The organism is Vibrio mimicus CAIM 602 (assembly GCF_000338875.1).
Lineage (GTDB): Bacteria > Pseudomonadota > Gammaproteobacteria > Enterobacterales > Vibrionaceae > Vibrio > Vibrio mimicus.
Map to the genome: position 1 here is coordinate 115,037 of NZ_AOMO01000088.1, position 57,671 is coordinate 172,707.

Here is a 57,671-nt window from a genome sequence, read left to right on the forward strand (position 1 = left end):
CGTGCCGATACAATAAAAAGCGCTTCTCCATAAGTACATAGAATAATCTTAATTCGGAATAAGTTTAACTGATAATTTTCCTTTGATGCCTTACAGATAAAGAGTTCATACCAGCGTAATCTTCCACCCCAAAGCATTGATTAGCTCACGAAGACAGCTAGAAAACCGCCCAGCCTTTTAAGCTGAGCGGTAGATGAAAAATCGATATCCTGAGTGCTTGTGGTTGCAGGTAGGAAGGAAAATTATCAGTGGCGCACTTTAAATAGCTGCACTAATTCATGGATCAGCCAAGTTGCAGCCAATAAATCAGCGCTGCCGCCGGGGCTTAAGTGTTTTTCAATCAGAACATGATCAAGTGACGTGAGTGCTTGCTCAATTTCTTGATATAAGAAGCCACCTTTCGCCAACAGTTGTTGGGCTTGTCCTTGCACAAAACGTAGCCCTTCTAATCCACCGCGTGAAACAAGATTGCTGTCGTTGTTGTTGGCCATCAGTACCAACAAGGTATGCCACAAGGCTTGTTCGGTACTTGCTCCTTGCGCCAAACAAGTTTGATACGCTGGCAGCGCATGTTGCGTCACCATAGCAAGGCCAGATGCAGCCTCACCTCGTGCTCCCGTAAAACCGTATTGGCGATATATGCGTTCACCCGCAGTTTCAGGTTCGCAATCACGCTTCGCTTTTAGCTCATCGATAACCAAAAACTGGCACGCTTGGCGAATGGTTTCACCAATATGCAGCGCATCAATTTTTAGCTGATTGGCTTTTAGCCACCCCACCGAGCCGCAAATAAGCCCCAAGATGAAAATCATCCCTTTGTGGTATTCACCCCTTTCGTGGCATTGAACATCGCTTGCTCGGCTTCAATGCCAATCGGGCGTAGCGATGTCAGTAACTGAGCCGCCGGATTTCCCGCACTCTCCCAACCAGCACTCACAAAAGAGTGCAGATAAGGCACAATCGCCTCGGCACTGACAATAAAAGTGTTGAGATCCATATCACGGTGCGCGCCATTATTGACGGTATCCACCAGACCCGGTTTAGGGGTGAGATGAACCTCTAACATCATGGCATGGTAAGCCAGATGCCCCACTAAACGGGGCAAGCTGAAGGTCTTTGAACCTGAAGAGGAAGAAGCTTGGCTGGGCAGTTCAAGCAAGAGATCAAGCGCAGCAGGTATAGTCATGCGTCATCTCCTCAATTTTAGCCAATAAGGCTTCGACACTGTGCCGCCGTGAGCGAGCACAGATCACGGCATCTCGTTCACACAGCAGGCAGCGCCTTCTCGGCAACTGCGCACCTTGGCGCGAGATAATATGTCCATCGACATCAATCACATCCAGATCCATCAGTCGTCCCAGCGGGTGCTCGCGTTCAATCTTCATCATGCTTTTTTCAGCATGCTGGCCGACGGAGCCTGAATCACCAGAAACGCTTCCGGTCCGGTTTTTTCCACCAACAACTGACAAGCCACTTGCGGCCAACCCGTTTTCTGACACTGCTCTTGAATGGCACGAATACCTGCATCCATCACGGTTTGGCTGGCAGCGTTGAGCTTAAGCGAGCCCGGCATGTTAACCGTGAAAGAAACCAGAGGCAGTGAATGGCGTTTTAGCCACTCACCTTGTTGCCGAACCCGCACTTCTTTACGCAGAAGGAGCTGGTCCAGACTGACTGAAAGATCCGGATGGTGACTCATAGGCTTTTTACCTGCTTGATAACATCAATGATCGAACCGTCACGGTAGTGAACAAAGGCAACGGTCTTGTCTTCGAATTCCAGCGCTTGAGGTTTGCCAGTGAGCAACTCCGCACGCTGTTGCAACGCTTCAATATCAACCACTGGGAGTTGCGCCGCGATAAAGCGCTCCTTCAATTCAGGGCGGTTAGGGTTTACCGCGATACCTTGATCCGTCACCAGCACATCTATGGTCGCCCCCGGAGTGATGACGTTGGTGACTTTCTCGACCACTGTCGGAATACGGCCACGCACTAAAGGCGCAACAATCATCGACAAATTTGCCGCCGCAGCCGTGTCGCAGTGGCCGCCGGATGCGCCGCGAATTACGCCATCAGAGCCGGTGATCACATTGACATTAAACTGGGTATCAATTTCCAGAGCGCTGAGGATCACCACATCCAGCCGATCCACCGCCGCACCTTTCGAGCTTGGGTTGGCGTACTCATTGGCGGAAATTTCGAGATGATGCGGATTGCGCGCTAAAGAGCCCGCCGCCACCGAATCGAAACACTGCACATCGAGCAAGTAATCAATCAGCCCCTGTTCATGCATTTCCACCATAGTCGCAGTGATACCACCGAGAGCAAAGGAGGCGCGGATGTCTTGGCGCAGCATCTTCTCTTTCAAAAAGCGCGCAACCGCGAGCGATGCGCCGCCCGAACCCGTCTGCATTGAAAAACCATCATAGAAATAGCCTGAATGTTCGATGACTTCTGCGGCGCGTTTGGCAATCAACAGTTCGCGTGGATTGGTGGTCATTCGCGTGGCATCACCACCGATTTTACTTGGATCGCCCACTTCGGCCACTTGCACGACTGCATCGACGCGGTCTTGAGTAATGGAGGCTGGGAAATTCGGGAAACAGACGATCGCTTCAGTCAGCATCACCACTTTTTCAGCATGTTCGGCATCGACTTTGGCATAGCCGAGTGAGCCACAATTGGATTTGCCTTTAAAGCCATTAGCGTTGCCAAATTCATCACAGCAAGGTACGCCAATAAACGCCATGTCGATATACAGCTCACCACTTTGGATTAGATGTACACGACCACCGTGGGAGTGAATATGTACAGGCTCATCCAATAAGCCATGGGAAATGCTGTCGGCCAGCGCTCCGCGGATACCTGAGGTGTAAATCTTGCTCACCACGCCATTTTTGATGTGTTCAATCAAAGGCGAGTGACAAGAGGTGAGCGAGCTCGACGCCAGAGTAAGGTTTTTAATGCCCAATTCGGCAATCACGTCCATCACTAGATTGACGGTTTTATCGCCGCCACGAAATGCATGGTGGAAAGAGATGGTCATACCATCTTTTAAGCCAAGATCGACAATCGCTTCGCGGATCGAGCTTTTCACTTTGCGACTTTTTTTGGCTTGCTCATCGTACAAATGCGGCGTGATCGCGTGAGCTTGGGTATAAGGCGTCAACGCATAGCGTTCCACTTCCAGCACAGACAGAGGGTTATTTAATGTATTGATACTCATGAGATGACCTTTAGTGTTTGATGCCGGATTCAGCACGTTGCAGTGTCCAACGCGCGCGTTCGATGATGGGTCCATCGACCATTTTGCCGTTGAGAGAGACTACGCCCAGCCCTTTCGCTGCCGCTTCTTCGGCGGCTTCGATAACCGCGATGGCGTGATCGACCTCTTTTTGCGTTGGGGCAAACACGTTATGCAGCAGGTCAATCTGGCGAGGGTTAATCAGTGACTTGCCATCAAAACCGAGCTGCTTGATGTGCTCCGCTTCACGCAAAAAGCCTTCTTCGTTGTTGGCATCGGAATACACGGTATCAAACGCCATAATCCCGGCGGCACGCGCCGCTTGCAGAATGGAGCAGCGCGCAAACAGCAGTTCAATGCCTTCCGCAGAACGTTGAGTACGCAGATCGCGCACATAGTCTTCCGCACCAAGAGCAATCCCAATCAGACGGCGTGAGCTAAAGGCAATCTCAACCGCATTGTTGATCCCTTGTGCGGTTTCAATCGCGGCCAACATGCGAGTACTTCCGACTTCGCGCCCGCATTCACGCTCGATCTGCTCAATGACTTTTTCCATCTCAATCACATCGTTCGCGTTATCGGTTTTCGGCAAACGCACCACTTTGGCTCCACCGCGCACCACGGCATTGAGATCTTTGATACCAAATTCAGAATCGAGAGGATTCACCCGCACCACTGTTTCAATCTCTTGATACATAGGGTGTTGCAGCGCATGAAACACCAACATCCGCGCGGTGTCTTTTTCACGTAGCGCGACCGAATCTTCCAGATCGAACATGATGGAATCAGGTTGATAGATAAAGGTATTACTGAGCATGGCGGCATTCGCGCCCGGCACAAATAACATACTGCGACGAAGTTTGGTCATGATAGTTGGCTCCACTCAATTTGCTGAACATCACAAGCACGCATCACCGCCGCTTGAACGCGCGCGCGGATCACACAATCCAGCGCGCCTTTGTCTTCGATGGTGATGAGGGCATCGTGAACTTCCATCGCTTCGAGGGTGTGCAGCACGACCTGACGAATCGCATGACCAAATTGCTGCTCCACGGTACTGTCTAACACCAGTTCAATACCGCCATAGTTATTGGGTTCAATCCGAACCTGAAGATCACTGGATTCCAGTGTTCCCGCAAAGGCGGGATGGGCAATTTTCATGGGTACAACCTTGTTAATGAGTTATTGGATAAAACAGTGTCAGCACCGTGCTCATACGGCTAACCGTTGCGGGGGAGCCTGTAGCGCAAGTTCCACATAGTGCTGACAAAGGTAGGAATAGGTCGTTTTAGGCACTAAATCCGCAATCGCGGAAACACCAAAATGCTTGAGCAAATGACGTACACGAGAGGCTGAAATCGGCTGTGAGGCTTGCTGGCTACGTTCAATTTCCACCACGGTGATCGGAGAACTCTGTTCGCCCTCTTCTTCCAGCCAGCGACGCATCGCTTGGTTGTAGTGACGAGTCACCGTACAGATAGGTTCACTGCCTACAAAGCGGTGCGTGATACCGAGTGCTGGCGCAATCGAATGGCGGAATATACTTAAATCCAGCGCGGTATGGGATTGATTCACGACTTGCTGATCTTTAATAAAATAGCTGGGGAAAGTCGCGCGTGAAATAATATAATCCGAACCAGAGTGAATGGTTAAATTCAATAAGTGCTTACTACCGGCCTTAATCATTGCCATACGATCTGAATAAGAAAAATCTTTATTTTCCGCTTTTACGACAAATAAATGCACCCAGTCACATTGTTCACAGGCTTGTTCAATTAAATATTGATGTCCTAATGTAAACGGATTGGCATTCATGACAATACTGCCAATTTTCTGGCCGGAGATTTTTAACAATTGTAATTGTCGACAATAAACCGATAGACGATTCGGACTATTTTCTAATAATGCAATATGAGGTTCAACTTTATCGACCAAGAAAAAACCGCACTGTCGGAATAAATCAATATTCTCAGGCTTTGTAAAAAGAAATAATGAAAAGCGCCCCATTTCATAAGCAAAATTGGTTAACTCGGTCATCAGCTTGAGCGCAAAACCTGTGCCTTGTAGCGCAGGAGAAACCGCTATTGATTTCAAAACATGTCCCGCAATCCCGCCACAGGCGATGATTTGGCTTGTGCCATACGCCACCACAAAATGCTCAACATCCTCATCAACCGTGAGCTGGTGCTGACAGAGGAACTCTTTGATCTGCAATAGCTTGGTTCTATTCTTGGTTGAAACTCGAGAGAAGGTATAAATATCCACCATGGTCGGCTTCCTCACCTATTTTTTTATGGCTTTATTATCTAAATTCAGCCGAAAAGGTTTAATGAGGACAATCACTTTATTCCCCGCCGTTAACGCTCTTTATGGTTTTAATGAATTTAATTCTTATCTCATTGATTTACTGGTTTATTTTAAATTTAAATCATAAAAACCATTGAGATTTTAAAAGCCACTGGTTTGGATGACTATTTTCACAATTATCGATGAAGGTTTTATTTAATGTAGTAAAGGTCTTAATAACCTCATTGGACATGGAATTATGAACGAGAAAACCCTACATTTAGATAAAAAGTCCGCACCTGTAGGTGGATTTAATCTAAGCCAAACAAAAGTATTTGGCACCCCACTCCCTTTATTCTTATTTTTACTGGTAACCGTATTAGCCGCCCATTTTACCGACACTTTACCTAGCGGTTTAGTGGGTGGTTTTGCATTTATGTTTGTCGTTGGCGCGATATTTGGCGAAGTCGGTAAACGTCTGCCCATTTTTAATAAGTACATCGGTGGTGCACCAGTCATGATTTTCTTGGTCGCCGCTTGGTTCGTGCACATGGGCTGGCTCAGTGAACGTGAAATCAAAACCGTGACCGAAGTGATGGATAAGAGCAAATTCTTAGATCTGTTCATCGCGGTATTGATTACAGGCTCGATCTTAGCGGTCAACCGTAAACTGCTGATCCGTTCTCTGGCGGGTTACATTCCTACTATCCTGGCCGCGGTTGCAGGTGCGGCGATATTTGGTATCGCTATCGGCCTCGTGTTTGGTATCTCTCCTGATCGCATCATGATGCTGTATGTACTGCCTATCATGGGCGGTGGTAATGGCGCGGGCGCAATTCCACTTTCCGAAATTTATGAATCGGTGACGGGTGGCTCAAAAGAGCAGTACTACTCCATTGCGATTGCCATTCTGACCATCGCCAACATTGTTGCGATTGTGGCTGCAGCGGTGATCAATATCATTGGTGAAAAAGTGCCTTCACTGACCGGTAATGGTGAGTTGGTACGCCGCACCCAGTTAGATGTGAGCGAAGAAGCGAAAAACCTGACGGTGACTCACCGTGAAATTGCCATCGGTTTAATGCTGGCCGCTTGCGTGTACACCTTCTCTTATGCGCTATCGAAAGAGATTTTGCCCGGTTTTGGCACCATTCAAATCCACACCTTTGCGTACATGGTGGTGATCATCGCCATCCTTAACGCCGCTGGCTTGTGTAGTGATGAAATCAAGGAAGGGGCTAAACGTCTGTCTAACTTCTTCTCGAAACAGATGCTGTGGTTACTGATGGTGGGTGTGGGTATCGCCTATACCGACCTAGCAGAAATCATCAACGCGCTGACTTTTGCTAACGTGATCATTGCTAGCGTTATTGTTCTTGGTGCCATTCTTGGTGCTGCTATCGGTGGCTGGGCAATGGGCTTCTACCCTGTTGAAGCTTCTATCACTGCGGGCCTGTGTATGGCTAACCGTGGTGGCTCTGGTGATTTGGAAGTTCTCGCAGCCTCTAACCGTATGAGCTTGCTCTCTTACGCACAAATCTCTTCACGTCTGGGTGGCGGCATTGTACTAGTCATCGCCAGCGTAGTGTTCGGAATGTTTGTTTAACCCTTGCTCCTTGGGATTATTTGGCGCGCTTAGCGCGCCTCTTTTTTCTCTCCGTTTTCAACCCTGTTTTTATCACTGGAAGTGACCATGCAATCAACTTCACTTTTCCTCGAAGGGATTAATTTGATGACTCTGGGGATGGGCTTCGTGTTCATCTTTCTGATTTTCTTAGTGTTTACCACCCGCGCGATGTCGCAACTGATTGTGCGTTTTGCACCACCCGAAATGCCGGCCAAAACCACCAGTAAAAAAGCACCTGCCAATAAGGCTAAAACCAATCAAAACCAAGGTGAATTGCTGGCCGTGTTAACCGCCGCGGTCCATCACCATAAAACACAACAAAAAGCATCCATTTAATAAAGGAGAAATAAGAGATGACTCAGGCGATCAAACGCGTTGGTGTAACGGATGTCGTATTACGCGATGCTCACCAATCTCTTTTTGCTACCCGTTTACGTGTCGACGACATGTTGCCGATCGCGGAGCAATTAGATCAAATCGGTTATTGGTCTTTAGAATGCTGGGGAGGCGCGACCTTTGACAGCTGTATCCGCTTTTTAGGCGAAGATCCATGGCAACGCCTACGTTTGCTCAAGCAAGCGGTGCCCAATACGCCACTGCAAATGCTGCTGCGTGGACAAAACCTGCTCGGCTACCGCCACTATGCCGATGATGTGGTCGACACCTTTGTTGAGCGTGCCGTGAAAAATGGCATGGATGTGTTTCGTGTGTTTGATGCGATGAACGATGTACGCAACATGCAACAAGCTATTCAAGCCGTGAAAAAAATGGGCGCGCATGCACAAGGCACGCTCTGCTACACCACCAGCCCAGTACACAATTTACAAACTTGGGTCGATGTGGCGCAGCAACTGGCTGAGCTGGGTGTGGACTCAATTGCCCTCAAAGATATGGCAGGTATTTTGACTCCTTATGCCGCCGAAGAGTTGGTTTCGACCCTGAAAAAGCAAGTGGATGTAGAACTGCATCTGCACTGCCATTCAACGGCTGGCCTTGCGGATATGACCTTACTCAAAGCAATTGAAGCAGGGGTAGATCGGGTTGATACCGCCATTTCCAGCATGAGTGGGACTTATGGTCATCCGGCTACCGAATCTTTGGTTGCAACTCTGCAAGGCACGGGTTACGACACAGGATTAGATATTGCCAAGCTCGAAAATATCGCGGCTTACTTCCGCGATGTGCGCAAAAAATACCACACCTTTGAAGGCATGATGAAAGGCAGTGATGCTCGTATTTTGGTGGCTCAGGTTCCCGGCGGCATGCTGACCAACATGGAAAGCCAACTGAAGCAACAAAACGCGCTAGATAAACTCGATTTAGTGCTCGAAGAGATCCCACGAGTACGTGAAGAACTGGGCTTTTTGCCACTGGTCACCCCTACTTCGCAAATCGTCGGTACACAAGCAGTGATCAACGTCGTCATGGGTGAACGTTACAAAACCATCACCAAAGAAACCAGCGGTGTGCTGAAAGGAGAATATGGTAAAACACCTGCGCCCGTTAACGCAGAACTGCAAGCACGCGTATTAGCTAGTGATACCCCAATTACTTGCAGACCGGCTGACTTGCTCGCAGCGGAAATGCCTACCCTGCAAGATCGCGTATTGCAGCAAGCGAAAGAACAACACATCACGCTCGCCGAAAACGCTATTGATGATGTACTGACCATAGCACTGTTCGATCAAGTGGGTTGGAAATTCTTAGCCAACCGCGATAACCCTGAAGCGTTTGAGCCAGCGCCACAAGCGGCAAGTATGGCCAACACTCCTAAAGCACCCGCAGAAAAAAGCAAAGTACAACCAGAGGAAAGTAACGGTGTGTACACCATTACGGTGAACAATCAAAGCTATGTGGTGAAGGTGGATGAAGGCGGCGACCTGACGCATGTTGCTCCCGCACCATCAGCCAATAACGCACCAACACCCAATACAGCAGAAGGTGAAAACCTCGCTGCACCTCTCTCTGGCAACATCTGGAAAATTCATGCTGCCGCGGGCGATGAAGTGGCTGAAGGCGATGTACTGCTGATCCTTGAAGCGATGAAGATGGAAACCGAAATCCGCGCGCCACGTGCCGGGGTGATCAGTGCGATTGAAGTCAATGAAGGCGATGCCGTGCAAGTCGGCGATGCCTTGTTGGTACTGGCGTAATCAGAGGCGGAAATAATGGAAAATATTTTAGCCATGGTGCGTGATTTTGGCTTGTTCCACTTACAGTGGGGGCAGGCCATCATGATCCTTGTCGGGTTAGTGCTGCTCTATCTCGCCATCGTCAAACGCTTTGAGCCTTTGCTGCTGGTGCCGATTGGTTTTGGTGGCATTTTATCCAACCTGCCTGATGCTGGCCTTGCTATGTCGGCGGTAGAGAATGCCTTGTATGCGGCCAAACCTGAAGTGATGGCAGCCTTTTCGGATGTATTGCAACTCAGCTCTTACATGCCAGAGGACATCAAACAGGCATTGAGCCGTGCAACACCGCTGCAGATGACCACCTTGCATTTGCTTGCCGAGCAATACCAGTACAGTGATGGCATGCTCTATCTGTTTTACAGCATTGCGATTGCCTCTGGTGCAGGCCCGTTAATCATCTTTATGGGTGTAGGCGCGATGACCGATTTTGGTCCTCTACTCGCCAACCCCAAAACGCTACTGCTCGGTGCAGCGGCTCAGTTTGGTATTTTCACCACCGTACTGGGCGCATTGGCATTAAGCAGTTTAGGGGTGATGGATTTTAGCGTGGCGCAAGCGGCAGCAATTGGCATCATAGGTGGCGCTGATGGCCCAACCGCCATTTACGTATCGAGCATGCTCGCGCCGGAATTGTTGGGTGCCATTGCCGTTGCGGCTTACTCCTACATGGCGTTAGTCCCTATGATTCAACCGCCGATCATGCGCGCGTTGACCACGCAAGAAGAACGCAAAATTCAGATGCAGCAACTGCGTCAGGTGCACAAGCTGGAAAAAATCGGCTTCCCGCTCCTACTGCTGATTTTGATCGCACTTCTGCTGCCTTCGGCAACACCGCTGCTAGGCATGTTCTGCTTTGGTAACTTGATGCGTGAATGTGGCGTGGTGGAGCGTTTATCCGACACTGCACAAAACGCACTAATCAACATAGTGACCATTTTCCTTGGCTTGTCAGTGGGTTCCAAACTGATGGCGGATAAATTCCTGCAACCCCAAACCATCGGTATTTTGGTGCTAGGCATTGTCGCTTTCTGTGTTGGTACGGCGGCAGGGGTGTTAATGGCGAAGCTGATGAACCGCTTCTCCACCACCAAGCTCAATCCTCTGATTGGTTCAGCAGGTGTTTCCGCCGTTCCCATGGCCGCACGGGTATCGAACAAGGTCGGGTTAGAAGCCAACGCACAGAACTTTTTGTTGATGCATGCCATGGGGCCTAACGTCGCAGGAGTGATCGGCTCTGCGGTCGCCGCTGGGGTAATGATCAAATATGTGATGGGCTAAACATAAATGGTTGGGGTTTCTTAGACCCCAATCAATAAGCCCCGTTAATAGCAAGGATAGACTCGCCGGCATGAAAATATCACTAGCGCAATTTTTACATACCAAGGTCTGCCAGACTCTTTCATTTCAGCAAAGGGTCGGAGCACTTCTGGTCGCTATGGTAGTGATCCAGCTTTCTCTGGTCGCCGGCTTTTTTCATCAAACATTAAGTGAAACGTTAGAAGATCAGATCAGCACCAAGGCATTAATTCAAGCCCGCGAGATTGCGACCGATCCCAACATCATCAAGCTGATCCAAGAAAATAGCCTCAACGAAGTACAGACCAAGATCGACCGGCTACAACGCATTTCAGATGCAGATTTTATCGTGGTCGGCGATTCTAAAGGCATTCGTATCGCCCATCCAGATGTGCAGAAAGTCGGGCTACCAATGCGAGGAGGCGATAACATCCTCGCCTTAAAAGAAGGCAAACACTACACCTCAACACAAAAAGGCAGCTTAGGTTGGGCTATTCGTGGTAAAGCCGCTATTATCTCTCCTTCTGGTGACATTCTCGGTGTCGTATCAGTGGGTTATCTGCTCGACAACATCAGTAGTTGGCTGATGTTTTACTCTTATCCAGTCATTCTAACTCTGTTGATTTTAATGCTGCTCTCAGCTTTAGGAGCATGGCTATTTACCCGCCATATCAAGCAGCAAATGTTCAACATGGAGCCGGAAGAGATCGCGATGAATCTCAACCTGCAACAATCCATTTTACAAAGTGTTTATGAAGGCATAGTCGCGATTAGCCTGAAAGGAGAGATCCTTTCCGTGAACGCTAAAGCACTGAATATTTTAGGCATTGCCCACCAGCCAAATCATTTGATTGGCCGCAATGTGCAAGAGTTTATTACTCCCACGAGCTTTTTCATGGGCGCAAGTCCATTTGGCCAACTGGCAAAGACCGATAATGTCAGCCAACAAGATGAACTGATCAGCTGTAATGGCGAGACCTTGGTAGCGAACCGAGTACCGATCAACTCTGGGCAACAGCAAATTGGTTGGGTGGTGAGTTTTCGTCGCCGTAACGACTTCAATACGCTAACGTCGCAGCTCACCCAGATCCGCCAGCATAACGATAACCTGCGTGTGATGAGCCACGAGTTTGCCAACCGCCTTTCAACCATTGGCGGCTTAATTCAAATTGGTGCTTACGATGAAGCCGTCAAAACCATTCGCCGTGAAACCGCAGAGCAGCAACAACTGATCGATTTCATCGCTCAGACTTTTCACCCCAAGGTAATCGCAGGTTTGCTTCTTGGTAAGTACAGCCGAGCCAAAGAACTGGGGCTTTGTTTAGAGTTCGACCCTATGTCGCATTTGCATCAAGAGCCGGAGTGCATGACCTCCGATGAACTGGCAGCGGTGCTCGGAAATCTGCTTGATAACGCCTTTGAAGCGACACTGAAAAATCCAGACAGCAACAAAACCATTTCGCTGCTGCTCACCGATAACGGTGAGGAGTTGGTGATCGAAGTGGCGGATAACGGCAATGGCATCTCAGCCGACATTGCCCAGACTTTGTTCCTCAAGGGAGTGAGTAGCAAAAACAAACCGGGACACGGTATCGGACTTTACCTTGTCCATCAATTTGTCACTCAGGCTCATGGAGCGATTCTTATCGACAGTGCCGAGCCTAAAGGGACTATTTTTTCTATTTTTATTCCCAATCGACCCAACTCACTTGATGCGGCAGAGAGTGCCCCACTTCAAGTCGGAAGGGCGTAATAAGAGCTGATTATGATGGAATTAATCGACGTACTGATCGTAGAGGATGAAACGAGCATTGCTGATGTGCACAGCTTTTATCTCAAACAGACCGCACGCTTTAGGCCAGTAGGCGTTGCACAAAGCATTAGCGAAGCACGTAACATGGTGCGAATACTGAAGCCAAAGCTGATTTTTTTGGATAACTATCTGCCTGATGGTCGCGGTATCGAGTTTTTGAAGGAGTTGACTCACCAACCTCAAGCGCCGGATGTTATTTTTATCACCGCAGCGTCGGATATGGAGACGGTGCGTGAAGCGGTGCGCTGTGGTGTGTTTGATTACTTGTTAAAGCCGATTGCCTACGATCGGGTACAAAACTCACTCGAGCGTTACCTAAAGTACATCAGCTCACTGCGTGCTAATGACAGCGTGAATCAGCGACACGTCGATGAACTGTTTAATTTTCAGGCTAAAACCGAGCAGTTGGATGGCTTGCCGAAGGGCATTGATGAGCTCACGTTGATCAAAATCCAGGAAATTTATCATCATGAGCCAAAAGCGGCTTATACCGCAGAATTGTTGGGGCAAGCGATCGGGATCAGTAAAACTACGGCCAGACGTTACCTTGAGTATTGTGTCTCCAGCGGTTTTTTGGAGGCCTGCATTCAACATGGCCGGGTAGGTCGACCTGAGCGCCTTTACCAAAAGCGCTAACCTACCCGCACACCATTAACCACTTATAATGTGTAATGAAAGGGGATCACTTCGGTTTTATCCCCTATTTCCAACATCCCTTCTAGGTTATTGCTGTGACACTGGCACAGAGGGATTACAAACACCCCTTCTTCATCTTTATCACGTTTTACCAGCACCGCCTGAGAAGACGGCGTTAAGCAGTTAATCTCGGCACAAAATGCCTGACTTTGGCGGCTAAAGTGTTGCCAATAAGCCAACCAATTTTTCCGCGCTTCAGCGGAAGCCAAATCTTTAGAGACCTTTTTTACTAACATCGCATCACCACTGTGGCTATTAAGTCGCTCTATTAAAATGGATTTCGACCCGCCTAAGCATGAAGCGATTCAAAGTTCGCCGTAGCGATAAAAACCTTATTGGTTTTTATGTGGTTATCTCTTTTTCATTCATCGTTATCTCAACTTGAGCAATTTTTACCGAAAATGAGTCGGTTAATTTTATGTCAAAATAAAACTCCATAAATTGAACAAAAACCAGACATAAGTAACAATGAACCAGAAATTTACTGCCAAGGAATAGCGCAAACCTAACAAATAAGCGAGTCCTAATATGCAGGATTTTTTCCATGAAACCTTCATCCGCCGTAGTACTCATGCCTTTGGGGCTTTTCTATTTCCCTTAGTCATTGGCTTACCCCTGATAACTTGGCAAACCAGCCATGACTTACAAAATGATATTCGTGACAATTTAAAAGCAGGCAATGCTCTGCTGGATTCTCTCGTGCAACACGCCGAAATTGCTAACGAGCGAGCGGCTCCTTACTTACGCATGTCATGTGACAACGCCCAGCCCTATTTGGCCGATTTAGTCGCCATTACCCCAGATGTACGCAGTATTCATCTCAGTGAAAATAATAAAATTTACTGTGATTCATTAGGTGGGAAAGGAATACGTCCGATTAATGAGTTTTTTAGTGCTGATGAAGAGTTGCTGTTGCTGCAAGGGAACAAATTGTCTCCCAACCATTCGGCGTTAATCTTTCTTCGAGATTATGATGAAGGCACGGTCTTTTCAGGGGTAAGCAGTTACTACCTGCGTAACATTCTGTCGCTCATTAAAAGTTATGGAAACACTAGCCTACACATTGGTGAACGCTGGTTTAATGAAAGAGGGATCGTCACACATTGTTCAAAGCCAACCACCATTGAGCAAAATTCGCTGAAATACCCTTATTCATTAAGTACTTCCCTCACAATGGAGGACTATTGGGATTATTTTATTGATGCGAAACACACCAGCTTATTGCTGTTACTCGTAATGTCCTTCGGGGTAGGTAGTTATGCTTTTTGGCGACAAGGGCAGATCAATGCTCTTGACCCAGAAATTCGCCGTGCGATACGTGCTCAAGAATTTGAGCCGTATATCCAACCCATCATGGACATTCATGGCCGCATGGCGAGTGCTGAAGTATTGATGCGCTGGCAGCATCCTTCCGCAGGGTTAATCCGTCCCGATCTTTTTATTCCCCTAGCAGAAGAGTCTGGGCTGATTGTCCCGATGACATCACAAGTGATGGCGAAGGTGCGTGACCAACTGGCTCCATACCAATCGAAAATACCGTCTGATTTTCATATCAGTTTCAATATTTCCGCCAAGCACTGTGTGAATTCGGATCTTGTTAAAGATTGCCAGCACTTTTTAAGTGCTTTCAACAACCCGTCCCTTCTCTCACTAGAGTTGACGGAGCGAGAATTGATTGAAGATACCGAAGAAGCTCGCAAACTCTTTGCCAAGCTGAATCAGATTGGCGTGCGACTGGCTATCGACGATTTTGGAACCGGCCATTCGAGCCTGAACTATTTGCAGACCTTTCAATTTGATGTGCTCAAAATAGATCAGAGTTTCGTGCGCATGATAGGTTCAAATGCGGTTGCCAGCCATATCGTGGATACCTTATTGAACTTGGCACAGCGCTTAAACATGCAAACGGTGGCCGAGGGCATCGAAACCGCAGAGCAAGTCACTTACTTTGCTGCACGAGGAGTGGACTATATGCAGGGCTATTTCTACGCCAGTCCAATGCCAATGGATGATTTCTTGACTCATTTAGTAATAGGCACTTGGGAGAGTTCAAATGCGCCCACTCAACTCACCCAAGCTCTATCACTGAATTTAGCGGAAAATGGTGCGATTTAAGCCCAGCGGTTCGCCAAGCCAGAGGATTTGGTCGTCTTGATGATCATAAGCATCATCCCCTGAAACCGGGTGAATCAACACGCTGAGTGAACCACGATGTGCATCAAGCCACTCCACTAGGCCGTGTTGGTTATTGCGAAAATGCAGCTCAAACATCGGCTTTAAGTGTGGCCCAACCAAACGTGGCACAAGCCCAAACATCGCCAAAACATCTCTTCTCTCGTGCGCGATTTGTTGGCGGAAACGTTCGGCAATCACCGTTTGTTCGGGGTCAAAATAAACATGAGCATGGTACATAACAACTCCTTGGCTGACGCAGCATTCAAGCAACTTATTGAAATCGGTTAGCCATAATTCATAGAATCACAGCCACTTTTATTGTTGAAGCCAAGAATAGCGCCTCTCAAGCAGAAATATCAGCCAATAACTTTGTCCATCTCTATCGACTGCTTAGAATGACAGCAGTAATCGGTTTAACGGGTCATTTTCTTTACAAAAACCACCACGAACAGCGCCATCGTGAAGCTGCCCATAAAGGCTTCTAATGCCGCAACCAGTCGAGCAAAGCCATGTGGTGAGATATCGCCATAGCCCAAGGTGGTGAATGTCACCACACTAAAATAAACGGCATTAATAAATTCTAAAACTTGGAATTGCCAACCTGTCGTGTTGGCGAAGATAGGATTATGGACTGTGGTATCAAGTAAGTAATACACAGTGGCGCAGACTAGAATCACGCATTGCGAAAACAACACAACGCGCAGCGGATCTTCACCATAACCACAAAAAAGCTCCACGATTTTTGAAATCACCCGAGGCAGGCTAAATCGTTTCATTTGATAACGGCGAAAGCGCATCTCTTTTTTAAAAAACTGCCCAGCGGTATGAAACAACCCCTGCATTTCACACTGCTTGCGTATATTGCGGCACACCTCTTCTAACTCTTGATAGAGCGAAACCTCGCTCAGGACATCACGATTTTTACGTGCTTTTTCGCCTCAAGCTCCTGTTTAAATGCCTCACCCCACTCAATATTTTCCAACCGAGCACGAGACAGCTCCACCCCAAGCATATTGGCGCCTTCCAACTTGGCACAATTTAAGTTCGCGCCGAGCAGATTGGCTTTCATTAAAGAACTGCCACGAAGGTCCAATCGAAAACAGTGAGCATCCGTCAAATCTGCGCGATAGAAATCAGCACTACGGCAGGAATACCCTTGATGGCTACCGCGATTGACCAAATTAATATCTTGCAGTTGGGTTCGCGCAAGCTGAAATCCATCTAACGGGCGTCCGGAATGTGCCCAAGCCTCGACTTGCTCTTTGACCTCATCATGGCTTTTATCGACGGCAGGATCATGCCAATAACATAACCCACTGCTATTCGCCGTTTGGTCACATTGCCACCCTGATGGGCTGCAATAACCACATGTTTGGGGCTTGCCTTCCATTGTCCCGACTCCTTTTCACAGCGCTTATTGATAAGTTTAGAAACCTTCAAACAGAGCGCCAGCGATCAGTGCGGTATTTGTTGATACAGCCAGTCGGTAAACACTTGTGTGGCTTCACTGGCTTGGTGCGTAATCAAAAAGTACCCAGCTTTGGCGGGGATAGGAGCAAAAGGCGTGACCAAACGACCGGAGTCTATTTCATTGGAAAGCAGCGCCATTCGCGCCATGGCAATGCCAACCCCAGCTTCAGCGGCTGACATCGCCATATCAGTACGATTGAAATAATGGTCGCGACGTTCCGGTAATACAATTCCCATTTGTTTTGCCCAGTAATGCCACTCTTGATTGCGCGCCGCATTGGCCCAAGGCATCGCATCATGCAGCAGCACCACTTGCTGCCAATCAGCAGAGTTTGTCCAATCCTGTTGCAGCCAAGGGTGAGCGGCAAGATAAGTCGCGCTCATTACTGGCAATAAGAACTCTTCCATCAATAGCTGCGCATCACGCCGCGGGTAAGGCAGCATGCCGTAATCGATCGCCAAATCGTAATCACGCCTATCACTATCCACCAACGCCCCTTCCGCAAAACTTTGAATCTGGATCTCGGGATGACGACGATAAAAATCCTCTAAGCGAGGAACCAACCATTTAAAGGCAAATGAAGGTGTCAGCTTAAGCCGGATCTCTTTACGCTCTGCTGAAGGAGTTAAACCACGAATGGTTTGCTCAATATCCTGATAACTACGTTGCACAGTATTGAGTAACAACCGCCCGGCTTCGGTTAAACGCACGCCACGCGAGTGCCGTTCAAATAAGCTAAAACCAAGCTGAGCTTCCAGCTGCAGCATTTGTTGGCTAATCGCACCGGTGGTGAGGTGTAGAGCAGCCGCAGCTAAGCTAAAGCTCGGGTATTGAGCCACCTGCATGAAAGTATGCAAACTGGCGACTTGATGGCTTTTCAACATGGGCTTGCTTTTAGTTTTACTAAAGGGTGGTGATAAATTTTATCGATTGTTAATGAAAAGTAAACCTCAGACACTGAGCCGACAATTGAGAGAGGAGTCAATGATGGAAGTTTTGGTATTAGGCAGTGGTGTCGTGGGTTTAACCAGCGCTTGGTATCTCGCGCAAGCTGGCCATAATGTCACGGTTATTGATCGCCAGCCACGCAGCGCCGAAGAGACCAGCTTTGCTAACGCAGGGCAAATTTCCTATGGCTACTCTTCCCCTTGGGCAGCACCGGGCATTCCGCAAAAAGCGCTCAAATGGATGCTGGAAGAACATGCGCCACTTAAAATCCAACCTTCGCTCGATCCAACATTATTGAGCTGGATGGGTAAGATGCTGCTCAACTGTCAGCTCTCTCGTTATCAAGTCAACAAATCCCGTATGCTGGCGATTGCCAACCATAGCCGCGAATGTTTAAAAGCGCTCAACCAAGCCTATCAACTGAATTACCAAGGGCGTCAGCGCGGTACACTGCAAGTATTTCGTGATGAAAAGCAACTAGCCGCGATTGAAAAAGACATGCAGCTTTTAGCACAAAGCGGTGTACGTTTTGAATTGCTGAATGTTGCGCAGTGTCTAACCCATGAACCGGGGCTTGCCCCCGTGCAAGAGAAGTTAGTTGGCGGGCTTTGGCTACCGGATGATGAAACCGGTGATTGCTACTTGTTCTGTCAGCAATTGACAGAGCTGGCGCAGCAGCAAGGTGTACGTTTTCAATTTAACTGCCACATCCAGCAATTGGTTTATGAGGGCAAAAAGATCATCGGTGTCCAAACCGATTCAGGGCTCATCAAAGCCGATGCTTATGTGGTTGCGCTAGGCAGTTATTCCACTCAATTCCTTAAACCTTTGGGCATTGATATTCCGGTTTATCCCGTCAAAGGCTATTCACTGACCTTACCTATTATTGATGAGAACTACGCCCCGCAATCGACCGTGATGGATGAAACTTATAAGGTTGCGCTGACTCGTTTTGCCGATCGGATCCGCGTGGCGGGAACCGCCGAGCTAGCGGGGTTTGATCCTGCTATTCCGCAAGCTCGCAAAGCAAACTATTGAGATGGTGGTACGCGATCTCTTCCCGCATGGCGGTGATTTCACTCAAGGACAGTTCTGGACCGGGTTTCGTCCTATGACGCCAGATGGTACGCCGATTATCGGAGCCACTCCGTACACTAACCTTTATACCAATACAGGGCACGGTACATTGGGTTGGACTATGGCCTGTGGTTCAGCCAGCATTTTGGCTGATGTAATGACCCATGGAGAAAGTGCGCTTAGCTCGTTAGGGCTCGATCTCTTCCGATATCCTAAAGCCTCCTAACCTCATACCTTGCAATCACACTGCCACATATTCAGCGGTGGCAGTGCGCATCATCAGATTGTCCAAGCAGCACGTAAACAGCGTAAAACTTCAATTAAGCGGTCAATTTGTAGTCGTTTCTCATTTATCCTCAAGCAACTTAACTAAAGCATAAAATTTTCATCTAGCACATCTCGCCCACCGGATTGACCAACAATTCACCACATCGACTTATTCGCATCCAGCTGTACAGCAAATGAACAGGTTTTGTGTTCATCGTCACGCATCCTTACTTTGCCAGATAAAAGAATTAACAATTAGATTACAAAAAGCTTAATATGTCGAAAACACAACAAACACAACAAACACAACAACTCATTAACAGGGAAACTACTTATGCAGTCATTTGTTGATTTTCTGAATGGAATCATCTGGAGTCCGGCGCTGATTTACCTCTGCCTTGGCGCTGGCTTGTTTTATTCCATTCTGACTCGTTTTGTACAAGTTCGACATTTCTTCGAAATGTGGCGACTACTCCTTAACAATAAGGAGTCCTCAAAAGGCATCTCCTCTTTCCAAGCACTGGCCGTATCACTATCAGGCCGTGTAGGTACAGGTAACATTGCAGGTGTTGCTGCGGCGATCGGTTTTGGTGGCCCTGGCGCAGTATTTTGGATGTGGACGGTCGCATTTTTTGGTGCGGCAACCGCTTATGCGGAATCCACGCTCGCGCAAATTTATAAAGAAGAAGATAACGGTGAATTCCGTGGTGGCCCGGCTTACTACATCGAAAAAGCCATGGGTCAAAAATGGTATGCCTGGATCTTCGCGATTGCCACCATCTTTGCCTGTGGGGTGTTGCTACCTGGCGTACAATCCAACAGTATTGGTAATGCTGTTGAATCGGCGTTTGGTTCTGGCCCTATGATTGAAACCGCTATCGGCACCTTTAGTTTCGCCAAAGTTTTCACCGGTACTGTCGTTTCTATCCTACTCGGCTTCATTATTTTTGGTGGTGTAAAACGAATCGCAAGCTTCACCCAGATCGTCGTGCCTTTTATGGCGCTGGCTTACATCATCACGGCCTTTGTGATCATCCTGCTCAATATCGGTGAAATTCCACGCATCGTAGCCATGATTGTAGGTGATGCGTTCTCACCAATGGCGGGTGTAGGTGCGGCAATCGGTTGGGGGGTAAAACGTGGTGTTTACTCTAACGAAGCTGGTCAAGGTACTGGTCCACACGCAGCAGCAGCTGCCAGTGTTGAACACCCAGCTCAGCAAGGCTTGGTGCAATCTTTCTCCATCTATATTGATACCTTGATGGTCTGTTCTGCGACTGCGTTTATGATTTTGATCACTGGTGCTTACAACGTGCATGGTGCGGGTGAAGGCATCTTCTTAGTACAAAATCTGCCTGCCGATATCATTGCCAGCAGTCCAGCCTTTACTCAAATTGCGGTAGACAGTGCCCTACCCGGCATTGGTAAACCTTTCGTGGCGTTTGCGCTGTTCTTCTTCGCGTTCACCACCATTCTGGCTTATTACTACATCGCTGAAACCAACGTCGCTTACATTCGCCGTACGCTCAAAGTGGATGGCCTGATGTTTGTACTGAAAATTGCGCTGATGACCGCTGTGTTCTACGGTACCGTCAAAACAGCCAACTTGGCATGGGCTTTGGGTGACGTAGGGGTAGGTTTGATGGCTTGGCTCAACATCGTCGGCATCATCATTATCTTCTTTATGTCTAAGCCAACCATGGCGGCGCTAAAAGATTATGAAGAGCAGCAAAAGCAAGGTGTGACGGAATTCATTTTCAACCCAGTGAAACTTGGCATCAAAGGTGCCACTTACTGGGAAGGAAAATACCTACGCAAAACGGGCAAAGCACCGAAAGCTGAGGTAAAAGAGACCCATGAGGTAGAGCAAACTAGCTCAATATAAGAAAAAGCAGTGAACACAACAGTAAGTCAAAGGGTTAGCATCTGCTAACCCTTTTTTTATGCTTATCAACGTAAACGAATGAACCTTCAGATTACTTAGATTTAGGTTCTATGATGTTGAACCAGAATTCAAAGTTATCCAGCATGCCTGCAATATCACTCAGAGCTTTCGCGTTGCCTTCTATTTTCGCGTTACCTTCTTTGGCTAACTGAGTAATGGTGGTTTTACCCATCAAGACTTTGTTGAGCTCAGCACGATTGATGATGAGTGTCATATCCGGCGTATCCGATTGAATGCCTTTTAGGTTATTCAAGTGGGCGTTTTCCAGTTCTACCAAGAATTTCTCGTTCACATCAGGTAGAACAAAGTTAATGGTGTAATCCACACCTGCCGCTTTATCCCCATTTAGGCGCACGCCGAGATAATCAAGGAACAGTTCTGTATCCATGGCGACAACCATGTCGGTACTCGCCGTTTTTGTCGCGCTCACTTTTGGCAGGCCATTACGTAATTCGTAAGCCCCCATTAAGTATGTATTACGCTCACCTGCGGATTCGCTCTGGTACCCCAATTGCTCCAAACAATCCGCCTGCAGGTAGCGCGCTTGCTTATTGCTCGGCTCTGCAAATACCGCTTTATCGACGATTTCAGCACACCAACGGTATTCCCCTTTGCTGAAGGCGTCTTGCCCCATTTTGAGTACGTTATCCATCCCTCCCATTGCTGCGACGTATTTAGGTGCAGCATCAGTCGGAGCAAGTGGGCGCAAAGTAGCAGGATTCATATCAAAGTAACCCAGATATTTGTTGATCACAGCTTTGGCGTTGCGGTGGTAACTGCCGTGATAACCACGGTTGTACCATTCATGTGCCAGCACATCAGGAACATGGAATTCATCTTGAATCTCATTAATGGTCACACCATGGTTGGCCAGTCGCAGCGCTTGATCATGAATATAGCCGTACATATCACGCTGTTTACGCAGGAATAGATTGATATCGTCATTCCCCCAACGTGGCCAAGTGTGCGAAGCAAACATCACATTCGCCTCTTTCGCGTACATGTGAATTGATTCGTTGATGTACTTGCTCCACGCTTTGGCATCACGCACTTCTGCGCCACGCAGGGTGTAAACATTGTGTAGGCCACCTACTGTGTTTTCCGCCATCCACAGCGCTTTAAACTGTGGGAAGTACGTATTCATTTCGGCAGGTGCTTCAGTCCCCGGCGTGTTTTGGAATTCCATGGTGATACCGTCAATAACCATGGTTTCAGTTTGCTTTGTGATCACTTTTGTGGGCGCAATTAAACTCACTTCACCTTGTGCAACCCCCTTACCAATCGCAGCATCCACTTGACCGGTAGCGCCTTTAGGCAGAGCGTTGCCATATTGATAAGTGGTTCTGCGTGACATGGCATTACCGGCCAATACATTTTCAGCAACCGCATGATTTAAGAAACCTTTCGGAGCAATGACCTGTACTTCACCGCGATCGACCTGCTCCTGACTGACGATACCTTTTACGCCACCAAAATGGTCCGCATGAGCATGACTGTAAACCACCGCTTTCACCGGACGCTCACCTAATTCTTTATTCACAAAATCCAGTGCAGCTTTTGATGTAGCAGGAACCGTAAGTGGGTCAAAAACAATCCATCCCGTATCACCTTGAACAAAAGTGATGTTCGCCAGATCGTAGCCACGCACCTGATAAATTCTATCCGTCACTTTATACAGACCGTGGTGCATGTTCAGTTGTGCCTGACGCTGCAGGCTTGGGTGAATACTGTCGTAATCACGGCCATCTAATAAGAAGTTGTAGTTACCCAATTCCCAAACGACTTTACCGCTCGCGTCTTTAATTTTGAGATCTTTTTGCTGAGCGATAAGTCCTTTTTCAACCAATTTGAAATCTTCTTTATCCGCAAACGGTAAAGTGTTGCGTTGCTCCGCAGCGAAAGTTTGAGTGGTTGCACTTGGCGCTTTAGCATCAGAGGTGAAAGAGGTCGCTAAAACTGGGGTGGAGGTGGCAATCAACACAGCCAACAGAGTGGGTTTACAGACTGTTTTCATTGAGAATCTCTCTTATCTTAGTAGGGAACAGGGACAAGAATAAGAGAGAAATTGATGCAGAACGATTCGCCTAACAATAATCAATAATTAAGCATTGCTTAACTATTGGGAGAAGACTTCCTCAATCTGCTCACGTAACCAAATCAAGCCTTTATCTTGTTGCTTGGCTTTATGCCAACACATAAACGTAGGAACTGGCCGCATCTCAAACGGCAATGACTGAATGTGTAAACCCAATTTTTCCGCCCACATATCTGCCAAGCGTTTTGGTGTGAAGCAGAGTAGATCGGTGACGGAAGCGGTAGCCATCAAATTGAGCATAGAGTCACTTTGGTAATGAACTTTGCGAGCTGGCAAAGCTTGATCAAGCAAACTGGAAAACAGGTAATGACCAAAACGGCGACTGGTTAATGCAGTGTGTTTTTCGTCAAAAAACTGCTGAAAAGTGAGCGTTTCTCCCAACCGTGGATGATTTTTGGCGTATACCACCACTAACGCTTCTTCTGCAATCTGAGTGGTAATAATGGAAGGATGGCTGATGGGCAATGAGGCTAAAAACAGGTCTGCTTCTCGCTCACTTAATACCTGACTGGGTGTGAAATGATCGTCTTCATAAGGCTTTAGATTTACGGTGATGTGCGGTGCAACTTCGCTGATTTTTCGCAGTAGTTGCGGCAATACCACTAGGTCAAAATAGCCATGCCCACCAATCACAAACTCCCGAGTGCTGGTTGCAGGATCAAAACTGGCATTGGTTTCTAACCCAAAACGAATAGCACTCAATCCTGCGGAAACATGCTTGTGCATGTTGAGAGCATACTGAGTCGGTTGTAGGCCACGTCCTTGTCGTACAAACAGAGGTTCCCCGACTTGATCTCGTAATCGAGATAAATTCTGACTCACCGCTGCGGATGTCATATTCAACTTATCCGCGGCTTTATTGACTGAGCCTAACGTCATCACAGCATCAAACACCGTCAGTAAATTTAAGTCATAGTCGCGCAGCATAATCAATTCGATATCCATGGTTGGGAACTCAGCGATCATACCCGATCTGATACGGATTGCCTTTCTCCGTCATGGCTTAATGTTATTGAGTTAACTTTTATCGCAAGAAGCTAGGCGACAAATTCCAAGGTCGGTGATTTATTGTCGGTTTTTAAACCATAAAAAAAGGGCGAGCCAATGGCTAACCCTTTCAATGTTCCCAAAATGATGACTTATGCAGCCAGCTCTTGTGCTTTCACTGGTTGAACGCGCTTCTCACCCACAGGTAGAACTACGCGACCATATTCGTTGTTCAGCACTTGTGCCATCGCAAAGTAGATTGCGCTTGCACCACAGAAGATGCCTTCAAAACCAGCGATGGTGCCGATCAGTTCGCTGCCAGTAAAATCACGTGCAGCTAGCAGAGCAAACAGGATGGTCAGTGAGCCAAACACAACTTGCTTCGCAGTTGGGTAGCACAGAGAACCAATGAACATAAAGCCAGTGAAGATCCCCCACAACGCCAAGTACCAGCCCATAAAAGGTGCTGGGCTTGCTGGTAATCCCATGTGTGGCATCACGATCAAGCCAACCAGAGTCAGCCAGAACAGACCGTAAGAGGTAAATGCTGTAGTACCGAAGGTGTCACCACGCTTAAAGCACATGATGCCTACGATAACCTGACTCAGACCGCCGTAGAAAATACCCATCGCCAGAATCATAGAGTCGATTGGGAAAAAGCCTGCGTTATGGATATTAAGCAGAATGGTTGTCATACCGAAACCCATCAGACCAAGTGGTGCTGGGTTTGCTAGCTTAGTAGACATGTGAACCTACCTTCAGAGTGTGAATTCAAAAATGTTTGTAAAAATTACGCGCGGATTTTAATGAAGGGACAAGCAAAAGAAAAAAGATCTTATTGGAAACTTAGATTGTAGAAACAGCTGGTTACATGTACGGATAAAAAATCGCCCAAACTATATTGGGCGATCAGATAAATAATTTAAATACAGTAAGTTAGCAAGCCACTTTTTCCCAGAACCAATTAGTCTGAGTTGGTGACTCCCAAACTCCCGGACTGTTCTTAGCAATAAAGCACTGACCGTTGTAGGTCACTTTATCGCCATTAGCCACCTGGGTGATACCTGGCTGCCACACAATAGCATCCGTTGGTGTAGGCTCCGTTGGTGGTACAGGTTCTGTCGGAGGTGTTGGCTCTGTTGGCGGCACTGGTTCAGTGGGCGGTACAGGCTCTGTCGGTGGAGGTGTCGGTTCGGTTGGCGGAGTCGGCTCACCAGACACCAACGCCCAAGGACCACCTAAAGTGGGTTCATTACCTTGCGTCCACCATTTAGCTTGGTAAATCGCACCTTTGTAACTCACCTTTTCACCACCGGTATACACTTTACCGGCATCCCATGCTGGTGTTCCACCAGTAGGCGGATCAGTAGGATCTGTCGGTAATGGATCGAGTTTTTCCACTACGCGGACTTTCGGCCAGCTCGCATGTGAGCCATACAGGTTAGTCACACACTTCTCGTAGTCACCTTTAACCAAAGCTGAGTAGGCGGTTTGGAAACCCACCAACTCACATTCAAATGAGTAACCGCCCGGACGATCTGGGTAGTACTTCCAGTTACCATCCCAGTTGGTGTAAAGCACATCGGTCGCACCATTAAGATTTAAACTGCCATAGGGCAATTGCTGCCAGCAAGTGTTCTTCTCATCGGCCTCGATTGGAATTTGATAATGCGCAGCTAAGCCTTCCCAGTAACGAATACGGTTAACAGGCTGGCCTTTGTCTTTGTTCTGCTCACCACACTCAATACCACCGTTAATGATGTTGATAGTGGTGCCGAAACCGTAACCAATACCTGCATCAATTTCACGTTGTGAAGGTACCCAAGTACGATCGATTACATGCAACATGGCAGGTTTTGGTGCTTGCGGAGTGAGGAAGAACCAAATTGCCGAGGCAAGGTTTAGCCATGAGTCAGCCACTAAGCCCGGGTTATTGAGCAATACTGTTGCATCACCATCAAACATAACCTCTGAGAAAGCGCCGTAGTTAAAGTGGTAAGAAAGCTGTTTTGCACCACGACCGAAATACCCCTGCCCTGTTGCACAAGGCCACTTTTTATTCTGCCAATCGTTTTGGCCACAACCTGTGGTGTAACCGGTTTGACCTTCTGACCAGCCCATTTCCCGCACATGAACCAGAGCTTGTTGCCACTCTTCCAGTGCTAATGGGTTATCAGAGATATTGTCCTTAGAAATATGCCCGCCCGTCTCCTGAGCAAAGTGTGCAAAGGCAGTAACGATCGATTTTTTACAAATTGCATCTGAGTTACGGCCATCCGTATATTCAGCACAAAATGCTGGGAATTTACCAATCGCACGTAAGAAACGAGTATAGGTATATTCAGGCGCAGCCATATGAGTGAGGAAATTCCACTCAGACGCTGGGAATACCCGCTCAGCACGTTTTACGTTATCAGGATTGGTTGCCTGCCCCGGCTCAATCGCATCAACAACCGTATTCGGTCTAGTGGCTAACGCATTGGACCATATGGCATACATAGGATTCGCGGTTTTTGCTTGCTCGGCCGCAGCAACATCTGCTTTGGCTACCACATAGCCACCCGGGTTGAGTGGGTCAGGTTGAATGTTGATTGCCGCTTGTGCGGGTAATGCGCAAGCAATGGCTACCCACCACGCCGTGTGTTTCAGTTTAAACATAGGTGAAAGTCCTTCTCTCAAGTTGGAAATCCTATTGAGAGTAGGCCTACCGATTACTTTTTTAATAGGAAAAATAAAGAAATAAACCAGAAATGCGAGCCATTTCCGGACGATGTAAATCGTACGCCTGCGTGCTACACCAAGTTTTTGAACGGAAATACAAATTCAACATATTCTGTTGATAAAAGAAAAAACCTCAGGTTATGCCTGAGGTTTTTTATGCTATTTAAGGAAGATTATTCCCACTCAATCGTTGCTGGTGGCTTACCGGAGATGTCATACACCACGCGTGAAATGCCATTCACTTCGTTGATAATGCGGTTTGAAACCTTACCCAAGAACTCATAAGGCAGGTGCGCCCAATGTGCGGTCATAAAATCGATGGTCTCTACTGCACGCAGTGATACAACCCAATCGTACTTACGACCATCGCCCATTACACCAACTGAGCGTACTGGTAGGAACACAGTAAATGCTTGAGAAACCTTGTTGTACAGATCCGCTGCGTGCAGTTCTTCAATGAAGATAGCATCCGCACGACGCAGTAAATCACAGTACTCTTTCTTGATCTCACCCAGTACACGCACACCAAGGCCAGGGCCTGGGAATGGGTGGCGGTACAACATTTCGTATGGCAGACCCAGTTCAAGGCCAATCTTACGTACTTCGTCTTTAAACAGTTCACGCAGTGGCTCAACAAGGCCCATTTTCATGTCATCTGGCAAACCACCCACGTTGTGGTGAGATTTGATCACATGCGCCTTACCTGTTTTTGAAGCCGCTGATTCAATCACATCTGGATAAATAGTGCCTTGAGCCAACCATTTAGCGTTGCTGAGTTTTTTCGATTCTTCATCAAACACTTCAACAAACACACGACCGATGGTTTTGCGTTTCGCTTCAGGCTCATCAATGCCTTCCAGTGCTTTCAAGAAACGCTCTTCTGCATCCACTTTGATGATGTTGAGGCCAAATTTGTCCCCAAACATATCCATCACTTGTTGACCTTCGTTCAAACGCAGTAAGCCGTTATCTACGAACACACAAGTCAGGCGGTCACCAATTGCGCGATGAACCAGCATGGCAACCACAGAAGAATCCACACCGCCAGAAAGACCAAGGATCACCTCATCGTTACCCACTTGCTCTTTAATACGCGCAACGGCATCTTCAATGATAGATTCAGAAGTCCACAGACGCTCACAACCACACACGCCCAGAACAAAGTTCTCCAGCATCTGCAAACCGTTTTTCGTGTGAGTTACTTCAGGATGGAATTGTACGCCGTAGTATTTCTTCTCTTCATTAGCCATCGCTGCGTATGGACAAGTGTCGGTTTCACCGATTTTTACGAAATCAGCTGGAATCTCGACCACTTTGTCACCGTGGCTCATCCAAACGTCTTGAGTCAATTCAAGATCTTTAAACAGCGCTGATTCGCCAGAAACTTTCACCTGAGCATAACCAAATTCACGCTCATCAGAGGTCGCGACACGTCCACCTAACTGCTCAGCCATGGTCTGCATGCCGTAGCAAACACCAAATACTGGCACGCCACTGTCAAACACATATTGTGGGGCACGTGGTGAATTCGCTTCTGTCACGCTTTCAGGGCCACCAGAAAGAATAATGCCATCTGGATTGAATTCGCGAATGTCCGCCTCTTCCACATCCCAGCTCCACAGCTCACAGTACACACCGATTTCGCGCACGCGACGGGCAACCAGCTGGGTATATTGAGATCCGAAATCGAGGATCAGAATTCGTTGGTCATGAATATTCTTAGTCATTGTTTAGCAGTCTTATCAGCCAAGTATTAAAAACAGGAAGTCTTAAAACGGAGGCGAGTCTACTCGCCTCACATTCAGTCATCAAGCATTAAAGCAAACGTTTACGCTTAACCCAGACGGTAGTTTGGAGCTTCTTTCGTGATCTGCACGTCATGTACGTGAGACTCTTTCATACCCGCACCAGAGATACGTACAAATTGAGCTTTAGTACGCAAATCTTCTACCGTGGCAGAGCCAGTCAGCCCCATACAAGAGCGTAGGCCGCCCATTTGTTGATGGATGATCTCTTTCAGATGACCTTTGTAAGCGATACGGCCTTCGATGCCTTCTGGAACCAGCTTGTCCGCAGCGTTATCTGTTTGGAAGTAACGATCTGATGAACCTTTTGACATTGCACCCAGTGAACCCATACCGCGGTATGCTTTGTAAGAACGGCCTTGGAACAGAATGACTTCGCCCGGTGCTTCTTCAGTACCTGCGAACATAGAGCCAACCATCACACAAGATGCACCAGCAGCAATCGCTTTAGAAATATCGCCAGAGAAACGGATACCGCCGTCTGCGATAACTGGAATACCGAACTCTTCCGCCACGCCAGCAGCATCAGCAATAGCAGTAACTTGAGGAACACCAACACCTGTTACGATACGAGTAGTACAGATAGAGCCAGGGCCAATACCGACTTTCACTGCACTCACACCCGCTTCAATAAGAGCGCGCGCACCTTCAGCAGTCGCCACGTTACCACCAATGATTTCAAGGTGAGGGTAAGCAGCGCGAGTTTCACGGATACGTTGCAGAACACCTTCTGAGTGGCCGTGAGAAGAGTCGATCAGCAGTACGTCAACGCCCGCTTCAACCAAGGCTTTCACACGCTCTTCGTTGCCCGGTGCAGCACCAACAGCTGCACCAACACGCAGACGACCTTGGTCATCTTTACATGCATTTGGTTTGCTTTCGGCTTTATGGAAGTCTTTCGCGGTGATCATGCCTTTGAGTTGGAACTCATCATTCACCACCAGAATTTTCTCAACACGCGCTTTGTGCATCTCTTCTTGCACTTCAGCACGGCTTGCGCCTTCTTTTACCGTCGCTAGGCGCTCTTTTGGCGTCATTACTGCGGCAACAGATTTGGTGAGGTCAGTAACGAAACGAACGTCACGGCCAGTGATAATACCAACCAGTTCATTGTTTTCAGTCACAACAGGGAAACCCGCAAAACCGTGGTGGTAAGTCAATTCCATTACATCAGCGATGGTTTGCTCAGGGCGAACCGTCACAGGGTGAGTAACCACACCTGCTTCAAAGATTTTTACTTGGTGAACTTGAGCAGCTTGCTGTTCAATCGACATATTCTTGTGAATAAAGCCAATGCCGCCTTCTTGAGCCAGAGCGATCGCAAGACGTGCTTCCGTGACAGTATCCATAGACGCAGAAACCATAGGAATGTTCAGCGCAATATTTTTGGTCAACCGAGTGCGAAGATCGGCAGTATTTGGAAGAACGGTGGAATGAGCAGGGACGAGTAAAACATCGTCAAAGGTTAGAGCTTCTTTTGCGATTCGTAGCATGTGCAATATCTCACAACAGGAGTGTTAACAACGAAAATCCACTTTATCGTTTCGCCTAATAAAATGGATTTATATTTGATATTGCGGTCGGATTATACGCCCGAGGCAATCGGTTGACCACACATTTTTTTATTTTTTATTTGCATTTCACCCCTTGATATGTATTATATTGCGGCTAATTTCCATACCCACGCCTGGGGAATCAGCATTGTCTTCTTCTCTCGCCAATCGAAATATCTACACCGTTTCCCGTTTAAATGCTGAAGTACGTTTATTGCTGGAAAATGAAATGGGGATTGTCTGGTTGGTGGGTGAAATTTCTAACTTCTCCGCTCCCGTTTCTGGTCACTGGTACCTCACCCTAAAAGACAGCCAAGCGCAGGTAAAATGCGCTATGTTCAAGGGCAATAACCGTCTGGTTAACTTCAAACCACAAAATGGTCAGCAGGTATTAGTCAAAGCTCGGCTATCGTTATACGAACCGCGTGGTGACTACCAAATCATTCTCGAAAGTATGCAACCTGAAGGTGATGGACGCCTGCAACAACAGTTTGAACAACTGAAGATGCAGCTCGCCGCAGAAGGCTTGTTTGCTCAGACGCGAAAGAAACCACTTCCAGAAAACCCTCGCTGTGTTGGGATAATTACCTCACGTACAGGTGCCGCACTGCATGATATTTTGCACGTGCTAAAGCGTCGTGACCCGAATTTACCCGTGGTGATTTACCCCACTCTCGTGCAAGGTGAAGATGCTGCCATTCAAATTGCCCAAGCGATTGGCCGAGCGAATTCACGCGCGGAGTGTGATGTATTAATCGTGGGTCGCGGTGGTGGCTCTTTAGAAGATTTGTGGTGTTTTAACCATGAAATCGTGGCACGCACTATCGCCGCCAGCGACATTCCTATTATTAGTGCGGTTGGCCATGAAATCGATGTCACCATCGCCGATTTTGTTGCCGATGTTCGCGCCCCAACTCCATCAGCAGCAGCAGAGTTAGTTAGCCGAGATAATCGCCATAAACAGCAAGCATTACATCAATGGCAAGCCAAACTGGCCAGTGGAATGCGCCACTATTTGGCTCAACGGCACACGCAATTTGCGCGTTTACAGCACAAGCTCGATAAACAGCATCCACAAGCTCGTTTAGAGCGTCAACAGCAGCAACTTGATGAACTCAGCCTGCGCCTTGAGCAAAAGATGCACCAGCGTCTGACCGTTCAGCAGCAGCGCTCGGATCGCTTGAGTCACAAAATTCAGCTTAATTCACCAACTCATTTGATCCGTCAGCAGCGTTTTAGCCTGCTCCAGCAAGAGCAGCGCCTTACTCAGTTGATCCAGCACCATTTGATCCAATCACGGCATCAACTCGCTTTGCTGAGTGAGAAAATGGATGCTGTCAGCCCTCTAGCAACATTAGCACGTGGCTATTCGGTGACACGCACGGCTCAAGGTGAGTTAGTGCGTCAAAGCGCTCAAGTGAAACCGGGCGACACTTTAGTCACCCAGTTAATGGATGGAGAGATTCTCTCTACAGTGAATTCGCGCTAAGCGGCTGGAAGACAAAACGGATTTTTGACTTCGATTTAAGCTCATTGCATTGATTACAGAAGTAATTCGCCGCACCACAAGCCTGCAGCTTTTCTAACTCGCTGTCACACTCGGGGCAAAAACCCACTTTGCGATAATCCTGAACACAAGCAGTACAGTGATACTGCCCTGTCCATTCCAACTCTTGACCACATACAGGACATGGGTTGTCCATTGCGCTCTCCTTAGTATTTTGCGTTGCGTCACATAATCTCTATAGCGGGGATCATGTGCCATGATCCTTATCACGCCTACTTAGTTTAATGCACAGTGTTTAACCAATACCTGATACTCTTTTAAACAAGATCCTACGTTGATCTTCCGCTCAAAAGCTTTTGATCAGCGATCTGCCCCTAAAAGAACTTTTATATAACCACCCACCGAAAGCATAAGTTACATATCCTGCATTTGGATTTTATACAGATTTTAATTCCAACAAAGAACCAAAAAACATAAATTAAAAGAATATAGTAAAAAGATCTCTCTAATCTTGTCTATTCGACGTAAGTTACCGCTTCAATATGCTGTTCATCGACTTGTTTTAGGGTTACATGGATCGTTCTAAACGCATCTAAGCCATTGGCATGCGTGCCTCCGCAAGGAATACGGGCTTTAACACTTTCATGTAAGTCACATACCCAGTAACGCGAGTCTGTCAGAGCCAAACCTTCACACTCAAGCTGAATCGGACTCGCTAACGCTAGCCACTGCACAAGCTGCTGATTAGTGTTTTTCTCTATCAAATCCAAATCTCTCAGAACATCATCACTATTTAAGCCGCGATTACGCAGTGTTTTTCCTAAACGGTACAAATCTGTTGAACAGTTAGGCGTTACAAAACTTGATATCTGCGCATAGCTGTTGAAATCAAAATACCCATGCGGGTCTTTACGGTCGGCATCTTTACGCCAGTAACTCTGAGCCAAAACCTTATTCAGCGCCAAATAAGCCAAATGACCAGCACTATGACCTCGGCTTAAACTCGCTTGATATTGTGCATCGACCATCAACTGAACACTATCGCCCACTTGAAATAAGGCTGTAACTTCTCTTAAACGATGAACTACAACAAATACCCAGCCACTTTCATCCCGTTTTACGGGGATGTCATTTCCGACATACAAATGACCCGATGCTTGTTCAACGGCACCCACTAAACAGTCAGTAACGGGGTACTCACAGCCTTGCCAAATTAATACTCCGCGATCAGCCGGATGGTCGGGCCAAATATGGCTGACCGGATGAAAAGGCGTTTTATAAGTAACAACATCAACCCCTGCAGAATGGAGCTGGTACAGCATGACTTGGGAATCAAGTGAAGTGATACCCTGTGGAAAAGTAACTTCTGTTGCAGAATGGCGCATGCAATATCAATCCTTTAGAGACAAAAAAGCCCAAGTAAACTTGGGCTTTATAAATTATTTTCTGCGGTTTTTCACCATGCTCATCAAGCGCTTGCGTTGTCGCTCTTGTGAGAGGGTCATTTTATTTGTCTTACCTTCAAATGGGTTTTCGCTATTTTGGAACTGGATACGAATCGGTGTACCCATGATTTCTAGCGATTTACGGTAATAGTTCATCAAATAACGCTTGTACGAATCAGGCAGCTCGTTCACTTGGTTACCGTGGATAACGATGATTGGTGGGTTATAACCACCTGCGTGTGCATATTTCAGTTTCACACGACGGCCACGCACCATAGGGGGTTGGTGATCATCGGTTGCCATTTTCATAATACGTGTCAGAACCGAAGTGCCCACACGCGTTGTCGCGGAACGATACGCTTCTTGCACTGATTCAAACAGGTGACCAACACCAGTACCATGCAGTGCTGAGATAAAGTGAATACGCGCAAAATCAACGAAACCAAGGCGGCGATCCAGTTCTTTCTTCACGTGTTCTTTCACGTCAGTGTTTAGACCATCCCATTTGTTCACTGCAATTACGATTGAACGACCTGAGTTAAGAGCAAAACCAAGCAGGCTGAGATCTTGATCTGAGATGTTTTCACGCGCATCAACCACTAACAGAACAACGTTAGCATCTTCAATCGCTTGTAATGTTTTAACGACTGAGAACTTCTCAACTGTTTCATTTATACGCTTACGACGGCGGACACCCGCGGTATCAATCAACACATATTCACGCTCATCACGCTTCATCGGGATGTAGATAGAGTCACGCGTGGTTCCCGGCATATCGTAAACCACTACGCGCTCTTCACCCAGAATGCGGTTAGTCAGTGTCGATTTACCTACGTTTGGACGACCAATGATGGCAAGTTTAATCGGTAGATCTTGCAGACGCTTGTATTCCGCTTCCGCTTCTTCTTCGCTGTACTCTAGCTTCTCTTCTTCTGGATCTTCTTCATTCGTCAGATCTTCAAGCTGAGCTTGCTCAGATTCCATTTGCTCTGCAAACGGGTTAAGAGCGCGGTCAATCAATGCACCAACACCACGACCGTGTGCCGCAGCGATTTGATACATCTGCTCCATTCCCAACTGCCAGAATTCAGCAGAAGCGGCATCAGCGTCGATCCCATCAACTTTATTCACCACCAGAATGGCTGGTTTTTCGATTCGACGCAGGTGTTGAGCAATCGCCTCATCGGCAACCGTCAGACCAGCGCGGCCATCTACCATGAACAACACCACATCGGCTTCATCAATCGCAGCGAGCGATTGCTGAGCCATCTTGGTTTCTACACCTTCTTCTGAACCATCGATACCACCGGTATCAATCACGATAAATTCGTGTTCACCCAACTTAGCTTGACCGTATTTACGATCACGAGTTAAACCGGGAAAATCCGCGACTAATGCGTCCCGTGTGCGAGTGAGTCGATTAAACAGCGTCGATTTACCGACGTTTGGACGCCCAACAAGAGCAACAACAGGTACCATAACAACCTCTACAAAATTTCATCTTATGTAGTTATAGGTAAACACTCTGTCACAAGCGCTAAATTTTTACCTATAACCACTTTTACCTATAACCACACAGACGGACACCATAATGGCACTATCAATTTGATGCCACTAGCAATAAAACGGCTCCTAACTGTTTCCAGCCAGGAGCCGCGTGTGAATCATATCACAATTTACTCTTGAATCGTCAGCTTCTTTATTTGGCCATCACGGGTAACGATGACATAGCCATCGCTCAGCGCTAACGGCCCCACAGCAAAGCCACTATCATTGGCAAGTTGCTGAGCGACAAATTCACCGCTATTGCGATCGATCCAATGCAAATAACCTTCCGCATCACCGACAACTAGGTAATCGTCAATCATTTTCGGAGCGGTTAACAGACGATGCTCTAACTGCGCATTTTTCCAAAGCTCAGTTCCGCTACGTGTATCTACTGCAACCAAATGATCTTTATCAGTAACGAGATAGAGACGGCTACCATCGGTCACCATATCAGTCGCAGAAGAGTAGTTACGTTTCCAGATCGGCTGACCTGAACGTAAATCAATGGCAATAAGTTGACCGTTAAATCCAACTGTAAACAACGTACCACCAACCACGAGTGGTGATGCATCCACATCCACTAAGCGATCAATTTCTGTCGCACCTTTTGGCTGTCCAACCGGTTGTTGCCAGATCAGTTGTCCACGTTCGGCAATCGCAGCAGCAAGACGACCACTAGGAGTACCCCAAAACACGCCACCCGAGAGTGTGGTAGGACGGCTATCGCCACGAAGCGTTAAGTTAGGTACTTCTGTACTGATGGTCCATTTCTGAACACCATCTTCTTGATTTAGAGCAATCAAAGCACCACGACTGGTATTGACGATCACAAGGTTGTTGTCGGCAGCAGGAGCCGCGAGAACTTCACCTTCAATCACCGATGTCCACAACGGTTCACCCGTCTCGACATCCAGCGCATTCACCACACCATTTTCGCTGCCAATAAACAGTTTACCAAAGGCAGCAGTAATACCACCGGATAGGCGAGCAGAACTGTCTAACTCGAGATCTGTCGTCCAAACGGCTTTACCTGTTTGTGGATCGAGAGCTTTGACGACGCCATCACGGCTCGCAACATACACTTTGTCGTAAGCATAATCAGGAGCAAGTTTAGAGAAATAATGCCCTACACCATCCCCCACCGAAGTACTCCATAGAGTTTTTGGGGTAAATTCGCTTTTTACAACCGGTAGCGGCGCCATTACAACGTTTTCTTCTTCACTGGCACAGCCAGCGAGAAATGCTAATACACCCGCAGCGACCAGCACTTGCTTGAACAGCTTCTTCATCAGGGAGTACCCTTACTTCGCGAGATCATCCAATTTCATTTGCAGAGTTTGGCTAGCGTCATCTGCTTGTTGTGCTTCAGTATAAGCAGCATAAGCTCCTGCACTGTCACCTTTACGCATCAGAATGTCACCACGTAGCTCAGCCACACGACCTGCCCATGTTTTCTCTGGGATGTTGCTTAGCTGTGTTAAAGCCTCATCAAATTGACCTTGCTCAGCCTGAAGACGAGCAACGCGATAGGTCAGCAGTGGTTTTAATGCCACATCTTTTGTCGCGCCTTTTGCCCATTCAAGTTGAGCTAATGCCTCATCAAGCTGGCCAGCTTCAACTTGAACTTTCGCCAGTTGCATTGCTGCTAACACGGCATATTCAGTCTCTTTATTGGCATCAATAAAGGTCTGAATCGAGCTTTCTGCTTCAGCACCTTTAGCAACCAGCGCATCAATCGCTTGACTGTAACTGTGCGATGCGGCTTCTTGAGCTGAAACGACTGAATCTTGGTAGTAACGCCAGCCAAATAGACCACCTAGGCCAATAACGGCGCCAAAGATCACCGCTTTGCCGTTCTCTTTCCACCAATCTTTGATCGCTTCAACTTGTTGTTCTTCAGTATCGTAGAGTTCCACTTCCTGTCCTCTTATTCAAAACGTGCCAGCAGGAGAATTATGCTAAATGAGTCAATAGCTTGGCGACTTCAGCTTGAGCAACTGTGCTCTGATCGCCACCAGCCAAATCTTTTACCACTACCGTTTGAGCGGCGACTTCATCTTCACCCAATACCAATGCAATGGCTGCGCCCACTTTATCCGCGCGTTTAAATTGCTTTTTAAAATTACCGCCACCAAAGTGAGTCATCACTCGTAGGCCAGGAACTTGCTCACGCAATTGCTCAGCGAGTTTCATACCCGCCATCATGGTGCCTTCACCTGCAGTGACCATGTACACATCAACACTGCGACGGACTTCGGTGTTACCCAGTGTTTCCATCATCAGTACTAAACGCTCTAAGCCCATAGCAAAACCAACCGCAGGTGTTGGTCTTCCACCCAGTTGCTCAACTAGACCATCATAGCGACCACCGCCACAAACGGTACCTTGAGAACCAAGACTTTCGGTGATCCACTCAAAAACAGTGCGGTTGTAGTAATCTAGGCCACGCACTAAACGTTGATTTACCGTGTATTCGATACCCGCAGCATCAAGAAGTTCACACAAACCCGCAAAATGTTGTTTTGATTCAGCATCCAGGTAATCAGACAGTTGTGGTGCATCACCTAAAATCGCCTGTACGTCTGGATTTTTTGAATCCAGCACTCGCAGAGGATTGGTGTACATACGGCGTTTGCAATCTTCATCCAGTACACTTTGATACTGTTCAAGATATTCAATCAATGCACTACGGTAATTAGCACGTGCTTCCAGCGAACCTATTGAGTTCAGCTCCAAACGTACATGCTCAGAGATACCCAGCTCGCGCCATAGGCGTGCCGTCATCATGATCAGCTCAGCATCAACATCTGGACCATCTAAGCCAAAGACTTCTACACCACATTGGTGGAACTGGCGGTAACGGCCTTTCTGTGGGCGTTCATGACGGAACATTGGGCCCATGTACCACAGACGCTGTTCTTGGTTGTACAGTAAGCCATTTTCAATACCTGAACGCACACAACCCGCCGTGCCTTCTGGACGCAGAGTTAAGCTGTCACCGTTGCGATCTTCAAAGGTGTACATCTCTTTTTCCACGACGTCGGTCACTTCACCAATTGCGCGGCTAAACAGATGAGTCATCTCAACGATTGGCATACGAACTTCGCTGTAACCGTAAGCGCTGATTACATTTTTCACCACGCCTTCCACTTTTTGCCAAAGTGGAGACTGTGTTGGGAGGCAGTCGTTCATGCCTCGGATTGCTTGAATAGTTTTTGCCACAATTCTTACCGTAATATCGTTGAGATTAATCTTGTTCTATTTGCTTGATGTCGATTCGATTTTTTTCATCCAATTGCGCCGCTTTAGCGCGAATTCGCGCTTCCAGTTGAGCAACGAGATCATCGTTATCAAATCGCTCTTTCTGGCGAACGCCATCTTCATAGAACGCACTTTTCTTATTGCTGCCAGCTAAACCTAGGTGAGACACTTCAGCCTCTCCGGGACCATTCACTACGCAACCGATGATTGACACATCCATTGGTGTCAGCACATCTTCGAGACGTTGCTCTAGCGCGTTGACCGTACCAATCACGTCGAATTCCTGACGAGAACAGCTTGGGCAAGCAATAAAGTTGATGCCACGCGAACGAATGCGCAGCGATTTTAAAATATCGAAACCGACTTTGATTTCTTCTACGGGATCGGCCGCCAAGGAAATACGCAGCGTATCGCCGATACCTTCGGCCAGCAGCATGCCTAAGCCTACCGCTGATTTCACAGAGCCAGCACGCGCTCCACCTGCTTCAGTAATTCCTAAATGCAGAGGTTGATCAATCTTCTTCGCCAGTAGGCGATAAGAGTCCACCGCAAGGAAAACGTCCGAGGCTTTTACACTGACTTTAAACTGATCAAAATTGAGACGATCCAGAATATCAACATGACGCATCGCCGACTCAACCAGAGCTTCCGGCGTTGGTTCACCGTACTTAAGCTGGAGATCTTTTTCGAGCGAACCACCGTTCACACCAATACGAATAGGGATGCCTTTATCACGTGCGCAATCCACCACAGAGCGGATCCGCGCTTCGTTACCGATATTGCCCGGGTTAATTCGCAAACAATCAACACCGTATTCCGCGACTTTTAGGGCAATACGATAATCAAAGTGAATATCAGCCACCAAAGGTATTGAAACTTGTTGTTTGATTTGCTTGAACGCTTCTGCGGCATCCATCGTCGGGATCGAGACGCGTACGATATCCGCACCCACTTTTTCCAATGACTTGATCTGCGCAACAGTGGCAGCCACGTCAGTGGTTCGGGTATTGGTCATTGATTGCACGGCGATGGGCGCACCATCACCAATAGGAACGTCGCCCACATAGATACGTGTCGAGGGGCGACGCTTAATAGGAGACTCATGTTGCATAGACATTTTTCTAAGGTAAGGTCAATCTTGCTACTTTGCCGGAAGTATACCCAGAAAGGTCGACCGGTTCACTCGCTAATGTAATAGAAACACCTTCAGGCGCACCAAGCACAACTTTAAATGGACGCTGACCATTTAAACTTACGTTCTGCCCGGCTTTCTTTACTCCAGTAGATAACGTTTTACCCGTCGCGTCTTTCACTTGAATCCAGCAGTCGGCAGAAAAATTCATCACCAATAACGCTGGCGTATTCTCAACGGGTGCTGTAACAGGCTCAACAGGAGTCGCTGGCATCACCACAGCTTGCGCAGTAGGCGTTACAATCGCCTCACCTGCAGCTGGCGCTTCTGTTACTGCTTCAACATCGTTAGGAGCAGGAGGGGTTATCTCACTTGCTTCACTTGACTGAGGTTCTTCCAGTAGTGGAGTTTCTTCACTTGGTGGAGCACTGTTTTGTAAATCATTCAGCGATGGAACAGTGGCAAATTCTTCGTTAGCAATATTCTCTTCTTCCGTACTTTGTACATCAGATCCAGAAGCTACCGATTCAGTCACTGTTTGTTCAGGAATCAAGCTATTTTTCTGGCTGTTTTGCCACCACCATAGGGTCGACATACCAACAATCACCGCAAAAATAACCCAAGTGATTAGCATGATTCGAGTGTCATGTAACTGGCGTTTGGTTTTCTTAGAAAAGCTCTTCATGTCAGGCTGCGCAGGTTCCGGTTGGCAGTAGCTGTCATCAAAGGCGCACAAAATTTCTGATTCACGGATGCCAACGGCTTTCGCGTAAGAACGCAAGTAGCCACGCGTGAAAGTAGCGACCTGACCATCTTCAAAACGGTTTTCTTCAATACTTTGAATAATAGAAAGGCGTAATCTGAGCCGATCAGCGACTTGGCGCTGAGTAAGCCCCAAATCTTCACGTTTCTGTTTGAGTAACGTACCAGGCGCTACTTTTTCAATCACTTGTTCAGTGGTTTCAGGTTGGTTGTAATCTTGCTGTTCAGTAGTCATCCGTAATTTCAATCTCTTAGTCAGGACTAAGCAGCCTAGGTCGCTCACTTTTATTCTTCATTATAGGTAGTGATGAGACGGCTTAGCTTAATCGGTGCAATTAGTTAGCGCTTCGCTTAGGTATAGCTCAAATCAAGTTTGAGAAAGTTGCCCCATTCTAATAGATATTGTTGACTAAACAATAAAGAAATGGCCAATAAATCACAGTTAGCTCAAGGTTTTTCTTTGATTTGACATTCAAGAGAGGCGTTTTGTTGCGATGTTGGACAAAAATAAAGCCAGAGAAACTTCTCTGGCTTATCTGGCTGGTGAATTACAGTGTTTTCACTGGAATGGCTTGTTCAGCAAATTGTTTGGCTTTGGTACGCTTAGTACGGTCAATCACATCACCAACTAACTGACCACACGCCGCATCAATATCATCACCACGTGTCTTACGAATCGTTACCGTGTGCTCATATTGCATCAAGGTTTTTTGGAAACGATCGATACGCGAATTACTTGGCTTCTTGTATGGTGATCCCGGATAAGGGTTAAACGGGATCAGATTAATTTTACAAGGCGTGCCTTTCATTAATTCTGCGAGTTCATGGGCGTGCTCTGTCCCATCGTTCACATGATCCAGCAGCACATACTCCACAGTCACCTTGCCACGGTTGGCATTCGATGATGCGATATAGCGACGTACTGTGGCTAAAAATTCTTGGATGTTCCAGCGATCATTGATCGGCATAATTTGGCTACGCAGTTCGTCATTTGGTGCATGCAATGAGATGGCTAGTGCCACATCAATTTGGCCAATCATCTGCTCTAAGCCTGAAACCACACCGGAGGTGGAAACTGTTACGCGGCGCTTAGACAGACCAAAGCCGAGATCATCAAGCATAATCTCTAACGCAGGGATGAGGTTTTTCATGTTGAGCAGTGGCTCACCCATGCCCATCATGACCACGTTGGTGATTGGACGACGTCCAGTTTCTTTCTCTAGGCCGATTTCACGTGCTGCACGCCAAACCTGACCGATGATTTCGGAAACACGTAGGTTACGGTTAAAGCCTTGCTGAGCCGTTGAGCAGAATTTACATTCCAACGCACAACCCACTTGGGAAGAAACACAGAGCGTCGCGCGATCTTCTTCAGGGATATAAACCGTTTCAACATCCTGATCACCCACACGCATTGCCCATTTGATGGTGCCATCGGCTGAGTATTGCGCTTCCGATACGTAAGGTGCACGGATCTCACATTTCGCTTTGAGCTTTTCGCGGAGTTGTTTGTTGATGTTGTTCATTTGATCAAAGTCATCACAACCAAAGTGATAAATCCACTTCATGACCTGTTCGGCACGAAACGCTTTCTCACCCAGCTCTTCGGCAAAAAACGTACGTAAACCCTTGCGGTCAAAATCGAGTAGATTGATTTTTTCTGTGGTCATGGTGCCTCTCAAGAAGACGGAACAGTAATTAAGGGCGCGAATTGTACAGCCTTTATGCAGCGACAACAAGGGCTGTAAAACCGTGTCATTTCTAAGGTGTTAATTCTTGATGGGTTATTTTTTGTGCAGGCTTTAGGCTCCACATTGGGAGCCTAAATCATTATGGACGAGGGCAGATTTCTGACTCTGAAAAGAAGAATTCAATTTCACGAGCGGCCGATACTGGGCTATCACTGCCATGTACTGAGTTATAACGCATGCTCAGTGCATAATCGGCACGCAACGTACCACAAGCAGCCTCTTCTGGATTGGTTTTTCCCATCAGTTCACGGTAGCGTGCGATGGCATTTTCACCTTCCAATACTTGCACCATGATCGGACCTGAAGTCATAAATTCTTTCAGGGGTTCGAAAAAGGGTTTGCCTTCGTGCTCAGCGTAAAAACCACTCGCTTGCTCTTCCGACAGGTGAACCATTTTCGCCGCAATGATCTGCAAACCCGCTTTTTCGATGCGATGGTAAATTTCACCAATCAGGTTACGCTTCACCGCATCCGGTTTAATGATCGAAAACGTTCTTTCTAGAGCCATAAAATTTCCTTTTGCTTATTGTGATTATTTTACTTTTATTAATAAAAACAAGGCAGCTTTACAAGCTGCCTTTAAATTTATGCTTGCTGCATCAAAATACGTGCGAGCATTTTCACACCCATGCCCGTCGCTCCGGCGGCCCATTTATCGCTGGCTGACTTGCGATACGTAGCCGAACAGTCAAAGTGCAGCCAACCTTGTTGGTATCCTTCGACAAAGTAAGAAAGGAAAGCGGCGGCTGTACTTGCGCCTGGCGTGTAATCGCCATTGCTGATGTTAGACAGATCAGCAAAGTTAGAAGGCAGCATCTCACGATGGAATTCAGCAAGAGGCAGTGCCCACAACGCTTCATTCTCTTCTTTTGCCGCAGCTAATGCTTGTTGGCTTAATGATTCATCATAAGAAAGCAGTGCGTGGTAATCATTACCTAATGCGTTTTTCGCAGCGCCCGTTAAGGTTGCACAGTCGATGATCAGTTGCGGATTTTGTTCGCTGGCGTAGATAAGGCCATCAGCCAAAACCAGACGACCTTCCGCATCGGTGTTCATGATTTCAACGGTTTTGCCATTTTTGTAGGTGATAATGTCACCTAGCTTCAATGCACGACCTGAAACCATGTTTTCCGCACAGCAAAGGATCAGTTTCACACGCTTGTTGAAACCGCGCATGATCGCTAAGCCCAAAGCGCCCGTGATCATACCTGAGCCGCCCATGTCCGCTTTCATAGCTGACATCATGTTGGAAGGCTTCAAGCTGTAACCGCCGGAATCAAAGGTGATACCTTTACCCACTAAACAAGCGAATACCGGTGCGTTTTCATCGCCCGTTGGGTTGTAATCCAGTTGTAGCATGGCAGATGTACGTTCAGAGCCACGGCCAACAGCGTAAATACCTTCCCAGCCTTCGGTGAGCAGATCTTTATCTTTCACTATGCGGTAAGAAACATGTTCCGGCGCGAGTGATTTGATAAATTCTGCCGCCATAGTCGCCAGTTGACGTGGAGCCACTTCTTCTGCGCTTTTGTTGATAATATCGCGCGTCCAGTCGGTTGCTTTGATGCGAGCTTCAAGCTCGGCTTGTTCAGTAGCAGCTAACGCTTTCCACTCAACCGTATTACGTTTTTTCGCATCGCGGTAACCTTGATAGAAAGCCCAAATGCTCTCCAAATCCCAACCTTCTCCAGCCAGGAATATTGTGCGGATACCTTGATTATCTAATTTACGAGCTGCGCGTTGGATCGCGCTGAAATCTTGTGCTTGAGCCAAGTGAATGGTTGCACCTTGCTCTGCAAAGGAAATGAGTGCTTTCTCTCCCCACTGAGGCTGGGCAGCTTGAGTACTCAAAAATACAGACATCTGTGTAGACATGGTTTCTCCTTGTCTTAAATATTGGCTTTGCCTGTGCCATCTCATTAAATCGCCACGATGTTAGCATTATGTCGAGACAAAATGTCAAACGAATAAAAAAACGGACCAAGTGGTCCGCATTTTTTGATAAGAATTGTTAACTCTGTGAGGTTTCTGTTTACTCGAACTCATCCATCCAGCACAGAATCACCGCTTCGAGGATTTTTTCGTTGGAATGATTCGGATCATCTTCAAAATCTTCCAACTCCATAATCCAACGATGCAGATCGGTAAAACGTACTGTTTTTGGATCGACATCTGGAAACTTATCACACAGTTCAATCGCGATATCGCGCGAATCTGTCCATTTCATGATTGGCCTTCCCATTGGTTTTGCCTCGGTATTCACCAAAGCAGAGAATTAATGATCTTCGCTTGCATGGTTCAGTGTGTATTTCGGGATCTCGACCACGAGATCTTCATCCGCCACTCGAGCCTGACAGCTGAGACGAGATTCAGGCTCTAGACCCCATGCTTTATCCAGCATATCGTCTTCCAGTTCATCACTCTCTTCCAGTGAATCAAACCCTTCACGAACGATACAGTGGCAAGTGGTGCAAGCGCACGATTTCTCACACGCATGCTCAATGGCGATACCATTTTTGAGTGCCACATCCAAAATCGTTTCCCCGGTTTGCGCTTCTAACACTGCGCCTTCCGGGCAAAGGGTTTCATGAGGCAAAACAATAATCTTAGGCATGTTGGTAGTCTCTTCAAATCTCGTCAACGGAGTGGCCAGCCAGTGCGCTACGAATCGATTTATCCATTCGTTTTGACGCAAAATCTTGGCTTGCTTTATCTGTGTCTTTTATTCCTTGCTCAATGGCATCCGCATTATCGCCATTGCGCAGTTCAATCAATCGCTCGATCGCTTGTAGTAAAATTTGGCGTTCTTGCTCTGTGAGCAGCTCGTCACCATCCGCTTGCAGTGCAGAGATCAAACCTTCGATCACGCGATCGGCTTCCACACGCTGTTCAGCCAACGCACGCGCCAGCATGTCCTCTTTAGCATAAGCCATCGAATCTTTCAGCATCTGAGCAACTTCATCATCACTCAAACCGTAGGAAGGCTTCACCTGAATTTCCGCCTGCACACCGGTACTTTTTTCCAGTGCGGTCACGGAGAGTAGGCCATCTGCATCCACTTGGTAAGTTACGCGAATATGCGCTGCGCCTGCCGCCATCGGCGGAATGCCTTTAAGTGAGAAGCGCGCCAGAGAACGGCAGTCATCGACCATTTCACGCTCACCTTGCACCACATGCACGCTCATTGCCGTTTGCCCATCTTTGAAGGTGGTAAACTCTTGCGCGCGCGCGACAGGAATCGTGGTGTTGCGTGGAATGATTTTTTCCACCAAACCGCCCATGGTTTCAATGCCCAAAGACAGTGGGATCACATCCAACAGCAACATTTCTGCATCCGGCTTATTACCTGCAAGAATGTCCGCCTGAATCGCCGCACCAATCGCGACCACTTCATCAGGGTTAATGCTGGTCAGCGGCGTGCGGCCAAAAAACTCACCCACTTGCTCGCGCACAAATGGCGTGCGGGTTGAACCACCTACCATCACCACTTCGAGCACTTCATCTGCTTCCACATCGGCATCTTTCAACGCACGACGGCAAGCAAGCAGCGTCTTTTTCACCAATGGCGCAATCAGTTTTTCCAACTCTTCACGAGTGAGAGTACCTTGCCAGCCAAGCACATCAAGCTTAGCCGTCATTTGTTCAGTCAGATCGATTTTCGCTTGTGTCGCCGCATTAATCAGAGCGCGATGTTGCTCCGCCGTTAAGTTCGTAAGTTCGATTTGTGCTTGCAGGTGATCGGCGATCAGGTGGTCAAAGTCATCACCGCCCAATGCAGAGTCACCACCAGTCGCGAGCACTTCAAACACACCGCGTGAAAGGCGTAAAATCGAAATATCAAACGTACCGCCGCCCAAATCGTAAACCGCAATCACCCCTTCTTGGCCTGAGTCCAAGCCATAAGCAATCGCCGCCGCCGTTGGCTCGTTGAGTAAACGCAGCACATGCAAGCCCGCTAACGCCGCGGCATCTTTAGTGGCAACACGCTGCGCATCATCGAAATACGCAGGAACAGTAATGACCACACCCGCTAAATCGCCGCCCAAAGTGGCCGTCGCGCGTTCTGCTAAGGCTTTCAAAATATCCGCAGAAATCTGAATGGGGTTTTTGTCACCTTGCGCGGTTTGCACAATTGGCAAACCTTTTTCGCTTGCTTTAAAGCGGTAAGGCAGATGAGGATAACGCTGATTAATGTCTTGCAGTGAACGTCCAAGCAGACGTTTTACCGAGATCACGGTGTTGTGCGGATCGGTTTCAGCTTGTTCACGAGCCGAATAACCCACTAGAGTTTCATCGGCTCCATAATTCACCACGGACGGTAGAATACTGCGCCCTTGGTTATCCACTAGTGTACTCGCGGTACCACTGCGCACAGAGGCCACCAAAGAATTCGTGGTACCTAAATCAATACCCGCAGCCAATTTATGCTGGTGTGGTGCCGAACTTTGACCCGGCTCTGCAATCTGAAGTAATGCCATCAGTTGTTCCTTTGAATCTTGAATTAGCCAAGCAGTTGGTCTTCGACTCGTTCTACTTCATTTTTGAGTTTGGCAATAAATTTAAGCTTTCTGACTTGGTCGGCCGCCGCTAACCACTCACTCTGTGCTAAGAGTTGTTGCAACTGAGTCAGATAAGCGCGCTGCATTTTGGTCACTTTGCTGTCGAAATCCATCAATGCCGTTTCTGGCTCTGCATGCGATGTGACGGATTCCAACTCTTCACGCAGCTCCATCTGTTCCATTAGGAACATCGGATCTTGCAGCGTTTGTTGCTCGGAATTCATCTCAATACCTTGTAAAGACAAGAGATATTCCGCACGGCGCAGAGGATCTTTCAGCGTCTGATATGCATCGTTAATTTGCGCGGCTTGCTGCACCGCCAGTAGGCGATCGCGCTCAGAAGCGGTGGCAAAGTTATCCGGATGGAATCGTTTTTGCAACGTTCTGAACTGAGAAGAAAGAAGGCTACCATCCAGTTCAAACTGGATCGGCAGCCCAAATAATTCAAAATAATTCATCTTGATAGCGGTCCTGTAATCGAGAACAAACTCGATGGTCAGTTACCGTTAAACGTTGAAGCTTTCACCACAACCGCATTCACTTTTGACATTTGGGTTGTTGAATTCAAAGCCTTCGTTTAACCCTTCTTTTTTGTAATCGAGTTGAGTGCCATCTAAATAGACCATGCTTTTGGTGTCAATGATCACCTTCACACCATGGCTTTCAAATACGTGATCTTCTTCGTTGAGATCGTCAACGAACTCAAGCACATACGCCATTCCCGAACACCCAGTCGTCTTGACACCAAGACGTAAACCGATGCCTTTTCCACGATTATCCAGAAAAGTTTTAACTCGGCTTGCTGCGGTTTCGCTAAGAGTGACGGCCATACTTCAACCTTATGATTTCAATAAATTAAAGGGTGGGAGCTGCGACAGCTCCCAAACGAATTAGTGTTGATGCTTTTTCTTGTAATCCGCAACAGCGGCTTTGATGGCATCTTCGGCTAGGATAGAACAGTGAATTTTCACTGGTGGCAATTCAAGCTCTTCTGCGATTTCGCTGTTCTTGATCGCAGCTGCTTCATCAATGCTCTTGCCTTTAACCCATTCAGTCACTAGCGAGCTAGAAGCGATTGCACTACCACAGCCGTAAGTTTTGAATTTCGCATCTTCGATGATGCCTTCTGGTGACACTTTGATTTGCAGACGCATCACGTCACCACACGCAGGTGCGCCAACCATGCCGCTACCAACAGAAGGATCTTCTTTATCAAATGAACCAACGTTACGTGGGTTCTCGTAATGGTCAATGACCTTTTCGCTGTATGCCATGTTCGTTACCTCGAATCCTTTATAACCTTGGAATGATTAGTGGTGTGCCCACTCAACGGTGTTCAAATCTACGCCTTCTTTGTACATATCCCACAGTGGAGACATGTCACGCAGTTTATCGACTGCAACACGAATCAGTTCGATCGCATAATCAATCTCTGCTTCTGTCGTGAAACGACCGAAAGAGAAGCGAATTGAGCTGTGCGCCAGTTCATCGTTCAGACCCAGAGCACGCAATACGTAAGAAGGCTCAAGGCTAGCTGAAGTACATGCACTGCCTGACGATACCGCCAGATCTTTCAGTGCCATCAGCAAAGATTCACCTTCAACAAAGGCAAAACTCACGTTGAGGTTGTGTGGTACACGTTGCTCCAGATCGCCGTTGATGGTTACCGCTTCCATATCTTTGATGCCAGCCAGTAAACGCTCACGCAACGCTAGTGCATGCTCATAATCTTTCTGCATCTCTTCTTTTGCGATACGGAATGCTTCACCCATACCAACAATTTGGTGAGTCGGCAGAGTACCAGAGCGGAAACCACGCTCATGACCACCACCATGCATCTGTGCTTCTAGACGGATACGTGGCTTACGGCGTACATACAGTGCACCGATGCCTTTTGGACCGTAAATTTTGTGCGCAGACAGTGAAATCAGATCAACTTTCAGCTCTTGAACATCAATCGCGACTTTGCCAGCAGATTGTGCAGCATCAACATGAAATACCACTTTGCGTGAACGGCACAGTTCGCCGATCGCTGCGATATCTTGGATTACGCCGATTTCGTTATTCACGTGCATGATTGAAACCAGAATAGTGTCATCACGCATCGCGGCTTCAAGCTTAGCCAGATCGATCAAACCATTTGATTCTGGATCAAGATAAGTTACCTCAAAACCTTCACGCTCAAGTTGACGCATGGTATCTAGCACTGCTTTGTGCTCGGTTTTGCTGGTGATAATGTGCTTACCTTGCTTGTTATAAAAGTGAGCTACACCTTTGATTGCAAGGTTGTCAGATTCTGTTGCACCCGATGTGAAAACAATTTCACGTGGGTCTGCATTCAGCAGGGCTGCGATTTGCTCACGCGCAGTGTCTACTGCTTCTTCTGCCTGCCAGCCATAACGGTGCGATCGCGAAGCTGGGTTACCGAAGGTACCATCCATCGTCATGTACTGAACCATTTTTTCAGCTACACGCGGATCAACTGGGCATGTGGCTGAATAATCTAGATAAATAGGCAGTTTCATTTTCTACTCCAGTGTAAACCTTGCCGCTATGAGCGAACATTAATACCAAAAGGTGCAGCACCAATGGTGACTGTATTTGAGTTGTTTTGCGAAACCCTTTGGTTGACCGAAAGATGATGATCTTGTCGATCCGAAACTTCGATAACTTCGTTATCCACCATCAGCTCACCGAGCGTGATGTTATTCAGAAAATCAGTAATGCGTGAACTCAGATCACGCCACAGTGTGTGAGTCAAACAGCGAGTTCCGCCCTGACAATCGCCTTTCCCGTTACATTTGGTCGCATCTACTGACTCATCGACCGCTGCGATAACAGTACCGATAGAAATAGCGTACGAATCCATTCCTAGGCGATAACCGCCACCCGGGCCGCGCACACTGGCGACTAAGCCGCTTTACGTAACTTAGAAAACAGTTGTTCTAAGTACGAAAGAGAAATGCCTTGACGCTCAGAAATATCCGCCAATGGTACTGGGTTTTGTTGCGAATGCAGAGCCACATCTAACATGGCTGTTACCGCATATCTTCCTTTAGATGTCAGTCTCATAATCACACCGTATCCACACTGTTTATGTGGCTGGAAGTTTTTCATACTTGAGTTTTTTGGTCAAGTATTTATTTGACTAATTTAGTCAGGTATTTAACCCTAATACTTATAAGCTTACTCTTTACGCGCTATCGACTTTTGCACCGAAGTCAAAATACCACGCAAGATATTGATTTCTTGAGCTTCAGGCCGAGCACGAGTAAACATTCGGCGCAGTTTATTCATCACCTGCCCCGGTTGCTGCGCAGAAATAAACTCGGTTTGAGTAATCACTTTTTCAAGATGTTCATAGAATAATTCCAGCTCTTGATGGCGTGGATATTCTTCCTCTTGCTGTGCTCGAGATTGGCTCTGTTCAACACTTAGATACGCCATGCGCACTTCATAACTCAGCAATTGCACTGCCATCGCTAAATTGAGTGAACTGTATTCTGGATTAGCTGGTACACACACATGGTAGTGGCACAATTGCAGCTCATCATTCGTCAAGCCAGTACGTTCGCGGCCAAAAACCATCGCGACAGTATGCTGCGAAGCTTCAGCAATCAGCTTTTCACCGCATTGGCGCGGTTCCAACATTGGCCAATCTAGAGTTCGAGAACGCGCACTGGTGCCGACGACTAACCCGCAGTCGGCCACGGCCGCTTCAAGCGTTGGAAAAATCTGTGCATTCAGTGCTATTTCGCTCGCTCCAGCCGCCAGCGCGATCGCTTGAGCATCAACCTGACACTGCGGATCCACCAACACCATTTGGCTCAGTCCCATGACCTTCATTGCCCGGGCGGCTGAACCAATATTTCCAGAGTGAGAAGTGCCGACTAATACGACTTTCACGCGATCTAACATCATCTGCTAACAGTACTCCAAATAAAGCCGCGGGATAGTAACACAAACCTGACTAAAATGGTCAGACCCTTTGCTTTGACAAACAACCAAGCGCACAAAAAATAACCACTTCCTTTTTTAATTTCTTTTGGTATACTGTCGCCCGCTTTTTCGTTCTTTAACATCCGTTGGGAAACTTGTATGCATCCAATGCTTAATATCGCTATTCGCGCTGCGCGAAAAGCAGGTAACCATATTGCCAAATCTCTGGAAAACGCAGAGAAAATTCAAACTACTCAGAAAGGCACCAACGACTTTGTCACTAACGTCGACAAAGAAGCAGAAGCGATTATCGTTTCAACCATCAAAAGCTCTTACCCTGAGCACTGCATCATTGCAGAAGAAGGCGGCCTTATCGAAGGTAAAGATAAGGAAGTGCAATGGATCATCGACCCACTGGATGGCACCACTAACTTTGTAAAAGGTTTACCTCACTTCGCTGTTTCTATCGCAGTACGCTTTAGAGGCAAAACTGAAGTCGCTTGTGTTTACGACCCAATGACTAACGAACTGTTCACTGCACAACGTGGTGCGGGTGCACAGCTCAACAACGCTCGTATTCGCGTTCAGCCAATCAAAGATCTGCAAGGCGCAGTTCTGGCAACGGCTTTCCCATTCAAACAAAAACAACACTCAGAATCTTTCATGAAGATCATCTCTGCGATGTTTGTTGAATGTGCAGACTTCCGTCGTACTGGTTCAGCGGCACTGGATCTGTGTTACCTAGCGGCAAACCGTGTTGATGGTTACTTCGAACTAGGCCTGAAACCTTGGGACATGGCTGCGGGTGAACTGATTGCTCGTGAAGCGGGTGCTATCGTGACTGACTTTGCTGGCGGCACTGATTACATGCAATCTGGCAACATCGTGGCATCAAGCCACGTGGTGTGAAAGCCATTCTGCAGCACATCCGTGAAAACGGTAACAGCGCAATCTTGAAATAATATCTGCTCCGTCACAGCTGATATCGCCCTGCCATTATGGCGGGGCTTTTTTTTTACCTGTTTTTACCCATGTTGCAGTCGTAATAGCATGCATACTCATTGAGTATGCATGATAAAAATAAAAAAACCGCTGACCAAGCAGCGGTTTTTTTTATTAATAAGCCTAAGGAATACTAAGGCATGTCATCCAGGTCAGCGCCCTCTTTCTCCACTTGTGGAGGAAGCAAGTGCTCACGGGTAATCCCGAGTTTTAGCGCCAGTGCTGATGCCACATAGATAGAAGAATAAGTACCAACAGTAATACCCAGCAGCAAAGCTAGAGCAAAACCGTGGATCATCGCTCCACCTTGGGTAAAGAGTGCAATTACCACAAACAAGGTAGTACCTGAGGTGATCAGGGTACGGCTCAAGGTTTGAGTAATTGAGCTGTTCATGATCTCTGCCGGTTCTTCTTTGCGCATCTTACGGAAGTTTTCACGGATACGGTCAAAAACAACGATGGTATCGTTGAGTGAGTAACCCACAACCGTCAGCAATGCCGCAACAATCGTCAGGTCAACTTCGATCTGTAAGATAGAGAAGATACCTAGAGTGATGATCACGTCATGCGCCAGTGCCAGCACAGCACCCGCTGCTAAACGCCATTCAAAGCGCACAGAAACGTAAAGCAAGATACACAACAAAGAGACCAGAATCGCCAGACCACCTGCTTCAGTGAGTTCATCACCCACGTTCGGACCAACGAATTCGATACGGCGCATTTCAACGTTGCCGCCTGTGCCTTCTTTGATCGCTGCGAGAATCTGGTTACCCAGCGCCTCACCCGCCATATCATCACGAGGACGTAGACGTACCATTACATCACGTGCAGAACCAAAGTTTTGCACGGTAGCATCACCAAAGCCTTTCGCTTCAAGAGCGCTACGGATTTGCTCCAAATTGGCAGGCTGTTCAAAGCCCACTTCAATCAAAGTACCGCCCGTGAAATCCAGCCCCCAGTTCAGCCATTTGGTAGACAGAGTAAAAATCGATGCAGCAATCATCACCAACGACAAAGCAAAGGCGAATTTCGACCAACGCATAAAGTCGATCATTTTGTCTGCTTTTAGGATTTGAAACATAACTTACCCCAGCCTCAGATCGACAATTTGTTGATACGTTTGCCACCATACAACAGGTTCACGATACAACGTGTTCCAATAATGGCCGTAAACATAGAGGTTAAAATACCGATAGACAGCGTCACCGCGAAGCCTTTAATCGCCCCTGTACCTACTGCAAACAAAATGATGGCAGTAATTAAGGTGGTAATGTTGGCATCGGCAATGGTACTGAATGCGTTAGCGTAACCTTGGTGGATCGCTTGCTGAGGATTTTTTCCTTCACGTAACTCTTCACGAATACGCTCAAAGATCAATACGTTGGCATCGACTGCCATACCGACTGTCAGTACGATACCAGCAATACCCGGCAAGGTCATGGTTGCACCCGGAATCATCGACATTACACCAATGATCAACACGAGGTTCGCCATCAGTGCGATGTTAGCGATCATGCCAAACTTACGGTAGTAAAGAACCGTAAACAGCATTACCGCCACCATGCCCCAAATACAGGCCTGAATACCCATGTCGATATTCTGTTGACCCATTGATGGACCGATAGTGCGTTCTTCAACGATAGAAATTGGCGCAATCAGTGCACCTGCACGTAGCAACAGTGCTAGGTTATGCGCTTCAGATGGTGAATCAATCCCAGTAATACGGAAGTTACGTCCCAGAGCAGACTGAATCGTCGCTTGGTTAATCACTTCTTCATGCTTGGTCAGGATCACTTTACCTTCAGGAGAACGCTTACCGCTGTCTTTGTATTCCGCAAATACGGTCGCCATCAGCTTGCCGATGTTCTTTTTCGAGAACGCCGACATCTTGTTACCGCCTTCGCTATCGAGCGAAATGTTCACCTGTGGGCGACCATATTCGTCCGCGCTTGAGCTTGCATCTGTAATGCTTGAACCACCCAGAATCACGCGCTTTTTCAGCACAACAGGACGGCCATTACGATCGAACTTGATTTCGCTTCCTGCTGGCGCACGTCCTGCTGCCGCAGCAGCGAGATCCGCTTTATCGTCAACTTCACGGAACTCCAGTGTCGCTGTCGCGCCTAAGATTTCTTTAGCACGCGCAGTATCTTGTACACCTGGCAGTTCAACCACGATACGTGTCGCACCTTGGCGTTGAACCAGTGGCTCAGCAACACCCAATTCGTTCACACGGTTACGCAAAATGGTAATGTTCTGCTCAACAGCGTAGTTGCGAATTTCTTGCAAGCGCGCTTCAGTAAACTTAGCCAGCAGCACAAAACGGCCATCAGTTTCCGAAGTCGTAAAGGTCATATCACGGTGTTTCGACTCCAGAAGCAGCTTAGTTTGCGAAAGCTGCTCAGCATCACGCAAAGTTACTTCAACCGCATCAGATAACGGGCGAATGGCACGGTAACGAATCTTTTCGTCACGCAGATCGCTGCGGAAGGATTCTTCTTGTTGGCTGACCAGTTTTTCCATCGCAGCATCCATATCCACTTCCATCAGGAAGTGCACACCGCCACGCAGGTCAAGGCCGAGCTTCATCGGTGCAGCACCGATAGATTCAAGCCAGTCAGGAGTAGAAGGCGCAAGGTTAAGTGCGACGATTTTGTCATTACCTAGTGCTTCACTGATGATATCTCGGGCGCTGATTTGCGTATCCGTATCATTGAAACGAACGAGGATAGAACCATTTTCAAGAGCAATGGATTTTTTGGAGAGATGCGCTTTATCGAGCGCAGAGGTGACAGCATCCAGCGTTGACATATCAACAGAGGCGCCACGCGCCCCTGTAATTTGGATAGCTGGATCTTCACCGTAGATATTTGGAAGTGCATACAAAGCTGCAATGGCGATGGTAAACATCACCATCAGGTACTTCCATAAAGGATAACGGTTTAGCACAGCGAGGATCCTATGGCTGTTTTAAAGAGATTTCAGCGTACCTTTTGGCAGCACTGCAGTCACGAAGTCCTTCTTAATCACAACTTCGTTGTTGGTGTTCAACTCGATAGTGATGTAAGCATTGTCTTCAGAAATCTTAGTGATACGACCAACCAAGCCACCGCTGGTCAGCACTTCATCACCTTTTGCCATTGATGACATCAGGCTTTTGTGCTCTTTCACACGCTTAGCTTGTGGGCGGTAGATCATGAAGTAAAAGATCACCGCAAACATGCCTAGCATGATAATCATTTCAAAACCGCCACCTTGTGGGGCACCTTCGCCTGCGGCATGCGCTACAGAAATTAAACTCATTGAGAAACGTCCTCTAAGTTATTGTTGTTTAATGTTGATTCTATTGGGATGCACTGGGGTGAATTCAAGCGGCTTACCACACAAATCCAACCCAGTGCACGAAATCAGGCTTTGTCTTTTTGTAGCGGTGGCACTTCGCGGTTACGGCGCGCGTAGAACTCGGCTACAAATTGATCAAAACGGTCTTCATCAATCGCTTTACGAATGCTCTCCATTAAGCGTTGGTAATAACGCAAGTTATGGATGGTATTCAAGCGTGCACCCAGGATTTCGTTACAACGATCCAAATGATGCAGGTATGACTTCGAATAATTTTTGCAAGTGTAACAGTCGCAATGCGGATCGAGTGGTGTTGTATCCGTTTTATGTACTGCATTACGGATCTTGATCACACCACCAGTCACAAACAGGTGACCATTACGTGCGTTACGGGTTGGCATTACGCAGTCAAACATGTCGATACCGCGACGAACACCTTCCACCAAATCTTCCGGTTTACCCACGCCCATTAGGTAACGTGGCTTATCTTCCGGCAGTTGTGGACAGGTATGCTCAAGAACGCGATGCATATCTTCTTTTGGCTCGCCTACGGCTAGGCCACCTACTGCGTAACCATCAAAACCGATCTCAGTAAGCCCTTTCACCGATACATCGCGCAAGTCTTCATACACACCACCCTGCACGATACCAAACAGGTTGTTCGGGTTTTCGAGCTTGTCGAAGTGGTCGCGTGAGCGTTTTGCCCAGCGCAGCGACATTTCCATCGATTTTTTCGCTTCATCGTGAGTCGCTGGATATGGCGTACATTCATCGAAAATCATCACGATGTCAGAGCCCAAATCTTTTTGGATTTCCATCGACTTCTCGGCATCCATAAAGATTTTGTCGCCGTTCACAGGGTTACGGAAATGCACACCCTCTTCCGTGATCTTACGGATATCGCCTAAGCTGAATACCTGAAAACCGCCTGAGTCAGTCAGGATAGGACCTTGCCAGTTCATGAAATCGTGCAGGTCGCCGTGCATTTTCATCACTTCTTGCCCAGGGCGCAGCCATAGATGGAAAGTGTTACCGAGCAGAATTTGCGCGCCGGTTTCTTTCACTTCTTCTGGCGTCATCCCTTTTACGGTGCCGTAAGTACCCACTGGCATAAACGCAGGGGTTTGCACTGTGCCACGTTCAAAGGTCAATTGACCACGACGGGCATTGCCGTTTTTCTTTTTCAGTTCAAATTTTAATTTCACGAAGCCTCCAATGTCAGAGAAACAGTCTGACGGTTTATTCCCGCTCAATGTGGCGTATTGGCCACATCAGCAGGTCTACAATCCAAGCCTTATTTCATCGAATAAGGCTCTTTGAGGAGCGGTCGCGTTTCCCTGCGAAAAAGGCCTGAACCTTTTCTGGCTACTGCCAGCACTCGTTTTCGTTATCCCTCTTTATTTGAAATTGCCACTCCAAATAATTAGGGATGGTTACGCTTTAGTCGTCTGCTTGCGAATAAACATCGCATCGCCGTAACTAAAGAAGCGATATTGTTGTTGCACCGCATGTTCATAAGCGGCCATGGTGTGCTCATAGCCAGCAAACGCACTCACCAACATGATCAAGGTTGATTCTGGTAAGTGGAAATTGGTGATCAAGCAATCCACCAACTGGTATTGATAGCCTGGGAAGATGAAGATTTCGGTATCACCAAAGAAAGGCTTTAATTCCGTGCCTTTTTTCAGTGCATCTTGCGCGGCACTTTCTAGCGAGCGAACCGATGTAGTACCCACAGCAATCACTCGGCCACCACGCGCTTTGGTTGCTGCAACCGCATCCACCACTTCTTGCGGCACTTCTACGTATTCCGCATGCATGTGGTGATCATGGATATTTTCCACGCGCACAGGTTGGAAAGTCCCTGCGCCAACATGCAGTGTTACATAGGCCAACTCAACACCTTTGGCTTGGATCTGCTCAAGCAGCACTTGGTCAAAATGCAAACCTGCCGTTGGTGCTGCTACCGCGCCTGGTTTTTGGTTGTACACGGTTTGGTAGCGCTCTTTATCCGCATCTTCATCTGGACGATCGATGTAAGGCGGCAATGGCATGTGGCCGATTTGATTCAGAATATCCAACACCACGGTTTCCGCGGTAAAACGGATTTCAAACAAGGCATCGTGACGCGCCTGCATCACCGCATGAAATTCATCATTCTCGCCTAAATACAGTTCAGTGCCCGGTTTTGGCGGTTTTGATGAGCGAACGTGTGCCAAAATCGTGTGTTCATCGAGCATGCGCTCCACCAACACTTCTAACTTGCCGCCGCTGGCTTTGCGCCCAAACATACGTGCAGGGATGACTCGCGTGTTGTTAAACACCAGCAGATCACCCGGTTCAACAAGTCCGAGAACATCTTTAAAGGTTCCATCAACCAGTTGACCGCTATTGCCGTCGAGCTGTAACAGTCGGCTGGCAGTACGTTCTGCTTTAGGGTAACGAGCAATCAACTCGTCAGGGAGTTCAAAGTGAAAATCTGAAACTTGCATGGCTCTTTCTTGATTAAGTGATCAGTATTGTCGCCCGATTTCGCGGCGCGCCAGTATATACCTAAGTGCGGCCAAGATACAGGAATGGTGCGTGTGTATGCACTTCTCACAAGGTAACCTTTTGTAAAGCGCACGCGCTGGATAGATAAACACCAATAAACCGCATATTTCGGTTTCAGTTCGCAGAAGTTCATTGCCGATAGCACTATAGTTAACGGGAAAGGGGTTAAAAAACCCGACTCTGATTTATCTCTTTGACGAAAGGAGTTGGCTATGATCAAAGTTGAAGACATGATGACACGTAACCCACACACTTTGTTACGTACTCACACACTCAATGATGCAAAGCATCTGATGGAAGTACTTGATATCCGGCATATTCCTGTGGTCGATGCCAATAAAAAGCTATTAGGTATTGTGAGTCAGCGCGATTTATTAGCCGCTCAAGAATCTAGCTTGGAACATAGCACACAGGATTCTTCATACACGCTAGAGATCCCACTCTACCAAGTGATGCACACCGATGTGATGAGTGTAGCTCCACAGGCAGGACTCAAAGAAAGCGCTATTTATATGCAGAAGCACAAAATTGGCTGCTTACCTGTGGTGGCTAAAGGCGAATTAGTCGGCATTATTACCGACAGTGACTTTGTCACGATTGCGATTAACCTGCTTGAACTACAAGAAGAGAGTGAGCCTGAAGAGATAGACGATTAACTTGGGCTAATACTTTT

Annotated in this window: 46 protein-coding genes and 7 pseudogenes; 12 read left to right on the forward strand and 41 right to left on the reverse strand. The window is 47.5% G+C overall.

What is annotated here, in order from left to right; genetic code table 11:
* Window positions 1-245: 245 nt before the first annotated feature.
* The 6 genes and pseudogenes from citG to citC all read right to left on the reverse strand — a co-directional run bounded on the left by citG (window position 246) and on the right by citC (window position 5,511).
* Window positions 246-1,186 (reverse strand): annotated as a pseudogene (gene citG, locus D908_RS0120040) (triphosphoribosyl-dephospho-CoA synthase CitG).
* Window positions 1,164-1,699, reverse strand: a pseudogene (gene citX, locus D908_RS0120045) (citrate lyase holo-[acyl-carrier protein] synthase). Before citX ends, citG begins: the two co-directional pseudogenes overlap by 23 nt.
* The gene (gene citF / locus D908_RS01340; RefSeq protein WP_005527488.1) at window positions 1,696-3,225 is read right to left on the reverse strand and encodes a citrate lyase subunit alpha; all 1,530 of its coding nucleotides are present in this window, start codon (window positions 3,223-3,225) and stop codon (window positions 1,696-1,698) included. Before citF ends, citX begins: the two are co-directional and overlap by 4 nt.
* Before the next feature lie 10 nt (window positions 3,226-3,235).
* Entirely contained in the window at window positions 3,236-4,111 is an 876-nt protein-coding gene (citE, locus tag D908_RS01335) for a citrate (pro-3S)-lyase subunit beta (RefSeq protein WP_000164132.1), read from the reverse strand.
* On the reverse strand, window positions 4,108-4,404 hold the full coding sequence (gene citD, locus D908_RS01330) for a citrate lyase acyl carrier protein (RefSeq protein ID WP_000684020.1): 297 nt from the start codon (window positions 4,402-4,404) through the stop codon (window positions 4,108-4,110). The genes citE and citD overlap by 4 nt, the downstream gene beginning before the upstream one ends.
* A gap of 51 nt (window positions 4,405-4,455) precedes the next feature.
* Window positions 4,456-5,511: a [citrate (pro-3S)-lyase] ligase gene (gene citC, locus D908_RS01325; protein WP_005527491.1), complete on the reverse strand. Its 1,056-nt coding sequence runs from the start codon at window positions 5,509-5,511 to the stop codon at window positions 4,456-4,458.
* A 277-nt stretch (window positions 5,512-5,788) separates the two neighbouring features.
* Between citC and citS the strand changes: the two genes are divergently transcribed.
* The 6 genes and pseudogenes from citS to D908_RS01295 all read left to right on the forward strand — a co-directional run bounded on the left by citS (window position 5,789) and on the right by D908_RS01295 (window position 13,093).
* Window positions 5,789-7,135 carry a citrate/sodium symporter CitS gene (gene citS, locus D908_RS01320; protein ID WP_005527494.1) on the forward strand — a complete coding sequence of 449 codons (1,347 nt, stop codon included), beginning with the start codon at window positions 5,789-5,791 and terminating at the stop codon, window positions 7,133-7,135.
* 20 nt (window positions 7,136-7,155) lie between these two features.
* Window positions 7,156-7,492, forward strand: a pseudogene (locus tag D908_RS01315) (OadG family protein).
* A 17-nt stretch (window positions 7,493-7,509) separates the two neighbouring features.
* Entirely contained in the window at window positions 7,510-9,309 is a 1,800-nt protein-coding gene (gene oadA, locus D908_RS01310; RefSeq protein WP_005527498.1) for a sodium-extruding oxaloacetate decarboxylase subunit alpha, read from the forward strand.
* Between the two features lie 15 nt (window positions 9,310-9,324).
* Window positions 9,325-10,626 (forward strand): sodium ion-translocating decarboxylase subunit beta, encoded by a 1,302-nt coding sequence (locus D908_RS01305; RefSeq protein ID WP_000427744.1) that lies wholly within the window; start codon window positions 9,325-9,327, stop codon window positions 10,624-10,626.
* A gap of 70 nt (window positions 10,627-10,696) precedes the next feature.
* Complete coding sequence (locus D908_RS01300; protein WP_082321092.1) at window positions 10,697-12,397, forward strand: ATP-binding protein; 1,701 nt, start codon at window positions 10,697-10,699, stop codon at window positions 12,395-12,397.
* Window positions 12,398-12,409: 12 nt separating this feature from the next.
* A complete protein-coding gene (locus D908_RS01295; RefSeq protein WP_000970290.1) occupies window positions 12,410-13,093 on the forward strand; it encodes a response regulator in 684 nt (227 codons plus the stop codon).
* Window positions 13,094-13,116: 23 nt separating this feature from the next.
* Here the strand turns inward: D908_RS01295 and D908_RS01290 are convergent, their stop codons facing one another.
* On the reverse strand, window positions 13,117-13,389 hold the full coding sequence (locus D908_RS01290; RefSeq protein WP_000960494.1) for a hypothetical protein: 273 nt from the start codon (window positions 13,387-13,389) through the stop codon (window positions 13,117-13,119).
* A gap of 292 nt (window positions 13,390-13,681) precedes the next feature.
* Here D908_RS01290 and D908_RS01280 point away from each other — a divergent pair, with 292 nt between their 5' ends.
* Window positions 13,682-15,268: an EAL domain-containing protein gene (locus tag D908_RS01280; RefSeq protein WP_005527505.1), complete on the forward strand. Its 1,587-nt coding sequence runs from the start codon at window positions 13,682-13,684 to the stop codon at window positions 15,266-15,268.
* Here D908_RS01280 and D908_RS01275 read toward each other — a convergent pair.
* The 3 genes and pseudogenes from D908_RS01275 to D908_RS01270 form a co-directional block, all read right to left on the reverse strand.
* A complete protein-coding gene (locus D908_RS01275; protein WP_005527507.1) occupies window positions 15,245-15,565 on the reverse strand; it encodes a DOPA 4,5-dioxygenase family protein in 321 nt (106 codons plus the stop codon). The genes D908_RS01280 and D908_RS01275 overlap by 24 nt on opposite strands.
* A 176-nt stretch (window positions 15,566-15,741) precedes the next feature.
* Window positions 15,742-16,718 (reverse strand): annotated as a pseudogene (locus tag D908_RS0120050) (ion channel).
* Between the two features lie 65 nt (window positions 16,719-16,783).
* Window positions 16,784-17,683 (reverse strand): LysR substrate-binding domain-containing protein, encoded by a 900-nt coding sequence (locus D908_RS01270; protein WP_005527510.1) that lies wholly within the window; start codon window positions 17,681-17,683, stop codon window positions 16,784-16,786.
* Between the two features lie 103 nt (window positions 17,684-17,786).
* Between D908_RS01270 and D908_RS0120055 the strand changes: the two are divergent.
* Window positions 17,787-19,050: pseudogene (locus D908_RS0120055) on the forward strand (D-amino acid dehydrogenase).
* 375 nt (window positions 19,051-19,425) lie between these two features.
* A complete protein-coding gene (locus D908_RS01265) occupies window positions 19,426-20,976 on the forward strand; it encodes an alanine/glycine:cation symporter family protein (RefSeq protein WP_001190511.1) in 1,551 nt (516 codons plus the stop codon).
* A gap of 91 nt (window positions 20,977-21,067) precedes the next feature.
* On the opposite strand, the gene D908_RS01260 is transcribed toward D908_RS01265, so the two are convergent.
* The 6 genes from D908_RS01260 to guaB form a co-directional block, all read right to left on the reverse strand.
* Window positions 21,068-23,050: an alkyl/aryl-sulfatase gene (locus D908_RS01260; RefSeq protein ID WP_005527511.1), complete on the reverse strand. Its 1,983-nt coding sequence runs from the start codon at window positions 23,048-23,050 to the stop codon at window positions 21,068-21,070.
* Window positions 23,051-23,152: 102 nt separating this feature from the next.
* The gene (locus D908_RS01255) at window positions 23,153-24,058 is read right to left on the reverse strand and encodes a LysR family transcriptional regulator (protein WP_031343586.1); all 906 of its coding nucleotides are present in this window, start codon (window positions 24,056-24,058) and stop codon (window positions 23,153-23,155) included.
* Between the two features lie 212 nt (window positions 24,059-24,270).
* The gene (locus D908_RS01250; protein WP_000104915.1) at window positions 24,271-24,864 is read right to left on the reverse strand and encodes an acetate uptake transporter; all 594 of its coding nucleotides are present in this window, start codon (window positions 24,862-24,864) and stop codon (window positions 24,271-24,273) included.
* Window positions 24,865-25,054: 190 nt separating this feature from the next.
* Window positions 25,055-26,776 carry a glycoside hydrolase family 19 protein gene (locus D908_RS01245; protein ID WP_005527515.1) on the reverse strand — a complete coding sequence of 574 codons (1,722 nt, stop codon included), beginning with the start codon at window positions 26,774-26,776 and terminating at the stop codon, window positions 25,055-25,057.
* 236 nt (window positions 26,777-27,012) lie between these two features.
* Window positions 27,013-28,566 (reverse strand): glutamine-hydrolyzing GMP synthase, encoded by a 1,554-nt coding sequence (guaA, locus tag D908_RS01240; protein WP_000164600.1) that lies wholly within the window; start codon window positions 28,564-28,566, stop codon window positions 27,013-27,015.
* A gap of 107 nt (window positions 28,567-28,673) precedes the next feature.
* Complete coding sequence (gene guaB / locus D908_RS01235; RefSeq protein ID WP_000944167.1) at window positions 28,674-30,137, reverse strand: IMP dehydrogenase; 1,464 nt, start codon at window positions 30,135-30,137, stop codon at window positions 28,674-28,676.
* Window positions 30,138-30,345: 208 nt separating this feature from the next.
* Between guaB and xseA the strand changes: the two genes are divergently transcribed.
* Window positions 30,346-31,686 (forward strand): exodeoxyribonuclease VII large subunit, encoded by a 1,341-nt coding sequence (xseA, locus tag D908_RS01230; protein WP_005527524.1) that lies wholly within the window; start codon window positions 30,346-30,348, stop codon window positions 31,684-31,686.
* Here the strand turns inward: xseA and D908_RS01225 are convergent.
* The 20 genes and pseudogenes from D908_RS01225 to trmJ all read right to left on the reverse strand — a co-directional run bounded on the left by D908_RS01225 (window position 31,667) and on the right by trmJ (window position 50,080).
* Window positions 31,667-31,900 carry a zinc ribbon domain-containing protein gene (locus tag D908_RS01225; RefSeq protein ID WP_005527526.1) on the reverse strand — a complete coding sequence of 78 codons (234 nt, stop codon included), beginning with the start codon at window positions 31,898-31,900 and terminating at the stop codon, window positions 31,667-31,669. The genes xseA and D908_RS01225 overlap by 20 nt on opposite strands.
* A 319-nt stretch (window positions 31,901-32,219) precedes the next feature.
* Entirely contained in the window at window positions 32,220-33,089 is an 870-nt protein-coding gene (locus D908_RS01220; protein WP_005527528.1) for an alanyl-tRNA editing protein, read from the reverse strand.
* 54 nt (window positions 33,090-33,143) lie between these two features.
* A complete protein-coding gene (gene der / locus D908_RS01215; protein WP_000249407.1) occupies window positions 33,144-34,628 on the reverse strand; it encodes a ribosome biogenesis GTPase Der in 1,485 nt (494 codons plus the stop codon).
* Window positions 34,629-34,825: 197 nt separating this feature from the next.
* On the reverse strand, window positions 34,826-35,986 hold the full coding sequence (gene bamB / locus D908_RS01210) for an outer membrane protein assembly factor BamB (protein WP_000732614.1): 1,161 nt from the start codon (window positions 35,984-35,986) through the stop codon (window positions 34,826-34,828).
* A 12-nt stretch (window positions 35,987-35,998) separates the two neighbouring features.
* On the reverse strand, window positions 35,999-36,613 hold the full coding sequence (locus D908_RS01205) for a YfgM family protein (protein ID WP_005527531.1): 615 nt from the start codon (window positions 36,611-36,613) through the stop codon (window positions 35,999-36,001).
* 37 nt (window positions 36,614-36,650) lie between these two features.
* Window positions 36,651-37,919 carry a histidine--tRNA ligase gene (hisS, locus tag D908_RS01200; RefSeq protein WP_005527533.1) on the reverse strand — a complete coding sequence of 423 codons (1,269 nt, stop codon included), beginning with the start codon at window positions 37,917-37,919 and terminating at the stop codon, window positions 36,651-36,653.
* A gap of 25 nt (window positions 37,920-37,944) precedes the next feature.
* Window positions 37,945-39,069 carry a flavodoxin-dependent (E)-4-hydroxy-3-methylbut-2-enyl-diphosphate synthase gene (ispG, locus tag D908_RS01195; RefSeq protein WP_001163462.1) on the reverse strand — a complete coding sequence of 375 codons (1,125 nt, stop codon included), beginning with the start codon at window positions 39,067-39,069 and terminating at the stop codon, window positions 37,945-37,947.
* A 10-nt stretch (window positions 39,070-39,079) separates the two neighbouring features.
* The gene (gene rodZ, locus D908_RS01190; RefSeq protein ID WP_005527536.1) at window positions 39,080-40,087 is read right to left on the reverse strand and encodes a cytoskeleton protein RodZ; all 1,008 of its coding nucleotides are present in this window, start codon (window positions 40,085-40,087) and stop codon (window positions 39,080-39,082) included.
* Window positions 40,088-40,400: 313 nt separating this feature from the next.
* Window positions 40,401-41,522: a dual-specificity RNA methyltransferase RlmN gene (gene rlmN / locus D908_RS01185; RefSeq protein ID WP_005527538.1), complete on the reverse strand. Its 1,122-nt coding sequence runs from the start codon at window positions 41,520-41,522 to the stop codon at window positions 40,401-40,403.
* A 160-nt stretch (window positions 41,523-41,682) separates the two neighbouring features.
* Window positions 41,683-42,111 (reverse strand): nucleoside-diphosphate kinase, encoded by a 429-nt coding sequence (gene ndk / locus D908_RS01180; protein ID WP_005527540.1) that lies wholly within the window; start codon window positions 42,109-42,111, stop codon window positions 41,683-41,685.
* A gap of 77 nt (window positions 42,112-42,188) precedes the next feature.
* Window positions 42,189-43,478, reverse strand: coding sequence for an aminopeptidase PepB (pepB, locus tag D908_RS01175; protein WP_005527542.1), 1,290 nt, complete (start codon window positions 43,476-43,478; stop codon window positions 42,189-42,191).
* 157 nt (window positions 43,479-43,635) lie between these two features.
* Window positions 43,636-43,830 carry a Fe-S cluster assembly protein IscX gene (gene iscX / locus D908_RS01170; RefSeq protein ID WP_000872176.1) on the reverse strand — a complete coding sequence of 65 codons (195 nt, stop codon included), beginning with the start codon at window positions 43,828-43,830 and terminating at the stop codon, window positions 43,636-43,638.
* A gap of 48 nt (window positions 43,831-43,878) precedes the next feature.
* Window positions 43,879-44,217, reverse strand: coding sequence for an ISC system 2Fe-2S type ferredoxin (gene fdx, locus D908_RS01165; protein WP_001124187.1), 339 nt, complete (start codon window positions 44,215-44,217; stop codon window positions 43,879-43,881).
* 13 nt (window positions 44,218-44,230) lie between these two features.
* The gene (hscA, locus tag D908_RS01160; protein ID WP_005527545.1) at window positions 44,231-46,081 is read right to left on the reverse strand and encodes a Fe-S protein assembly chaperone HscA; all 1,851 of its coding nucleotides are present in this window, start codon (window positions 46,079-46,081) and stop codon (window positions 44,231-44,233) included.
* Window positions 46,082-46,104: 23 nt separating this feature from the next.
* Complete coding sequence (hscB, locus tag D908_RS01155; protein WP_005527547.1) at window positions 46,105-46,620, reverse strand: co-chaperone HscB; 516 nt, start codon at window positions 46,618-46,620, stop codon at window positions 46,105-46,107.
* A gap of 48 nt (window positions 46,621-46,668) precedes the next feature.
* Window positions 46,669-46,992 carry an iron-sulfur cluster assembly protein IscA gene (gene iscA, locus D908_RS01150; RefSeq protein ID WP_000301571.1) on the reverse strand — a complete coding sequence of 108 codons (324 nt, stop codon included), beginning with the start codon at window positions 46,990-46,992 and terminating at the stop codon, window positions 46,669-46,671.
* A gap of 60 nt (window positions 46,993-47,052) precedes the next feature.
* Complete coding sequence (iscU, locus tag D908_RS01145) at window positions 47,053-47,436, reverse strand: Fe-S cluster assembly scaffold IscU (protein WP_000331703.1); 384 nt, start codon at window positions 47,434-47,436, stop codon at window positions 47,053-47,055.
* 36 nt (window positions 47,437-47,472) lie between these two features.
* Window positions 47,473-48,687, reverse strand: a complete 1,215-nt coding sequence (locus D908_RS01140) for an IscS subfamily cysteine desulfurase (protein WP_000775248.1) — start codon at window positions 48,685-48,687, stop codon at window positions 47,473-47,475.
* Window positions 48,688-48,713: 26 nt separating this feature from the next.
* Window positions 48,714-49,234, reverse strand: a pseudogene (gene iscR / locus D908_RS0120060) (Fe-S cluster assembly transcriptional regulator IscR).
* Window positions 49,235-49,348: 114 nt separating this feature from the next.
* Window positions 49,349-50,080, reverse strand: coding sequence for a tRNA (cytosine(32)/uridine(32)-2'-O)-methyltransferase TrmJ (trmJ, locus tag D908_RS01135; RefSeq protein WP_005527549.1), 732 nt, complete (start codon window positions 50,078-50,080; stop codon window positions 49,349-49,351).
* Window positions 50,081-50,260: 180 nt separating this feature from the next.
* On the opposite strand from trmJ, the pseudogene suhB reads away from it, so the two are divergent.
* A pseudogene (gene suhB, locus D908_RS01130) lies at window positions 50,261-51,063 on the forward strand (inositol-1-monophosphatase).
* Window positions 51,064-51,236: 173 nt separating this feature from the next.
* Here suhB and secF read toward each other — a convergent pair.
* The 5 genes from secF to queA all read right to left on the reverse strand — a co-directional run bounded on the left by secF (window position 51,237) and on the right by queA (window position 56,937).
* Window positions 51,237-52,184, reverse strand: coding sequence for a protein translocase subunit SecF (gene secF / locus D908_RS01125; protein WP_005527553.1), 948 nt, complete (start codon window positions 52,182-52,184; stop codon window positions 51,237-51,239).
* A 14-nt stretch (window positions 52,185-52,198) separates the two neighbouring features.
* The gene (gene secD, locus D908_RS01120) at window positions 52,199-54,052 is read right to left on the reverse strand and encodes a protein translocase subunit SecD (RefSeq protein WP_005527554.1); all 1,854 of its coding nucleotides are present in this window, start codon (window positions 54,050-54,052) and stop codon (window positions 52,199-52,201) included.
* Window positions 54,053-54,073: 21 nt separating this feature from the next.
* Complete coding sequence (yajC, locus tag D908_RS01115) at window positions 54,074-54,406, reverse strand: preprotein translocase subunit YajC (protein ID WP_005527555.1); 333 nt, start codon at window positions 54,404-54,406, stop codon at window positions 54,074-54,076.
* 104 nt (window positions 54,407-54,510) lie between these two features.
* The gene (tgt, locus tag D908_RS01110; RefSeq protein ID WP_000768202.1) at window positions 54,511-55,650 is read right to left on the reverse strand and encodes a tRNA guanosine(34) transglycosylase Tgt; all 1,140 of its coding nucleotides are present in this window, start codon (window positions 55,648-55,650) and stop codon (window positions 54,511-54,513) included.
* Between the two features lie 228 nt (window positions 55,651-55,878).
* Window positions 55,879-56,937, reverse strand: coding sequence for a tRNA preQ1(34) S-adenosylmethionine ribosyltransferase-isomerase QueA (queA, locus tag D908_RS01105; protein ID WP_001198127.1), 1,059 nt, complete (start codon window positions 56,935-56,937; stop codon window positions 55,879-55,881).
* A 273-nt stretch (window positions 56,938-57,210) separates the two neighbouring features.
* On the opposite strand from queA, the gene D908_RS01100 reads away from it, so the two are divergent.
* A complete protein-coding gene (locus D908_RS01100; RefSeq protein WP_005527556.1) occupies window positions 57,211-57,654 on the forward strand; it encodes a CBS domain-containing protein in 444 nt (147 codons plus the stop codon).
* Window positions 57,655-57,671: the final 17 nt, after the last annotated feature.

What these genes read in the sequence shown, in the direction of transcription:
- citF (WP_005527488.1), bottom strand. Translation starts at nt 3,225, where the DNA reads ATGAGTATCAATACATTAAATAACCCTCTGTCTGTGCTGGAAGTGGAA.
- citE (WP_000164132.1), bottom strand. Translation starts at nt 4,111, where the DNA reads ATGACCAAACTTCGTCGCAGTATGTTATTTGTGCCGGGCGCGAATGCC.
- citD (WP_000684020.1), bottom strand. Translation starts at nt 4,404, where the DNA reads ATGAAAATTGCCCATCCCGCCTTTGCGGGAACACTGGAATCCAGTGAT.
- citC (WP_005527491.1), bottom strand. Translation starts at nt 5,511, where the DNA reads ATGGTGGATATTTATACCTTCTCTCGAGTTTCAACCAAGAATAGAACC.
- citS (WP_005527494.1), top strand. Translation starts at nt 5,789, where the DNA reads ATGAACGAGAAAACCCTACATTTAGATAAAAAGTCCGCACCTGTAGGT.
- oadA (WP_005527498.1), top strand. Translation starts at nt 7,510, where the DNA reads ATGACTCAGGCGATCAAACGCGTTGGTGTAACGGATGTCGTATTACGC.
- D908_RS01305 (WP_000427744.1), top strand. Translation starts at nt 9,325, where the DNA reads ATGGAAAATATTTTAGCCATGGTGCGTGATTTTGGCTTGTTCCACTTA.
- D908_RS01300 (WP_082321092.1), top strand. Translation starts at nt 10,697, where the DNA reads ATGAAAATATCACTAGCGCAATTTTTACATACCAAGGTCTGCCAGACT.
- D908_RS01295 (WP_000970290.1), top strand. Translation starts at nt 12,410, where the DNA reads ATGATGGAATTAATCGACGTACTGATCGTAGAGGATGAAACGAGCATT.
- D908_RS01290 (WP_000960494.1), bottom strand. Translation starts at nt 13,389, where the DNA reads ATGTTAGTAAAAAAGGTCTCTAAAGATTTGGCTTCCGCTGAAGCGCGG.
- D908_RS01280 (WP_005527505.1), top strand. Translation starts at nt 13,682, where the DNA reads ATGCAGGATTTTTTCCATGAAACCTTCATCCGCCGTAGTACTCATGCC.
- D908_RS01275 (WP_005527507.1), bottom strand. Translation starts at nt 15,565, where the DNA reads ATGTACCATGCTCATGTTTATTTTGACCCCGAACAAACGGTGATTGCC.
- D908_RS01270 (WP_005527510.1), bottom strand. Translation starts at nt 17,683, where the DNA reads ATGTTGAAAAGCCATCAAGTCGCCAGTTTGCATACTTTCATGCAGGTG.
- D908_RS01265 (WP_001190511.1), top strand. Translation starts at nt 19,426, where the DNA reads ATGCAGTCATTTGTTGATTTTCTGAATGGAATCATCTGGAGTCCGGCG.
- D908_RS01260 (WP_005527511.1), bottom strand. Translation starts at nt 23,050, where the DNA reads ATGAAAACAGTCTGTAAACCCACTCTGTTGGCTGTGTTGATTGCCACC.
- D908_RS01255 (WP_031343586.1), bottom strand. Translation starts at nt 24,058, where the DNA reads ATGCTGCGCGACTATGACTTAAATTTACTGACGGTGTTTGATGCTGTG.
- D908_RS01250 (WP_000104915.1), bottom strand. Translation starts at nt 24,864, where the DNA reads ATGTCTACTAAGCTAGCAAACCCAGCACCACTTGGTCTGATGGGTTTC.
- D908_RS01245 (WP_005527515.1), bottom strand. Translation starts at nt 26,776, where the DNA reads ATGTTTAAACTGAAACACACGGCGTGGTGGGTAGCCATTGCTTGCGCA.
- guaA (WP_000164600.1), bottom strand. Translation starts at nt 28,566, where the DNA reads ATGACTAAGAATATTCATGACCAACGAATTCTGATCCTCGATTTCGGA.
- guaB (WP_000944167.1), bottom strand. Translation starts at nt 30,137, where the DNA reads ATGCTACGAATCGCAAAAGAAGCTCTAACCTTTGACGATGTTTTACTC.
- D908_RS01225 (WP_005527526.1), bottom strand. Translation starts at nt 31,900, where the DNA reads ATGGACAACCCATGTCCTGTATGTGGTCAAGAGTTGGAATGGACAGGG.
- D908_RS01220 (WP_005527528.1), bottom strand. Translation starts at nt 33,089, where the DNA reads ATGCGCCATTCTGCAACAGAAGTTACTTTTCCACAGGGTATCACTTCA.
- der (WP_000249407.1), bottom strand. Translation starts at nt 34,628, where the DNA reads ATGGTACCTGTTGTTGCTCTTGTTGGGCGTCCAAACGTCGGTAAATCG.
- bamB (WP_000732614.1), bottom strand. Translation starts at nt 35,986, where the DNA reads ATGAAGAAGCTGTTCAAGCAAGTGCTGGTCGCTGCGGGTGTATTAGCA.
- ispG (WP_001163462.1), bottom strand. Translation starts at nt 39,069, where the DNA reads ATGCAACATGAGTCTCCTATTAAGCGTCGCCCCTCGACACGTATCTAT.
- rodZ (WP_005527536.1), bottom strand. Translation starts at nt 40,087, where the DNA reads ATGACTACTGAACAGCAAGATTACAACCAACCTGAAACCACTGAACAA.
- rlmN (WP_005527538.1), bottom strand. Translation starts at nt 41,522, where the DNA reads ATGACCACAGAAAAAATCAATCTACTCGATTTTGACCGCAAGGGTTTA.
- ndk (WP_005527540.1), bottom strand. Translation starts at nt 42,111, where the DNA reads ATGGCTCTAGAAAGAACGTTTTCGATCATTAAACCGGATGCGGTGAAG.
- pepB (WP_005527542.1), bottom strand. Translation starts at nt 43,478, where the DNA reads ATGTCTACACAGATGTCTGTATTTTTGAGTACTCAAGCTGCCCAGCCT.
- iscX (WP_000872176.1), bottom strand. Translation starts at nt 43,830, where the DNA reads ATGAAATGGACAGATTCGCGCGATATCGCGATTGAACTGTGTGATAAG.
- fdx (WP_001124187.1), bottom strand. Translation starts at nt 44,217, where the DNA reads ATGCCTAAGATTATTGTTTTGCCTCATGAAACCCTTTGCCCGGAAGGC.
- hscA (WP_005527545.1), bottom strand. Translation starts at nt 46,081, where the DNA reads ATGGCATTACTTCAGATTGCAGAGCCGGGTCAAAGTTCGGCACCACAC.
- hscB (WP_005527547.1), bottom strand. Translation starts at nt 46,620, where the DNA reads ATGAATTATTTTGAATTATTTGGGCTGCCGATCCAGTTTGAACTGGAT.
- iscA (WP_000301571.1), bottom strand. Translation starts at nt 46,992, where the DNA reads ATGGCCGTCACTCTTAGCGAAACCGCAGCAAGCCGAGTTAAAACTTTT.
- iscU (WP_000331703.1), bottom strand. Translation starts at nt 47,436, where the DNA reads ATGGCATACAGCGAAAAGGTCATTGACCATTACGAGAACCCACGTAAC.
- D908_RS01140 (WP_000775248.1), bottom strand. Translation starts at nt 48,687, where the DNA reads ATGAAACTGCCTATTTATCTAGATTATTCAGCCACATGCCCAGTTGAT.
- trmJ (WP_005527549.1), bottom strand. Translation starts at nt 50,080, where the DNA reads ATGTTAGATCGCGTGAAAGTCGTATTAGTCGGCACTTCTCACTCTGGA.
- secF (WP_005527553.1), bottom strand. Translation starts at nt 52,184, where the DNA reads ATGTTTCAAATCCTAAAAGCAGACAAAATGATCGACTTTATGCGTTGG.
- yajC (WP_005527555.1), bottom strand. Translation starts at nt 54,406, where the DNA reads ATGAGTTTAATTTCTGTAGCGCATGCCGCAGGCGAAGGTGCCCCACAA.
- queA (WP_001198127.1), bottom strand. Translation starts at nt 56,937, where the DNA reads ATGCAAGTTTCAGATTTTCACTTTGAACTCCCTGACGAGTTGATTGCT.
- D908_RS01100 (WP_005527556.1), top strand. Translation starts at nt 57,211, where the DNA reads ATGATCAAAGTTGAAGACATGATGACACGTAACCCACACACTTTGTTA.